General features: G+C 61.4%; 49 protein-coding genes (1 of these 49 running past the window's edge). 17 read left to right on the plus strand and 32 right to left on the minus strand.

The genetic code is table 11. The features are described 5' to 3' along the window. From VNX23_RS29570 to VNX23_RS29595, 6 genes are all read right to left on the minus strand, one after another. A partial coding sequence (locus tag VNX23_RS29570) for a bifunctional cytochrome P450/NADPH--P450 reductase (RefSeq protein WP_325635176.1) occupies positions 1 to 2,997 on the minus strand: 2,997 nt, incomplete at its 3' end. A gap of 245 nt (positions 2,998 to 3,242) precedes the next feature. Further along, positions 3,243 to 4,238: an alpha/beta hydrolase gene (locus tag VNX23_RS29575; RefSeq protein ID WP_325635178.1), complete on the minus strand. Its 996-nt coding sequence runs from the start codon at positions 4,236 to 4,238 to the stop codon at positions 3,243 to 3,245. Positions 4,239 to 4,248: 10 nt separating this feature from the next. Continuing rightward, positions 4,249 to 5,799: a wax ester/triacylglycerol synthase family O-acyltransferase gene (locus VNX23_RS29580; RefSeq protein ID WP_325635180.1), complete on the minus strand. Its 1,551-nt coding sequence runs from the start codon at positions 5,797 to 5,799 to the stop codon at positions 4,249 to 4,251. An 85-nt stretch (positions 5,800 to 5,884) separates the two neighbouring features. Beyond that, positions 5,885 to 6,682 (minus strand): alpha/beta hydrolase, encoded by a 798-nt coding sequence (locus tag VNX23_RS29585; protein WP_325635182.1) that lies wholly within the window; start codon positions 6,680 to 6,682, stop codon positions 5,885 to 5,887. Further along, the gene (locus VNX23_RS29590; protein WP_325635184.1) at positions 6,679 to 6,933 is read right to left on the minus strand and encodes a DUF6489 family protein; all 255 of its coding nucleotides are present in this window, start codon (positions 6,931 to 6,933) and stop codon (positions 6,679 to 6,681) included. Before VNX23_RS29590 ends, VNX23_RS29585 begins: the two co-directional genes overlap by 4 nt. A 114-nt stretch (positions 6,934 to 7,047) precedes the next feature. Beyond that, positions 7,048 to 8,289 (minus strand): FAD-dependent oxidoreductase, encoded by a 1,242-nt coding sequence (locus VNX23_RS29595; protein ID WP_325635186.1) that lies wholly within the window; start codon positions 8,287 to 8,289, stop codon positions 7,048 to 7,050. 273 nt (positions 8,290 to 8,562) lie between these two features. Here VNX23_RS29595 and VNX23_RS29600 point away from each other — a divergent pair, with 273 nt between their 5' ends. The 12 genes from VNX23_RS29600 to VNX23_RS29655 all read left to right on the plus strand — a co-directional run bounded on the left by VNX23_RS29600 (position 8,563) and on the right by VNX23_RS29655 (position 22,869). Further along, positions 8,563 to 10,161: an ABC transporter substrate-binding protein gene (locus VNX23_RS29600; protein ID WP_325635188.1), complete on the plus strand. Its 1,599-nt coding sequence runs from the start codon at positions 8,563 to 8,565 to the stop codon at positions 10,159 to 10,161. A 262-nt stretch (positions 10,162 to 10,423) separates the two neighbouring features. Then, on the plus strand, positions 10,424 to 11,404 hold the full coding sequence (locus VNX23_RS29605) for an ABC transporter permease (RefSeq protein ID WP_325635190.1): 981 nt from the start codon (positions 10,424 to 10,426) through the stop codon (positions 11,402 to 11,404). 17 nt (positions 11,405 to 11,421) lie between these two features. Beyond that, a complete protein-coding gene (locus VNX23_RS29610; RefSeq protein ID WP_325635192.1) occupies positions 11,422 to 12,396 on the plus strand; it encodes an ABC transporter permease in 975 nt (324 codons plus the stop codon). A 31-nt stretch (positions 12,397 to 12,427) separates the two neighbouring features. Beyond that, positions 12,428 to 13,414, plus strand: a complete 987-nt coding sequence (locus VNX23_RS29615; protein ID WP_325635193.1) for an ABC transporter ATP-binding protein — start codon at positions 12,428 to 12,430, stop codon at positions 13,412 to 13,414. Continuing rightward, positions 13,411 to 14,412 carry an ABC transporter ATP-binding protein gene (locus VNX23_RS29620; RefSeq protein ID WP_325635194.1) on the plus strand — a complete coding sequence of 334 codons (1,002 nt, stop codon included), beginning with the start codon at positions 13,411 to 13,413 and terminating at the stop codon, positions 14,410 to 14,412. Before VNX23_RS29615 ends, VNX23_RS29620 begins: the two co-directional genes overlap by 4 nt. An 85-nt stretch (positions 14,413 to 14,497) precedes the next feature. After that, positions 14,498 to 16,300, plus strand: coding sequence for a gamma-glutamyltransferase family protein (locus VNX23_RS29625; protein ID WP_325635195.1), 1,803 nt, complete (start codon positions 14,498 to 14,500; stop codon positions 16,298 to 16,300). Between the two features lie 6 nt (positions 16,301 to 16,306). Then, positions 16,307 to 17,017 carry a DUF1028 domain-containing protein gene (locus tag VNX23_RS29630; RefSeq protein ID WP_325635197.1) on the plus strand — a complete coding sequence of 237 codons (711 nt, stop codon included), beginning with the start codon at positions 16,307 to 16,309 and terminating at the stop codon, positions 17,015 to 17,017. Continuing rightward, complete coding sequence (locus VNX23_RS29635; RefSeq protein ID WP_325635199.1) at positions 17,014 to 18,003, plus strand: ABC transporter ATP-binding protein; 990 nt, start codon at positions 17,014 to 17,016, stop codon at positions 18,001 to 18,003. The genes VNX23_RS29630 and VNX23_RS29635 overlap by 4 nt, the downstream gene beginning before the upstream one ends. Next, a complete protein-coding gene (locus VNX23_RS29640; protein ID WP_325635201.1) occupies positions 18,000 to 19,136 on the plus strand; it encodes a dipeptide ABC transporter ATP-binding protein in 1,137 nt (378 codons plus the stop codon). The genes VNX23_RS29635 and VNX23_RS29640 overlap by 4 nt, the downstream gene beginning before the upstream one ends. Positions 19,137 to 19,291: 155 nt before the next feature. After that, entirely contained in the window at positions 19,292 to 20,809 is a 1,518-nt protein-coding gene (locus VNX23_RS29645) for an ABC transporter substrate-binding protein (protein WP_325635203.1), read from the plus strand. A gap of 228 nt (positions 20,810 to 21,037) precedes the next feature. After that, positions 21,038 to 21,979: an ABC transporter permease gene (locus VNX23_RS29650; protein WP_325635205.1), complete on the plus strand. Its 942-nt coding sequence runs from the start codon at positions 21,038 to 21,040 to the stop codon at positions 21,977 to 21,979. Between the two features lie 2 nt (positions 21,980 to 21,981). Further along, the gene (locus VNX23_RS29655; protein ID WP_325635207.1) at positions 21,982 to 22,869 is read left to right on the plus strand and encodes an ABC transporter permease; all 888 of its coding nucleotides are present in this window, start codon (positions 21,982 to 21,984) and stop codon (positions 22,867 to 22,869) included. A 70-nt stretch (positions 22,870 to 22,939) separates the two neighbouring features. Here the strand turns inward: VNX23_RS29655 and cnbZ are convergent, their stop codons facing one another. From cnbZ to VNX23_RS29705, 10 genes are all read right to left on the minus strand, one after another. Further along, entirely contained in the window at positions 22,940 to 23,695 is a 756-nt protein-coding gene (cnbZ, locus tag VNX23_RS29660) for a 2-amino-5-chloromuconate deaminase CnbZ (protein WP_325635308.1), read from the minus strand. Between the two features lie 22 nt (positions 23,696 to 23,717). After that, positions 23,718 to 24,968, minus strand: a complete 1,251-nt coding sequence (locus VNX23_RS29665; RefSeq protein ID WP_325635209.1) for a response regulator — start codon at positions 24,966 to 24,968, stop codon at positions 23,718 to 23,720. After that, positions 24,965 to 25,354 carry a response regulator gene (locus tag VNX23_RS29670; RefSeq protein ID WP_325635211.1) on the minus strand — a complete coding sequence of 130 codons (390 nt, stop codon included), beginning with the start codon at positions 25,352 to 25,354 and terminating at the stop codon, positions 24,965 to 24,967. The genes VNX23_RS29665 and VNX23_RS29670 overlap by 4 nt, the downstream gene beginning before the upstream one ends. Next, positions 25,351 to 28,497 (minus strand): GAF domain-containing protein, encoded by a 3,147-nt coding sequence (locus VNX23_RS29675; protein ID WP_325635213.1) that lies wholly within the window; start codon positions 28,495 to 28,497, stop codon positions 25,351 to 25,353. Before VNX23_RS29675 ends, VNX23_RS29670 begins: the two co-directional genes overlap by 4 nt. Positions 28,498 to 28,639: 142 nt before the next feature. After that, positions 28,640 to 31,726, minus strand: coding sequence for a multidrug efflux RND transporter permease subunit (locus VNX23_RS29680; RefSeq protein WP_325635215.1), 3,087 nt, complete (start codon positions 31,724 to 31,726; stop codon positions 28,640 to 28,642). Positions 31,727 to 31,844: 118 nt separating this feature from the next. Beyond that, a complete protein-coding gene (locus VNX23_RS29685) occupies positions 31,845 to 33,038 on the minus strand; it encodes an efflux RND transporter periplasmic adaptor subunit (protein ID WP_325635217.1) in 1,194 nt (397 codons plus the stop codon). Between the two features lies 1 nt (position 33,039). Beyond that, positions 33,040 to 33,741 (minus strand): TetR/AcrR family transcriptional regulator, encoded by a 702-nt coding sequence (locus VNX23_RS29690; RefSeq protein ID WP_325635219.1) that lies wholly within the window; start codon positions 33,739 to 33,741, stop codon positions 33,040 to 33,042. A gap of 241 nt (positions 33,742 to 33,982) precedes the next feature. Beyond that, entirely contained in the window at positions 33,983 to 35,569 is a 1,587-nt protein-coding gene (locus VNX23_RS29695; RefSeq protein WP_325635221.1) for a hypothetical protein, read from the minus strand. A gap of 252 nt (positions 35,570 to 35,821) precedes the next feature. Beyond that, the gene (locus tag VNX23_RS29700) at positions 35,822 to 35,989 is read right to left on the minus strand and encodes a hypothetical protein (protein WP_325635223.1); all 168 of its coding nucleotides are present in this window, start codon (positions 35,987 to 35,989) and stop codon (positions 35,822 to 35,824) included. A gap of 120 nt (positions 35,990 to 36,109) precedes the next feature. Further along, a complete protein-coding gene (locus VNX23_RS29705) occupies positions 36,110 to 37,669 on the minus strand; it encodes a winged helix-turn-helix domain-containing tetratricopeptide repeat protein (RefSeq protein ID WP_325635225.1) in 1,560 nt (519 codons plus the stop codon). A gap of 161 nt (positions 37,670 to 37,830) precedes the next feature. Between VNX23_RS29705 and VNX23_RS29710 the strand changes: the two genes are divergently transcribed. Together VNX23_RS29710 and VNX23_RS29715 are read left to right on the plus strand one after the other, a co-directional pair. After that, positions 37,831 to 38,688: a class I SAM-dependent methyltransferase gene (locus VNX23_RS29710; protein ID WP_325635227.1), complete on the plus strand. Its 858-nt coding sequence runs from the start codon at positions 37,831 to 37,833 to the stop codon at positions 38,686 to 38,688. A gap of 45 nt (positions 38,689 to 38,733) precedes the next feature. Continuing rightward, entirely contained in the window at positions 38,734 to 39,633 is a 900-nt protein-coding gene (locus VNX23_RS29715) for an alpha/beta hydrolase (protein WP_325635229.1), read from the plus strand. A gap of 141 nt (positions 39,634 to 39,774) precedes the next feature. On the opposite strand, the gene VNX23_RS29720 is transcribed toward VNX23_RS29715, so the two are convergent. Both VNX23_RS29720 and VNX23_RS29725 read right to left on the minus strand, forming a co-directional pair. After that, positions 39,775 to 40,365, minus strand: coding sequence for a thiamine pyrophosphate-dependent enzyme (locus tag VNX23_RS29720; protein ID WP_325635231.1), 591 nt, complete (start codon positions 40,363 to 40,365; stop codon positions 39,775 to 39,777). Then, positions 40,362 to 40,916: a phosphonopyruvate decarboxylase gene (locus VNX23_RS29725; RefSeq protein WP_325635233.1), complete on the minus strand. Its 555-nt coding sequence runs from the start codon at positions 40,914 to 40,916 to the stop codon at positions 40,362 to 40,364. Before VNX23_RS29725 ends, VNX23_RS29720 begins: the two co-directional genes overlap by 4 nt. A gap of 160 nt (positions 40,917 to 41,076) precedes the next feature. Here VNX23_RS29725 and VNX23_RS29730 point away from each other — a divergent pair, with 160 nt between their 5' ends. Then, positions 41,077 to 42,291, plus strand: a complete 1,215-nt coding sequence (locus tag VNX23_RS29730; RefSeq protein WP_325635235.1) for a cytochrome P450 — start codon at positions 41,077 to 41,079, stop codon at positions 42,289 to 42,291. Positions 42,292 to 42,386: 95 nt separating this feature from the next. Here the strand turns inward: VNX23_RS29730 and VNX23_RS29735 are convergent, their stop codons facing one another. Continuing rightward, positions 42,387 to 42,917, minus strand: coding sequence for a hypothetical protein (locus VNX23_RS29735; RefSeq protein WP_325635237.1), 531 nt, complete (start codon positions 42,915 to 42,917; stop codon positions 42,387 to 42,389). A gap of 115 nt (positions 42,918 to 43,032) precedes the next feature. Between VNX23_RS29735 and VNX23_RS29740 the strand changes: the two genes are divergently transcribed. Continuing rightward, positions 43,033 to 43,872, plus strand: a complete 840-nt coding sequence (locus VNX23_RS29740; RefSeq protein ID WP_325635239.1) for a hypothetical protein — start codon at positions 43,033 to 43,035, stop codon at positions 43,870 to 43,872. 165 nt (positions 43,873 to 44,037) lie between these two features. Here VNX23_RS29740 and VNX23_RS29745 read toward each other — a convergent pair whose 3' ends face one another. From VNX23_RS29745 to VNX23_RS29770, 6 genes are all read right to left on the minus strand, one after another. Next, on the minus strand, positions 44,038 to 45,099 hold the full coding sequence (locus tag VNX23_RS29745) for a HupE/UreJ family protein (protein ID WP_325635241.1): 1,062 nt from the start codon (positions 45,097 to 45,099) through the stop codon (positions 44,038 to 44,040). A 74-nt stretch (positions 45,100 to 45,173) separates the two neighbouring features. After that, positions 45,174 to 45,923, minus strand: a complete 750-nt coding sequence (locus VNX23_RS29750) for a hypothetical protein (RefSeq protein ID WP_325635243.1) — start codon at positions 45,921 to 45,923, stop codon at positions 45,174 to 45,176. Positions 45,924 to 45,981: 58 nt separating this feature from the next. Beyond that, entirely contained in the window at positions 45,982 to 46,446 is a 465-nt protein-coding gene (locus VNX23_RS29755) for a hypothetical protein (RefSeq protein ID WP_325635245.1), read from the minus strand. 194 nt (positions 46,447 to 46,640) lie between these two features. Continuing rightward, positions 46,641 to 47,909, minus strand: coding sequence for an acetamidase/formamidase family protein (locus tag VNX23_RS29760; protein WP_325635246.1), 1,269 nt, complete (start codon positions 47,907 to 47,909; stop codon positions 46,641 to 46,643). Between the two features lie 621 nt (positions 47,910 to 48,530). Continuing rightward, positions 48,531 to 49,013, minus strand: coding sequence for a lipocalin-like domain-containing protein (locus VNX23_RS29765; protein ID WP_325635310.1), 483 nt, complete (start codon positions 49,011 to 49,013; stop codon positions 48,531 to 48,533). Between the two features lie 81 nt (positions 49,014 to 49,094). After that, positions 49,095 to 49,925 (minus strand): helix-turn-helix transcriptional regulator, encoded by an 831-nt coding sequence (locus VNX23_RS29770; protein WP_325635248.1) that lies wholly within the window; start codon positions 49,923 to 49,925, stop codon positions 49,095 to 49,097. A gap of 125 nt (positions 49,926 to 50,050) precedes the next feature. Here VNX23_RS29770 and VNX23_RS29775 point away from each other — a divergent pair, with 125 nt between their 5' ends. Continuing rightward, the gene (locus VNX23_RS29775; RefSeq protein WP_325635250.1) at positions 50,051 to 51,109 is read left to right on the plus strand and encodes an NmrA family NAD(P)-binding protein; all 1,059 of its coding nucleotides are present in this window, start codon (positions 50,051 to 50,053) and stop codon (positions 51,107 to 51,109) included. A gap of 118 nt (positions 51,110 to 51,227) precedes the next feature. Here VNX23_RS29775 and VNX23_RS29780 read toward each other — a convergent pair whose 3' ends face one another. From VNX23_RS29780 to VNX23_RS29810, 7 genes are all read right to left on the minus strand, one after another. After that, on the minus strand, positions 51,228 to 51,545 hold the full coding sequence (locus VNX23_RS29780; protein ID WP_325635252.1) for an antibiotic biosynthesis monooxygenase: 318 nt from the start codon (positions 51,543 to 51,545) through the stop codon (positions 51,228 to 51,230). A 108-nt stretch (positions 51,546 to 51,653) separates the two neighbouring features. After that, the gene (locus VNX23_RS29785) at positions 51,654 to 52,517 is read right to left on the minus strand and encodes a sugar phosphate isomerase/epimerase family protein (RefSeq protein ID WP_325635254.1); all 864 of its coding nucleotides are present in this window, start codon (positions 52,515 to 52,517) and stop codon (positions 51,654 to 51,656) included. A 45-nt stretch (positions 52,518 to 52,562) separates the two neighbouring features. Next, entirely contained in the window at positions 52,563 to 53,750 is a 1,188-nt protein-coding gene (locus VNX23_RS29790; RefSeq protein WP_325635256.1) for a dihydrodipicolinate synthase family protein, read from the minus strand. Between the two features lie 12 nt (positions 53,751 to 53,762). Then, a complete protein-coding gene (locus tag VNX23_RS29795; protein ID WP_325635258.1) occupies positions 53,763 to 54,914 on the minus strand; it encodes a Gfo/Idh/MocA family oxidoreductase in 1,152 nt (383 codons plus the stop codon). Continuing rightward, entirely contained in the window at positions 54,911 to 56,314 is a 1,404-nt protein-coding gene (locus VNX23_RS29800; protein WP_325635260.1) for a hypothetical protein, read from the minus strand. Before VNX23_RS29800 ends, VNX23_RS29795 begins: the two co-directional genes overlap by 4 nt. A gap of 11 nt (positions 56,315 to 56,325) precedes the next feature. Continuing rightward, positions 56,326 to 57,174, minus strand: a complete 849-nt coding sequence (locus tag VNX23_RS29805) for an ABC transporter ATP-binding protein (RefSeq protein WP_325635262.1) — start codon at positions 57,172 to 57,174, stop codon at positions 56,326 to 56,328. A gap of 131 nt (positions 57,175 to 57,305) precedes the next feature. Continuing rightward, a protein-coding gene (locus tag VNX23_RS29810; RefSeq protein ID WP_325635264.1) for an ABC transporter substrate-binding protein crosses the window boundary here: on the minus strand, positions 57,306 to 57,671 show its 3' portion. It continues 621 nt past the right edge of the window; 366 of the gene's 987 nt are visible here — the last part of the coding sequence; its start codon lies off the right edge, out of view; it ends in the stop codon at positions 57,306 to 57,308.

The raw sequence follows: 57,671 nt of genomic DNA on the forward strand, positions 1-57,671 counted from the left end.
CTTCGCACCCCCGCCGCGCGAGAAAGCGGTGAAGAGTTCAGTGATGCCATTCGCCGCGTGGGCTTTCAGCTCGTCGGCATAGAGATAGTCCTGCTCGGGGTGGCGGCAGCCGAAGAACAGAATCGCGGGGCCTAGCGTGGCGCCGCTGGCCCTTTGCGCAGCGCGCTCCTGAAGGAAGCCGCGGAACGGCGCAAGTCCCGTGCCGGGACCGATCATGATGACCGGCACGGTGGAATCCGCCGGCAAATGGAAACCCGCCTTGGTTTCGCGCACCGTGGCATGGATGGTGTCGGCGGCGCGCCGGCGCGCCAGATAGTTCGAGCAGACGCCTTTGTAGATACCGCGGCCCGAACTTGCGAGCGCTTCGACCACGCCGACGGTCACGCTGCAACGCGCAGGCTCGGTCGAAGGCGACGACGAAATCGAATAATAGCGCGGCGCCAGTAGCGAGAGCATTTCGAGATAAAGGTGAAACGGCAGTTCGCACGCCGGGTATTCCTCCAGCAAATCGAACACCGATTTGCGCTTGTCGAGCACTTCGCTTCGATAACGTTCGGCGGACGCCTCGTCGTCGCTGGCGAAGGCCGCAAGCTTGGGCTTGGTGACCGGACAGTGCGTGTGTTCGGACAGGATCTGGATTTGCTTGCGGGTTGCGACCTGCTGCAATTCGACAAATTCGGTCAACAGGCGGCCGACCGATACGGCATTTCCCACCGGCAATTGCGCGCGGCGGCCTTCGGCGACCTGCAGGCGGACCTGATCGGCGGGCTGGAAGCCGAAACGCCGCGCGACTGCGTCCACCAGCGTCGGATCGTTGCGCGGAACGACGCTCAAATGGTCGCCGACACGGTAGCTGATGCCGGGTGGCAATTGCACTTCGATGTGCCGGGTCGATCGATCCGAGGGACTAGCGCCAGTCTTGTTCTGCAATTCGCTGTTTACCAGCACCTTCATCGGCATCGCGCCGCCCTGTGCCACCATGGTGTTGACAGCCGTCGGCGCCACAGGCTCGATCGCATAAAGCGGCTCGTCCTCGGCCGTGCGGGTGAAATTCCAGTCGATCCCGAACTCCTTGGTCGCCACTTGAGCGGCGGCCGGGAACCACTTCTGGAACTGGCCGTCGAGATCGCTACGGGCGTCGCCCTCGCCGCGTTCATAGACGGCGCGTGCACCATGCGCCGTCAGCTGTTCGTCGATAAAGCGCGGGATGGATTGATAGGTCGCGGCCCAATCGCTATTGCCGCAACCAAACACCGCATAACGCACCTTGGCGAACGCATCCTTCGGCACGTCGCTGCCGAGCCATTTGACGAATTGCGTGGCGTTGTCGGGCGCGGCGCCGTTGTAGGAGGCGCAAATGATCAGAACGCCGCCCTCTTTCGGCAGCTTGCCGACATAATCATCGAGCGGCCCCAGCCTGGCCTTGAAGCCGTTGACCTCGGCAAGATCGGCCATTCGGGTCGCGAGTTCCTCGGCCGTACCGAGATTGGAGCCGTAAAGCACGAGCATCGGCGTGTTATGGACCGGACGCGTCTGCGGCACCGGCTTTTTCGCAACCGCAGCCGCCGGTACGACATTGCCGGCGAAGGCGGCGCGTTCCCTGTCTTCGCGCGGGCGCACCTTGATCTTGAATCCATCGGGCTTGATCGTCAGCGTTTCCTTCAGATGCATCTGATAGCGATGGACGTCGATCAGCTTGAAACGCTGCAAGATCATGCCGATCGCAAGCGCCGCCTCATGCATCGCAAAACCGCGGCCGATGCAGGCCCGCTGACCGTTGCCGAACGGTTTCCAGGCGTTGACGGGGCGCGCGGCTTCGGCCTCGCGCGAAAAATTCTCCGGATTGAAGGCATCCGGATTGGGTCCCCACACCGAGGGATCGCGGTGTAGTGCCAGCGCAAGCACCGTGATGAAGGTATTCTTCTTGAGTTTGTATTTACCGCCGATCACTTCGTCGTTCTGCGGCGAGATGCCATAGGCCGGCGCGGGCGGCCACATCCGCAAGGCCTCTTTCAGGACCTGGGTAATGTAAGTGAGCTGCGTCACCTGCTGATAGGTCGCCCTCGCATTGATATCGGGCCCAAGCACGCGATCGACCTCTTCATAGGCCTTCTTCAGCACCTCGGGATGCTTGAGCAGCGCATAAAGCGTGCAGGACAGCAGTCCGCTGGTGGTTTCGTGCCCGGCAATCAGGAAGGTATTGATCTGGTAGCGAATGTTGACGTCGTCGAGCTGCGTGCCGGTGACGCGATCGACGCCGGTCATCATGGCGGCGAGCATGTCCTTTTTGTCGTCGGCGGCGGCCGCATTCCTGCGTCGCTCGGCAACGATCTCGTCGACCATCTTGTTCATGAAGTCGACGTCGCTTGAAAGATCGCGCCGTCGCTTCTGCATCCAGAGATTTTCCAGCGGCAGGCCGCGGATCATCATGATGGTCTCGAGCGAGCGGACCAGCGACGCCACGAATGGATGATAGTCGCGCCGATAGAACGAATTGAAACGGTAGTCAAAGCCGCACAGTCCGATGGTGTCGAGCGTGAGTGCGGTCATGTCGTGAACGACTTCGATCTCCTCGTCCGCGTTCAGTCGCTCCCACTTCTTCACCAGCTGCTCGGCGATGTCGACCATGCTCGGGTGGTAGGACTGCATGGCGCGGTTGCCGAACGGCTGCAGCAGGATGTTGTGGGCCTTGCTCCAGTTCGGCTCGCTCGTATCCGCGGTGAAAAGGCCGTCGCCGCCGATCGAGCGCACCCGTCGCAGTGGGCCGCGCACCACCTTGCCGAAGCGCTTCTCGTCGCTGAGCTCGTCGACGAGATCGTGGCCGGAGACCACGACGAGCGGGGCGCCCATCATGTCCATCCAGTAGATCGGCCCCAGTTCCCTTGCGAGCCGCGCCAGATTCTGCGCCGGCGCCGTTGAATCCAGCGACAGCATGTTCCCGACTACCGGTTTCATGGGCGGATGCGGGATGGGAGACAGTTTGTTTTTGGCTGGCATTGCGAATTTCCTGCTCAATGATCGTCATTGCGAGCGAAGAGCGGTGCAATCCAGAACTTCCGCGAGGCCTTCGTCGCAATCACGATGAAGCCGTCATCACCGGGCTTGTCCCGGTGATCCACGACTTGCCTCGTTTTCGGAGGAAGCAAAGACGTGGATGGCCGGGTCAAGCCCGGCCATGACGAAAAAAGAAGGACCAAGTTGCCTCGAATCTCTGGATTGCTTCGCTTCGCTCGCAATGACAATTATCCAAACCGCCTTCTCCGCCATTCGATCAGCTTGTTGCTGACCTCCTCCGGCTTTTCCTGCTGGGTCCAATGGCCGCTGCCGCGAACCAGATATTTCTCGAGATCAGGAACGATCTTTTCCATGCCATCGGCCGCCGATGGCGGCAGCACGGCGTCGTTCTCGGCCATGATCATCAGCGACGGCACACGCACCGTATGATCGAGCCCGGCCGAGCGCTCCCAGTTGCGGGTCCAGTTGCGGTACCAGTTGATCCCTCCGGTGAAGCCGGTCCCGGTGAAGGTATCGACAAAAACCTTCTTTTCCTCCGGCGACAGGATCGGCGTTCGCGGGTCGTGCCTGGCGTCGTACCCGGCAATCATTTGCGGAAATGCCAGATTGAGCCTGGGCGAGGCGCCGACGCCCGCGGTCGGTGGCTCTGCCGGAGCGACGTCCTTGCGCGGCGCCGGCTTGCGCATGAAGGCATCGAAGGTCTGCTCGACGCGGCTGTCGAAGATCTTGTCCGCCTCGCGCGAGGGATTTTGAAATTGCACGATATACATTTGCTCGCCAAAGCGTTTGCGCATCAATTCGATCGGGTCCGCTGGCGCGCGATTTGCGTGCGGCGTGTTGACGCCGACAACGCCGGCGACGCGGTCGGGATGTCGAAGCGCCATCTGCCAGACGACAAATCCGCCCCAGTCGTGACCAACGAAGATGGCCTTGTCGATCTTCAGATCATCGAGCAGACCGACGAGATCGCCGGTCAGATGCTCGAAATCGTAGTCTTCGACCGCTTCGGGAGCGTCGGTTGCGCCATAGCCGCGCTGGTCCGGCGCGATCACCCGAATGCCGGCCTCGCCCAGCGCCTTGATCTGATGGCGCCAGGAAAACGCGATCTCCGGCCAGCCGTGGCAGAGAACGAGCGGCGGCTTGTCGGCTTTCGGACCAGCCTCATAAAAGCCCATCCGAATCCCGTTGGTCGTCGCGAATTGCAGCGGCGGCATTTCGATCATTGTTTTGTCCCTACTCGGCAGCGCCCTTGACGTCGGCTTGAGGTGGAGCAAAAGCCGCCTCCAGTGCCGCAAATTCTGCAGGCACCATGTCGCAGAGTTCCTGGACATGCGGAATGATGTTGGCCCCGGCGATGAAACCGAAGTCGAGCTGATCGCGGTAGCTCTGCACGGTGATGTTGAGCGCAAGTCCGTGGGTCGAGATCGAAACCGGGAAGATGTGCAGCAATTCGGCGCCCGCAGCGTACAGCGTCTGGCGCGGTCCGGGAACGTTCGATACGGTGATATTTGCCGCCGGCGGCAATACGTCCGACAGGCTCGAACGGCTGTAGAGAAGAGCGAGGATCTGGATCAGGATCGGTGCGCCGAGCATCGAGACGTTCTGCATCTGCGGCATCAGCGCCCGCAGCGGATGCGACATCTCCTTGGACTTGGTCGATCGCTCGATGATCGTCTCAAGCCGCGTCTTGGGATCGTCGACATTGGTGGCGATCGAGCAGATCATGCCGAACACCTGGTTGTTGGCCTCGGTATTGCCTTCTTCGCGCAACGAGATCGGCACCCCGGCGGTCAACGATTTCGCAGGCAGTGCGCCGCGCTCCAAGAGATAGCGCCGCACCACGCCGCTCGACACCGCAAGCACCACGTCGTTCAACTTGCCTCCGGCCTGCTTGGCAATGGCCTTGGCGCTGCTCAGCGGGATCGAGACGCCGGCGAAGCTGCGCTCCGAGGAGATCGCCTTGTTGAGAATGGTCGGCGGCGACATCATGCTGGCGATGCTGTCGCGCGATTTCGGATCGCTGATCTTTCCGATCACGTCGGAGACACTTTTGAGCATGGTCGGCACATTGCCGACGAATTTGACGGCGTTCTCGATCTGGAACATCGCGTTGTCGAACAGGATCGAACCGAGGTCGCTCTTTCCCGATCGCGGCAGGTCGATGCCCTTGGCAGCCGTCGAGGCATCGAATGGCTGGCGCCAAAGCTGCTGATAGGAATCGAGAAGATTGGCGGCGATGTCGCGCGGCTCCTGCCCAACCTTGGGCCGCGCTGTTGGCGGATCGATTTGGCGCGGGATCGGCGTCACGTCATAGATCATGTTGGTCAGCGCAGCACCGGCGCCGCCATCGATGCAGGCGTGGTGCATCTTGGAATAAAGCCCGATCTCGTTGTCCTTCATGCCTTCGAAGACGTAGAACTCCCAGAGCGGACGGGCGCGGTTGAGAAGCTTGGCATGCATCCAGCCGACGATGCGCTCCAGCGTCGCACGATCGTGCGGCGCCGGAAGGCTTGCGCGGAAAATATGGCGGTCGATATCGAACTGGTCATCCTCGACCCAGGAAGGATGATCGATGTCGAGCGGTGCCTTTTCCAGACGCGCTTTCAGGATCGGCGCGACGTGCAGGCGCGAGGCGATCATCGCCTTGAATTCTTCGAAAAAGTCGCCCTTGTAATCGTCGGGCAGGCGGAAGATCGCCATGCTTCCGACCTGCATCGGCATTTCCGGCGTTTCCAGATACAGAAACGACGCATCCATTGAGGACAGCTTCCTGGCGTCGCTCATAGGCTCCTCCCGTGAATGATTCACGTGGCACGCTAGTGTCCCTGGCGGTGCTTCCGGCGCTCTGGTCCCCTCGCTCGGAACGCGGTCAGGATTGTGCCTGTTCTGCGGGCGCATATGCAATGGCAAAGGGCCCGGATCGGTCAAATTGACTGAATTGGCCCTCGGCCTGGGCCAGACGGTCGGCAACGGCCCACAACACGGCTGGATTCACGCCCAGCCCGATATGGCTGGCTAGGAACACCTCGATATTTTCGGAGGTATCGGAGGGACGCAATCGGCAGGTATTCCAGTTCACGACGCCGTCGGCGCGCGAATAGATCGAGGTCGTCGGGACGGGCAAATCGCCTGCGAGTGCCTCGCGAAGCTCGAGGTCGGCATCGACCGTCTCACCCGACAACGCTTCATAAAGTCGCGTGGCGTTGGTCGCTCTCACGTCATTTGCAAACGGGCTTCCCAGCGTCACCACATAGCGCACCATCTGAGGCGCGTGCAGCGCCAGATCGCGCGCATAGACGCCGCCCAGGCTCCAGCCGACGATGCTCACCTTTCGGCCGCTGGTTTGGTAAATCTCGCCAAGGCGCTTGCGCAACGCGGACCGCAGGCGCGCGATCCCGCCGACGTTGCGGCCCATCCGCCAGGCGTGGGGATCATATCCGAGTTCCGTCAGATATCGCCGCATCGGGGCCATCGACAGGTCGCTGGCGAGAAAGCCCGGCAAGGTCAGCACCGGATGGCCGTCGCCTCTCGGCGCGCCCATCAGGAATGGCGACAGCATCAGGCTGGCGTTGAACTCGAATATTCCCCGGATCTCGGCCAGCAGCAGGCCAAGGCCGGGCGGACGCAGCCGGCCTGTTTCCTCGCCTCCATCGGCGAATTCGGTCATTTCTTGTCGGACGTGCGCGTGCCGCCGAGGCCCGTCATGGCGGCGAACATGTCTCCAAACCGCTCGGCGAACTTCGGATCGAACGAAAGCCAGCTCTGCATCAAGGCTTCCGGCGAGACCTTCTGGATATTTTCCATCATCTGGTTCTGGAGTTTTTCCATGACCGCAGTCTGCATCGGCTGCACGTCCGGAAGCCCGAAGAACTGCCGGGCCTCGAGCGGCGTGCAGTCTATTTCCACGTTAACCTTCATATGCACTCCTGCTAGCGGTGCCGCCCCTGGACAGTATCGCCGCCAGAGGCCGGTGGTAGCAAGCGGGCTTGAGGCGGCCGGAAGGCGGCTGAGGCGCTAAATCAACGCATATGGTCAACCAAAACGATCCGCGGCAAACGGCCTCGGATCGGCGAAAGGCGCCTGCCCCGTCATCATTTCCGCAAGCAGTCGCCCGGTCGCGGGACCCAACGTCAAGCCGTGGTGCTGGTGGCCGAAATCAAACCACAGCCCGGCATGGCGAGGCGCCTGGCCGATCACCGGAAGCATATCGGGCAGGCACGGCCGCGCGCCCATCCAGGGTTTTGCATCGATCGCCTCTCCCAGCGGGAACAGGGCGCGTGCCCGCGGCAGCGCCTGTTGGACCTGGACCGGCGTCGGCGGCGCATCGCGGCGGGCAAATTCGACGCCGGTTGTGAGCCGAATGCCGCGGTTCATCGGCGCGAGCACAAAGCCGAGATCGGAATCCAGAACGGGCTCGTGAAGGACAGCATTGCCGCCCGGCGCCAGGTGCAAATGATAGCCGCGCTTGACCCCGAGCGGGATGGAATATCCAAGACGACGGAACACCAGGTCCGACCACGGTCCGAGCGCCACGACCGCCTCGCGCGCAGCGGCCCCACGCACACGCCACCCTTTTGCGTCCTGCTCGAGCGTTTTGGCATCGCTGACCAGAAAGCGCCCGCCCTTGCGCTTGAACAGCGCCGTATAGGCCTTGGCCAATGCGCCCGGATCGGGAACAAATTCCGGCGTCGGCAAATAGATCGCGCCAGTGAAGTCACCGCTCAGATGGGGTTCTCGTGCCGCGATCGCGGAAGGTTTTAGAACCTCACTGGGAACGCCAAACTGGCTCGCACGCTCGACCTCTTTCACGCCATTGGCAAAGCTCCTTTCGGATCGAAACAGTTTCAGCCAGCCGGTGCGGCGCAACAGTTCCGGGACGCCGGCTTCCGCAATCAGCGCCTCGTGCTCGATGAGGCTGCGCTGGATCAAGGGCAGTTCCGAAAGGGCGCTGTGCAGCGCGCGGGCGGGCGAAGACGCCAGATAGTAGCGCACCAGCCATGGCAGGAAGTAAGGCAGATCGGACAGTCGATAGTGCGCCTGCGGCGAGCGGTTGAACGCGTATTGAACGATCTCTCTGACGTCGCGCGGGAACATGTAGGGGAAAACCGAAGCGCATTCGATCAGGCCGGCATTTCCGAAACTGGTCTCTTCGCCAGCTGCCTCGTTCTTGTCGACCAGGATGACGTCGCGCCCGCGCCGCTGCAGGTGCAAAGCAGCCGACACGCCGACCATGCCCGCGCCCAGCACGACAACATCGGCCTTCAGTTCCGCCATCCATCACTCCTTCCTAGCGAGCGCATTTGCGAATGTCAGAGCCCAAGGGACACCAGCAAATACAAGATTCTAGTGCGATTTTGGATTTGATATTCGCCATGAGGACTCGCGGCGATAGTGAAGCGAACGTCAAATCCACCGCACTAGCTAGTCATGGCGCAGCCGCTGCGCAAACCGGCTTCGCTTTGGGGGAAATGGCGCTTGCGCCGCGGCCAAACTCTGGCAGATTGTCGGCCTCGACAGGCCCAAACAGCATGCGGAGAGCGCCAAATTATGCCGGTACGTCAATTCCTTCTTGCAGCGACCACCATCCTGATCGTCGCTTGTGTCATGACGCCGGCGTCAAGCCAGACGCTCCGTTACGCCAATCAGGGCGAGTTGAAATCGCTCGATCCCTATACGCTCAAGGAAACCACCACCATCGCTCATCATGCACATGTCTATGAGGGCCTCGTCACTCGCGACAAAGAGCTGAAGATCGCGCCGGCGCTCGCCGAAAGCTGGGAAATCCTGGAGCCGACGCGCTGGCGTTTCCATCTGCGAAAGAATGTCAAATTTCACAACGGCGATCCCTTCACCGCCGATGACGTGATTTTTTCCGCCGACCGCGTGCGCGCCAAGGGCTCCAACTTTCTGACCAACGTTCCCGCTGATGCCAAGTTCGTCAAGGTCGACGACTACACGGTGGACGTAAAACTCGACTCGCCCAATCCCATCCTCATTTCGCAATGGGACGGCTGGTTCATCATGGACAAGAAATGGTGCGAGGAAAACAATTCGATCGCGCCGACGCCGGCCTCGGCGACCACGCCGAGCTATGCCTCGCTGCACGAAAACGGCACCGGCCCCTTCATCATCGAGAGCCATCAGCCGGGCGTGAAGACCGTGTTCAAGCCGAACCCGAATTGGTGGGGCAAGGCGGAGCACAATCTCAAGGAGATCGTCTTCACGCCGATCGGATCGGCCGCAACGCGGGTCGCTGCGCTATTGTCCGGCGAGGTCGACGTCATCGAGCCGGTGCCGACCCAGGACATCCAGCGGGTCAATGCGGGGGGTAACGCCACCGTGCTGACCGGACCGGAAGTTCGTACGCTTTTCCTGGGCATGGACCAGGTGCGCGACGAACTCCTCTATTCCAACGTCAAGGGCAAGAACCCGTTCAAGGACATCCGCGTTCGCGAAGCCTTTTACAGGGCAATCGATGTGGAGCTGATCAAGAACCGCGTGATGCGCGGGCTGTCGACGCCTTCGGCACTGATGATCGCGCCTCAACTCTTCCCTCTGTCGAAGGATTTCACCCGGCCGAAAGCCGATCCGGATGCCGCCAAGAAACTCATGGTCGAGGCAGGCTACCCTGACGGCTTCGAAGTCACCATGGATTGTCCCAACGATCGCTATGTCAACGATGCCGACATCTGCCAGGCCGTCGTCGGCATGCTCGCGCGCATCGGCGTGAAGGTGACCCTGCTCGCGCAACCCAAGGCGCAGTATTTTGGCAAGGTGCTCAAGCCCGGCGGTTACCAGACCTCGTTCTATCTCCTGGGCTGGACACCGGCCTCGATGGATTCCCACAATGTGCTCTACGACATCATGGGCTGCCGTACCGACCCCAGGGAGCCGACCCGGGGCGAAGCCAATCTCGGCGGCTATTGCAACAAGGAACTCGACGCGCTCGCCGACAAGATCCTGGTCGAGCCCGATATCGCCAAGCGCGATCTGATGATCAAGAAAGCCTTCGAATTCGGCATCCGGGATTACGGCTACATCCCGCTGCATCAGCAGGCGTTGGCCTGGGGCGTCTCGAAAAAGGTGAAATTGACCCAGCGTGCGGACAACCAGGTACTGCTCTACTGGGCCACGAAACAGGAATAGCAGTGCTGTCAAATTCGAGGTCCCGGAAGGTTCAGCTTCCGGGACTAGTGCCCACTTTCCGAAGTTCGTGCTACACCTCAGCACCCACCTTTCACGAACTTCGGAAGTTATGGGCACTAGTAAACTTATGATTCTAGTGCCGCTTTTCCATTTGAAGTTCCTGATCGGAATTTGCCGCTTGTGGCGCAGGAACTTCAAATGGGCGGCACTTGTCGTTTCCGCCTCTGTCGTTTCCGCCTCTCAAGGGAAGTGAAAGGAAGAGATGCTCGCTTTCACCCTTCGCCGGGCAATCCAGGCCATCGGCGTCATGATCGCCGTCGGGATCATCGCGTTCTCGATGTTCCGTTTCGCAGGCGATCCTGTCAACCAGATCGTTTCCATCGACACCTCGGCGGCCGAGCGCGCCGAGATCCGAAAATCGCTCGGCCTGGACGATCCGGTGCTGGTCCAGTTCGCCCATTATTTCGCCAACGCGGCGCAGTTCAAGTTCGGCGTCTCCTACCAGTTCCGCCTGCCGGTGGCCGACCTCCTGAAAGAGCGATTGCCGGCGACGCTGGAGCTTGCCACCTGCGCCACGATTCTCGCCCTCGTCTTCGGCATCCTGATGGGGGTCTATTCGGCTCTGCGACGCGACACGCTGCTGGCGAAGATTTTTCAGGCGGTTTCGCTGGTCGGGATTTCGCTGCCGACCTTTCTGATCGGCATTCTCCTGATCTACCTCTTCTCGGTGACGCTCGGCTGGCTGCCCTCGTTCGGCCGCGGCGAAGTGGTGCGGATCGGCTGGTGGACGACCGGATTGCTCACCGTTTCCGGCTTGAAGGCGCTGATCATGCCCTCGATCACGCTCGGCCTGTTCCAGATGACACTGATCATGCGGCTGGTGCGGGCCGAGATGCTCGAGGTGCTGCGCACCGATTACATCCGCTTTGCGCGGGCGCGCGGGTTGACCACCCGCGCCATTCACTTCGGTCATGCGCTGAAGAACACGCTGGTTCCGGTCATCACCGTCGCCGGCCTGCAATTTGGCTCGGTAATTGCATTCGCCATCATCACCGAAACCGTTTTCCAATGGCCAGGCATGGGGCTCTTGTTCGTGCAGGCGGTGCAAAATGTCGATATTCCGATCATGGCGGCGTATCTCTTGATGGTGTCGTTGATCTTCGTCACCATCAACCTCGTGGTGGACATCCTTTACACCGTGGTCGATCCGCGCCTGCGCGCCACCATCGGCCGACCGGCCTAAAGGCGAGAGCTTCGAAAATGTCCGACGCCGCCGCAACCCACCAGGCTCATTCGAACGCATCGCAAGCGCGCGTGCATTCGCCTGGCCTGTTTCGGCGCGCGCTTCATAGCGACGTGTTCTATTCGTTCCGACGCTCCCGCCTCACCATCGCCGCCGCAGTCGTGACGCTGCTGTTCTTCCTGCTCGCCATTTTGGCACCCATGCTCGCCGTGCAGAATCCGTTCGACCCGGCGCAGCTTCAACTCATCAATTCGCGCATCGCCCCGCTGTGGACCGCCGACGGGCAAAGCCCGTTCCTGCTCGGCACCGACGAGCAGGGCCGCGATGTGTTTTCGGCCATCCTCTACGGCTTGCGGATTTCGCTGATCGTAGGCGTGCTTGGCGTCCTGTTCTCCGGCACGCTCGGCATTCTGCTCGGGCTGATCGCCGGCTATTTCGGCGGTGCCGTGGACGGCCTGATCATGCGCATTGCTGACGTGCAGCTCACTTTTCCTGCGATCCTGATCGCGCTTCTCATCGACGGCATTGTCAAATCCCTGTTCGGCAATCGCCTGGACGCCATGACCACGCTTGCCGTGCTGGTTTTTGCGATCGGCCTGAGCTTTTGGGTGCAGTATGCGCGCACCGTGCGTGGCTCGGTCATGGTGGAAAAGAACAAGGACTATGTCGCCGCCGCACAGTTGATCGGCTTGCCAGCGCCCGTGATCATGTTGCGCCACGTGCTGCCCAACGCCATGGGCCCGATCCTGGTGATCGCGACCATCAATCTGGCGCTCGCGATCATCACCGAGGCGACCCTGTCGTTTCTCGGCGCCGGCATGCCCGACACCATGCCCTCGCTCGGTACGCTGATGCGGATCGGCAACAATTATCTGTTCGCCGGCGAATGGTGGATCGTCGCTTTTCCCGGACTGGCGCTGGCCGCGCTGATCCTGTCCATCAATCTGCTCGGCGACTGGCTGCGCGACGCGCTCAATCCGAAACTGCGGTGAGGAGCGGCGTGATTTTGGGATCTCGTAGCGCATGAGCGAACCCGTCCTGTCAGTGCGCAATCTCCGGGTCGAGTTCGTCACCCGCCATCACGTGCTGCGCGCGATCGACGGAATTTCCTTCGATATCGCCAAGGGTGAGGTGCTGGGCGTGGTTGGCGAATCCGGTGCGGGAAAATCCGTCACCGGTCTTGCGGTGATCGGACTGATCGATCCCCCCGGCCGCATCGCCGGCGGCGAAATCCATCTGTCGGGCATGAGGATCGACAATCTGCCGCCGGACGAGATGCGGCGGATGCGCGGAAAGCGGATCGGGATGATCTTCCAGGACCCGCTCACGAGCCTCAACCCGCTTTACCGCATCGGCGATCAATTGGTCGAGACGATCCGGACCCACATGAATTTATCGGAACAGGCAGCGCGCCGGCGCGCCATCGATCTCCTTGCCGAGGTCGGCATACCCGCACCCGACAAGCGCATCGATGCCTATCCGCACGAATTTTCCGGCGGGATGCGTCAGCGGGTCGTGATCGCGCTTGCGATTTGCGCCGAACCCGAATTGATCATCGCCGACGAGCCCACCACCGCGCTCGACGTATCGGTGCAGGCGCAGATCATATCATTGATCAAGCGGCTCGGGCGCGATCATGGCACGGCCGTGATGCTCGTGACCCATGACATGGGGGTGATCGCCGAGACCTCGGACCGTGTCGCGGTGATGTATTCGGGCCGTATCGCGGAAATCGGCCCGGTGCGGGACGTGGTGCAGAATCCGCTGCATCCCTACGCCAAGGGCCTGATGGGCGCGATCCCGACCCTTGCAAGCGATGCCGCGCGGCTGGTCCAGATTCCAGGCGCCATGCCGCGGCTTTCCGCAATTCCGCAGGGCTGCTCGTTCAACCCGCGTTGCGCCTTCGCCTTCGATCGCTGCCGAAAGGAGCGGCCGGAACCGATCGCGCGGGGAACGCAGGCGGTGGCCTGCCATCTCTATGACGCCGACGCCAAGGAAAGCGCGGCATGAGCACGAAATCCTTTGTCGAAGTCAAAAACCTGCGCCGCGTCTTCGATGTTTCGAAACCGTGGCTCAATCGGGTGCTCGAAGGCGGTCATCTGGAATTCCTCAAGGCGGTCGACGGCATAACCTTCGACATCACGAGGGGTGAGACCTTTGCACTCGTCGGCGAATCCGGCTCCGGAAAGACCACCGTGGCGCGGATGGTGGTCGGACTTTTGCGGCCGACCTCGGGCGAAGTCGTGATTGACGCCGTGTCGATGACGGACCCGCGCCAGTTGCCGGCGCGCAGGCGATTGCGCCGCCGCATCCAGATGATTTTTCAGGACCCCTATGCGAGCCTCAACCCGAGGCTTCGGGTCGATGCCATCATCGCCGAACCGATCCGCGCCTTCGACCTGATCCAGGGCGACCGCAACATTCGCGCGCGCGTTGGCGAACTGCTCGGCCTGGTCGGCCTTCATGCCGACGATGGCTGGAAATACCCACACGAGTTTTCCGGCGGGCAGCGGCAGCGCATCGCGATCGCGCGGGCGCTGGCGTCGGAGGCCGAATTCATCGTCTGCGACGAGCCGACTTCCGCGCTCGACGTCTCGGTGCAGGCGCAGATCCTCAATCTGATGCGCGATCTGCAGGACAAGCTCGGCCTCACCTATCTCTTCATCAGCCACAATCTGGCCGTGGTCCGGCATATGGCCAGTCGGATCGGCGTGATGTATCTCGGCCGCATCGTGGAGATTGCCGAGGGGCGCGAGCTGTTCGCCAATCCGCGAATGCCCTACACCAAAATGCTCCTGGGCGCGGTGCCCGATCTTGCGATGTCCGGCCGGCAACGGATCCCCGTCAAGGGTGAAATCCCCAACCCGATCGACCCGCCGTCCGGATGCGCCTTCAATCCGCGCTGTCCGCTGGTTTTCGACCTCTGCCGCAGAAAGACCCCTGAGCTGATTGACGGCGTCGCCTGTCACGCCGTTAACAAACCCGCGGAAGCCGCCGTTCCCGCTTGATCAAAAGCCGAGGAGCCGGTTGGCAGACCGCTCCGGCTGTGATCAAGTGCCGCCGCCAGCCAAAGCCGCAAATAACCGGACACTCATGAGCCACATCAATCCAGATCCATTCACCACCCGGCCGGAAATCGAAGGCATGTTCGGGGTGGTCACGTCCACCCACTGGATCGCCACCGCGGTCGGAATGGGCATCCTGGAAAAAGGCGGCAATGCATTCGACGCCGGCGTCGCCACGGCTTTCACGCTGCAGGTGGTCGAGCCACATCTGAACGGCCCGGGCGGCGACGTTCCGATCATCGTGCACGATGCCAGGCGCGCCAAAATCGAGGTCATTTGCGGACAGGGCCCGGCGCCTGCGGGCGCGACCATCGCGCATTACAAAAACGAGGGCCTGGAAATGGTGCCCGGCACCGGGCTGCTCGCGGCCTGCGTTCCCGGTACCTTCGAATCCTGGATGCTGCTGTTGCGCGATTACGGCACGATGCGGCTGCGCGACGTGCTGGAACCGGCGATCGCCTATGCAAGCGACGGATACCCTTTCCTGGAGCGCGCTGCCGCGACTGTCAGGATGGTCGAACAATTATTCCGCAAGCACTGGACCACGTCGGCGGCGATCTATCTTCCCAACAATGAAGTGCCCAAGCCAGGCAGCATCTTCACCAACAAGCAATTGGCCGAAACCTACGGCCGCATTCTGAAGGAAGCCGAAAGCGCGGGCGGCGATCGCATCGCGCAAATCGAGGGCGCGCGAAGTGCGTGGTCGAAGGGTTTCGTGGCAGAGGCGATCGACAAATTCTGTCGCACGCAAGCGGTGATGGACGTCAGCGGTTCGCCGCATCGCGGCGTGCTTCGCGCCGACGACATGGCGCGCTGGCAGCCGACCGTCGAAGTGCCGCTGACTTACGACTACGGCCGCTACACCGTCTGCAAGGCCGGGGTCTGGAGCCAGGGCCCGGTGATGCTGCAACAGCTTGCGCTGTTGAAAGGCTTTCAACTTGACGGGCTCGACCCCGCCGGTCCCGAATTCATTCACCTGCAGACCGAATGCGCCAAGCTCGCCTATGCCGACCGCGAGAAGTTTTACGGCGACCCGAAGTTCACCGAAATTCCGATCACCACCCTGTTGTCGGATGCCTACAACAACGAGCGCCGCAAGCTGATCTCGGACAGGGCTTCGCTCGAGTTCATCCCGGGTTCGGTGGAGGGCTTCGGCGCGGTCGTGCAATATCGCCGCCAGGACGGTCAACGCGAAGCCGTCGACGCGATGGGCGGCGGCGAGCCGACCGTCGGCCGTTTCGGCGAGGTGCGCGGCGACACCGTGCATTTCGACATCATCGACAAGGCCGGCAACATGATTTCGGCGACGCCTTCCGGCGGCTGGCTGCAATCCTCTCCGGTGATTCCGGAACTCGGCTTCTGCCTCGGCAGCCGCGCGCAGATGTTCTGGCTCGAGGAAAATCATCCCGCCTCGCTCGCGCCGGGAAAGCGCCCTCGCACCACGCTCAGCCCGACCATGGCGCTGCGCGACGGCGAGCCGTATCTCGCCTGGGGCTCGCCGGGCGGCGATCAGCAGGATCAGTGGACCACGCAATTCTTCCTTCGCCACGTCCACGCCAAATTGAATCTTCAGGAGGCGATCGACGCGCCGGCGTGGCATTCCGAGCACTTCCCGATCTCGTTCTGGCCGCGCACCGCGCGACCCGGCGTGCTGGTGGTCGAAGGCCGTGTGCCGAGCGCGAGCGTCGAAGAGCTCGAGCGCCGCGGACATATTGTCGAGATCGGTCCCGACTGGTCGGAGGGCCGGCTCACGGCTGCTTCGAAAGTCGGTCCCCGCCGGCGCGCCGCGGCCAATCCGCGCGGCATGCAGGGCTACGCTGCCGGACGCTGAGCTCAAATGACCTGGTCGATCATTGCGAAAGACAATGCCACCGGCCAGTTCGGAATAGCGGTCGCGACGCGGTTTTTTGCGGTGGGCGCGCGGGTGCCTCACATCGCCGCCCGCATCGGCGCCATTGCGACGCAGGCGCTGGTGAATCCCTATTACGGTATCGACGGCGTCAGGCTGCTGCGGCAGGGACGCGTGCCGCACGACATCATCGAAATCCTGATCGCGGCGGACACGGGGTGCGAAAGCCGGCAGCTTCACATCATGGACGCTAAGGGCCGCATCGCCGCCCATACCGGAAAGGAATGCGTCGACTGGTGCGGACATCTCGAAGGCAAAGGCTTTTCGATCGCGGGCAACATGCTCGCCGGTGCCAGCGTGCTCGACGACACAGCGAACGCCTATGTGGCCAACGAGAAGATGCCCTTCGCACGACGGCTGATCGCGGCGATGCGGGCGGGCGAAGCCGCCGGCGGCGACAAGCGCGGCAAGCAATCGGCGGGGCTTTTGATCTACGGCGAGGAGGAATGGTCCGAGCTCGACCTGCGCGTCGACGATCACGCCGACCCGCTTGGCGAACTTGAGCGCCTGGAGGCGGTCAGCCGCGAGCGCTGGGTGCATTTCCGAAAATACCTGCCGACCCGCAACAATCCGGCCGGAGTCACCGACCGCAGGATTATCGATGCAGGGATCGAAGCTGCGATCGCGGGCGAGCGATGAGCCGGCCGCCGCTGATCGAAATAAGCGACCTTCGCGTCACCTTTCACGGCGATGACGGGCGCGCCTTGCATGCGGTGGACGCCGTCGATCTCGACGTTCCCAACGGCAGCACGCTTGGTCTGGTCGGTGAATCCGGTTGCGGCAAGAGCGTGACCTCGCTCGCCATCATGGGCCTGTTGCCGAAACAATCGGCCGAAATCACAGGCTCGATCCGTTTTGACGGCTTCGACCTCCTGAACGTGCCCGATCAGACGCTGCGCGACCTTCGCGGCAACCGCCTGGCGATGATCTTCCAGGAGCCGATGACCTCGCTCAACCCGAGCTTCACCATCGGCGACCAGATCGTTGAAACCATCCTGCGCCACCGCGGCGGAACGAGAAGCGCCGCGCGCAGGCGTGCGATCGAGCTGCTGCGGCGTGTCCATATCCCCTCGCCCGAGCGGCGCATCGACGAATATCCGCACAAGCTTTCGGGCGGAATGCGCCAGCGGGTCATGATCGCGATGGCGCTCGCCTGCGATCCCCAGCTCCTGATCGCGGACGAGCCCACTACCGCGCTCGACGTGACCCTGCAGGCCCAGATTCTCGATCTGATGCGCGAACTGAAGGCGCAAAGCGGCGCGGCGATCATCCTCATCACCCATGACCTCGGCGTGGTCGCCGAGGTCTGCGACGAGGTCGCGGTGATGTATGCCGGCGAGATCGTCGAGCGTGCCAGCGTGGATGAACTGTTCGCCAATCCCCAGCATCCCTACACCGTTGGGCTGCTCGGCTCGATCCCGCGACTGGGCCGCCGCACCTCCCATCTGGCCACCATCGAAGGCATGGTTCCCAATATGGCCCGCCCGCCGTCCGGCTGCCGCTTCGCCGCGCGGTGCCCTTTCGCCAAAGCAGCCTGCGTCGCTGCCCCGCCGCCCTTTAAGAATTTGAGTCCCGCTCATTGGTCGCGCTGCATCCGCGCGCCGCTTGAGAGGCTGGTGTCGTGACCGCCCTGCTCGAGGCCAAAAATCTGGTCAAGCATTTCGTCGCGGACCGCTCGATGTTCGGCAGACCGAAGGCTTACGTCAGGGCGGTCGACGGAGTCAGTTTCAGCGTCGATGCGGGCGAGACGCTGGCACTGGTCGGCGAATCCGGTTGCGGAAAATCGACTGTCAGCCGTCTGGTGCTGCGCCTGATCGAACCCGATGCCGGAGAGATCAGATTCAATGGCACCAGCCTGCTGGCGATGGATGCCAACGAGTTACGCGCGTTCCGCCGCGACGCGCAGATCATCTTCCAGGACCCTTACGCTTCCCTCAATCCGCGGATGACCGTCGGCCAGATCCTCACCGAGCCGCTGGCACTGCACCGTCTGGTGCGTCCCGATTCCCGCCGCGAGCGCGTCGAGGAGTTACTGAGCCTGGTCGGGCTCGAGCCGCGCCTTGCGCGCCGCTATCCGCACGAATTTTCCGGCGGCCAACGTCAGCGCATCGCGATCGCTCGCGCGCTGGCGGTGGAACCGAAACTCATCATTTGCGACGAGCCGGTGTCGGCGCTGGATGTATCCATCCGTTCGCAAATCCTCAACTTGCTGCGCGACCTGCAGGCGCGGCTCGGCCTCGCCTATATCTTCGTCTCCCACGATCTGGCGGTGGTGAAACACATTGCCGACCGTGTGGCCGTGATGAATCTCGGCACCATCGTCGAGACAGCCGAAGCGGAAGCACTGTTTGCCTCGCCCCGTCATCCCTACAGCCGGGCGCTGCTGTCGGCCATTCCCGTACCCAAGCCGCAGGCAAAACGCAGCCGGATCGTGTTGCAGGGCGAGATGCCAAGCGCGCTCAATCCGCCCTCGGGCTGCCGATTTCATACGCGCTGCCCCTTTGCGGTCGAGCGTTGCAGAATTGAAGCCCCGCAACTTATCGCCAGCGCAGGGCGGCATCTGACGGCCTGTCACCGCACGGACGAGCTGCCGCCGGCCGACACCATCCTGCCAAGCGACGGCGAATTTTCGCCGGCGCTCGAGCGACTGGTTGCGGCGTTCGGCCGCGCGGAGCAAACCCTGAACCTGCCCGGGGTTGATATGGTCAGAACGACCCCGCCGACCCCGTGGCATCAGAGATGGAGACCTGTGCGATGAAGATTTTGCGTTCGGCGGCCCTAGTGCCCACTTTCCGAAGTTCGGGCTCCATCGCAGCACCCACCTTCACGAACTTCGCAAAGTCACGGGCACTGGCAAACTTATTGATTCTAGTACCGCTTATCGGTCTGAAGTCCCTGAAAGGAGCTCGCCGCTTGCGGTGCAGGGACTTCAGATCGGCGGTACTAGCGGCGGCGTTGTGCGCATCGCTGGCCGCGGCGGCTTCCGCCCAAACCACGCTGCGCATTGGGTTGGCCGAGGATCCGGATGTTCTGGATCCGTCGATCGGGCGGACTTATGTCGGCCGTATCGTATTCGCCTCGTTGTGCGACAAGCTGTTCGACATTGACGAAAAGCTCAACATCGTGCCGCAGCTCGCGCTGTCGCACGAAACATCCGCCGACGGCAAGGAGATGACCATCAAATTGCGTCCCGGCGTCAAGTTTCACGACGGGGAGTCGTTCGACGCCGAGGCCGCGAAATTCTCGCTTGATCGCCATCTCACGCTGCCGACCTCATTCCGCAAGCCGGAGCTTGCCGCGCTCGATCACGTCGATGTCGTCGATCCCCTCACCATCAGGCTCGTGTTGAAGACGCCATTCTCGCCGCTGATCACCCAACTCACCGATCGCGCCGGCATGATGGTGTCGCCCAAGGCCGCAAAGGCCGAGGGCGAGAAATTCGCCCTGCATCCGGTCTGCGCCGGTCCCTACAAGTTCGTCGAACGCGTGCAACAGGACCGCATCGTATTCGAAAAGTTCGCCGACTACTGGAACAAGGACAACGTCTTCATCGACAAGATCGTGTTCCTGCCGATCGTCGATGCCACGGTACGGCTCGCCAATCTGAAATCCGGCGGGCTCGACCTGATCGAGCGCGTGCTGGCAACCGACATCAAGGACGTTCGCGCCGACTCGCGCCTCAAACTGTCGAGCGCGCTTGAGCTTGGCTATATGGGCCTTACCATCAACATCGGCAACGACAAGAACAAGGGCGGGCTCAGCCAGTCGGAAAAGGTGCGCCAGGCGCTCGATCTGTCGATCGATCGCGAGGCGGTCAACCAGGTCGTGTTCAACGGCGAGTTCGTGCCGGGCAATCAGTGGATCAGCCCGGAACATCCCTATTATCAAAAGGCATTCCCGATTCCGAAGCGAGACCTCGCGAAGGCCAGGGCGCTGCTCAAGGAAGCCGGCGTCTCTGCGCCCGTCAGCGTCGATTTGATGGTGCCCAAGGGGGCCGAGAACGAGGCGGTGGCGCAGGTCCTGCAATCGATGGCGGCGGAGGCAGGCTTTGACCTGAAGATTCGCCTGATCGAATTTGCAACCTCCTTCAAGCAGGCCCAGGCCGGCGAATTCCAGGCCTTCCTGATCGGATGGAGCGGCCGGATCGACCCGGACGGCAATGCTTACGTCTTCCTGCACACCAAGGCGCCGCAGAACGACGGCGTCTACTCGAACCCGGAAGCCGACAAGGGTTTCGAGGATGCGCGTCTGATTTCCGATTCTGCCGCACGCAAGGCGATCTACGAGAAGGTGACCGGCATCGTGCTCAGGGACGAACCCATCATCTATCTCTACCACCGTAAGCTTTTGATCGCGCACACGACAAGGCTCGAGGGCTACAGGCCAATGCCGGATGGACTGGTGCGTGTCGTCGGACTGAAACTGAAATGATGATCACACCGCGTGATCTCTCCTGCCCGCGACCCGGTACGGCGCGTCCTCTCTCTGCTCCCTCCCCCCTTGTAGGGGAGGGGTGGGGTGGGGTGGGGGGTGCCACGAACACAGAATCTCGTTGGGTTACCTCCCTCCCTGTCCCTCCCCCACAAGGGGGGAGGGAACGATGTGGCTAGCACGGTCGGCAATATCTAACATCGCCAGGCGTAGTGTGGTGTGCGTTCAATGTTGAATTTCCTCGGCAAGCGCATCCTGCAACTGATCCCGACCCTGTTTTTCGTGTCGGTGCTGATCTTTTCGCTACAGCATCTGTTGCCGGGCGATCCGGCGCTGGTCATGGCCGGTGAGGAACGCGATCCGAACGTGATTGCGAAAATCCGCCAGCAATACCGGCTCGATGAACCGATCGCGGTGCAATACGTCTACTGGGCCAAAGGCGTGATCTCGGGCGACTTCGGCGAGTCGCTGCGCATCAAGGTTCCGGTGCTCGACCTCATCGTGCAGAAGCTGCCGGTGACGATGCAACTGGCCTCGATGGCGATCATCATCGCCCTTTTGATCGGGATTCCCGCAGGCATCGTCTCGGCGGTGAAGAAGGGCACGGCCTGGGACTACGGCGCCAACCTGTTCGCACTGTGGGGCATCTCGACCCCGAATTTCTGGCTCGGGATCATGCTGATCTTCCTGTTCTCGATCGAACTCGGCTGGTTGCCGGCCTCGGGCTACGTCCCCCTCTCCGAGAACTGGCGGGCGAGTCTTGCTTCCACCATCATGCCTGCCTTTGTGCTCGGCAACGCGATTGCCGCGATCCTGATGCGTCATACCCGCAGCGCGATGCTGCAGGTGCTCGACAGCGACTATGTCCGCACCGCGCGCGCCAAGGGCCTTTCCGAACGCGCCGTCATTCTCAAGCACGCGATGCGAAATGCGCTGACGCCGGTCATCACCCTCGGCGCGCTCGAACTCGGAACGCTGCTGTCGGGTGCGGTGCTGACCGAACAGATCTTCTCGATTCCCGGCTTTGGCAAGCTGATCGTCGATGCCGTGTTCAATCGCGACTATGCCGTTGTGCAAGGTGTCGTCCTGGTGACCGCGACGATCTACATCACGCTCAACCTGATTGCCGATATTGCCTATATTCTCGTCAATCCGCGGCTGAGGGGCTAAGCATGACCGACACCGTGCTTCCCGGCTTTTCCCCTCCGACTTCCGACGAAATGGAGACGCCGTCGCGGCGAGCGCTGCGCCGGCTGTTTCGGCGCAAGGGAGCGGTGGTGGGACTGGTCGTCATTGCGAGCTTCATCGCATTGGCCGTGCTTGCGCCCTGGATTGCGCCCTATGATCCCGTCGCCACCAGCTGGTCGCTGGTGCGCAAGCCACCCTCGGCGCTTAATTGGTTCGGCACCGACGATTTGGGGCGCGATATTTTGAGCCGCGTCATCTACGGCGCGCGTGCCTCGCTTGTCGCGGGTGCTATTTCGGTCGGCATTGCGCTTCTGATCGGTGTGCCGTTCGGACTGCTGTCGGGTTTTCGCGGCGGCTTCATCGACGCGCTGATCAGCCGGATCACGGATGCGATGCTGGCCTGCCCGTTTTTGATCCTCGCCATTGCGCTCGCGGCCTTCCTCGGTCCGAGCCTCGGCAATGCCATGATCGCGATCGGCATTTCCACCACCCCGATCTTTGTCCGCCTGACGCGCGGCCAGACCATGAGCGTCAAGGTCGAGGACTATATCGAGGCCGCGCGCGCCGTGGGCAATCCGCGCTGGCGGATCGCGCTGTTCCATATCCTTCCGAACATCATGCCGGCGCTGCTGGTCCAGGCGACCTTGTCGATTGCGGCCGCGATCATCGCCGAAGCGGCGCTGTCGTTCCTCGGTCTCGGGCAGCAGCCGCCGGCACCGTCTTGGGGCAGCATGCTCAATGCGGCGCAGCGCTTCTTGACCAATGCGCCCTGGATGGCGCTGTGGCCGGGGCTGGCGATCTTTCTGGTGGTGCTGTCGTTCAATCTGGTCGGCGACGGCCTGCGCGACGCGCTCGATCCACGCCATCGGTGACGCATGCGCCAACAATTTTCGTCGTCCCGGCCAAGCCAACGGGTCGCGCGAATGCGCGCCCGCTACGCTGTCAGATCACGACTTCCCGCATCACCCTTCGGCAATCCATCTCGAATTCGAGATCGATCACCGGCGGCCGGGCAAAGTGCCAGGTCAGGCCGGATCGCGCAGCGCCGCGGCGGACGAGTTCATCGGCCATGACCGGGTGAAAATCATGCACCGTGTATGCCTGCACCGCGGTCGTTTGCTTCCAGCCGAAACCGAACGCGGCAAGGCGGCTCTCCATTTCAGCCACCGTAAAGGCAACCTTCTCCTTTAAACCTTCTGCGCTGCAATCGCGATAGCGCACGATCCGCTCGGGATAGCTTCCCTCCCCGCCGCGAGCCTCGGCGCCGCCGGCAATGACGAAGTCAGCTGTCGCGGTGGAGTGTTGTCCGTCGGCAGGGCGCGTAAAAGAGAACGCATAAAATGACGGCTCGGCCGGCGGATCAATCTCGGGGCAGACATTGCTGCGCGCGACGGGATTGCTGGTGCCGTCGAAAATACCCCACTCGGCGAGCGTTTTGACGTAGTGGCGATTGAAGGCGAGGAAGCCGGCTTCCGTGAAAGCCGCGGGCGAACGCAGTTCACAGGCACAAAACGACGTCAGCGGCCGCCCCGCGGCTTGAATATGTTTGGCGGCTCGCGCAAACCCTTCCGCCAGCGGGATCGATCGATCGAAACGCACGCGTTCGATTTCAAATCCGGAGTGCGCCGCCGCGCCGCTCGAATACTGAAACACGGCCGGGATGAATCGATAATTTCCGGCTGCGAAATCGCGCGTCAACTCAGGCATACCACGGCATCCGTCATTCAAGCTGCATCCGGACGCCCTTGGCGCCGTTGAGCAGGCGCTTCAAGTGAAAGCCGGCGAGCGGATCGTCGGCATGTTTCCCGACCAGCGCCGCAAAGCTCGGCATCGCTCCAGCATCGCCCGCTTCGAGCTTGGCAAAGGCTTCCGCGTATTGTGCCGTCACGGGATTTTTGAATTTCGCCGGCGGCAAAGGCTCAAAGGCGCGAAGCGGTTCGCTCCGCCCGCGCAGCATCAGATCTCCGACGGGACGCCCCTGAAATCCTTTTGCGGCTGCGGCCACCGTGGCGCTGGCACAAATGCGCGTGCCGAGGAATTTGTTGGCGGTCTCGAGCCGCGCCGTCGTGTTGATGGTATCGCCATAGGCGGTGTAGTCGAAGAACCGCCCGCCGCCGAAATTACCGACCAGCGCGGGACCGGCGTGAACGCCGATCCGGGTCACGCCGAAATTGATGCCCTTGGCCCTCCAGCGCTCACGGAATTTTTCCGACCAGGCGTCGAGATTGTGCGCGCAGGCGATGGCTCGCGTCGCAAAATCCGGCTGGTCCCCGGGCGCATTGAACAGACTCTGGATGGCATCGCCGACGACCTTGGCCACCGTTCCTTCATGCGCAAAGATGACGTCGGTCATCCCACCGACATATTCGTTGAGCAGCGTGCCCAATACCTCGGGCGCAGCCGTTTCCACCAGCGAGGTGAAACCGGCGATATCGGTGAAGATGGCGGCAACGTCGCGCCACTGCACTTCCATGCCGTCGCCTTCGCAGTCGGCAGCAAGCTTCAAGGCGATCTGCGGTGAAAAATAACGCGAGAGCGAGGCCTGCGCACGCTCGGCCTCGGCCTGGCGTCGGCGCGCCTCGCGCAACATCTCGACATGACGCAGCGTCTTGCCAATGGTGGTTTCGAGATCGCCGAAATCGATGGGCTTGGTCAGAAAATCGAACGCTCCGCGGTTCATCGCGGTGCGGATATTGCTCATGTCGCCATAGGCTGAAACGATGATGGTCGATTTCTTTTCCTCGGCCTCCTGCAATTTCTGCAACAGCGACAAACCGTCCATCCCGGGCATGTTGATGTCGGACACCACCATGTCCACGTCCGGGTGCTTCTCGATCGACTGCAGCGCCTCCAACCCGTCATGCGCAAACACGAACGCCACCGCGCCGTCGCGAATCTGCTTGCGGAATTTCTGCAAGACGAGAGCCTCCAGATCGGGCTCATCGTCGACGACGAGGATGGTCGCGGTCATGCAGCCTGCCCGAGCCTTGTATCGATCTCGTGGCGCACCAGCGAAAAATCGATCGGTTTGGTCAATAGTCCCACCGCGCCGCGCTCGATCGCCTTGCGGCGCGTTTCGGCGTCTCCATAGGCCGTGATCATGATGACGGGAACGTGCGGCCGCTCGGCGCGCACCCTCGGCAGCATTTCCAGGCCGCTCATGCCGGGCATGTTGATGTCGGAAAGGATCAGGATCAGCGACGGATCCTTGATCCCGGCCGCGCGCACCAGCGCCTCATGCCCCGACGGCGCAAACTCGATCTTGAAGCGCTCGGCCTTCAGGTCACGCCGAAACTGCTGACGAAACAGCGCTTCGACATCCGGCTCGTCATCGACGACGAGTATATACACGCTCAATTTCGGCCTCCCCCCTGTGTCAGTGCCGCGGCCGCGCGTGGCAGCGTAATGATGAATTCGGTAAATGAACCTTGTTTTGTATCGACGTCGATCTTGCCGCCGTGTTGTTTCACAATGATGTCGTGGCTCATCGAGAGTCCAAGGCCGGTGCCCTCGCCGGCAGGTTTTGTGGTGAAGAACGGATTGAACATCTTTTCCTTTACTTCGGGCGGGATGCCGGTGCCGTTGTCGCGAATACGGATTTCGACCTTGTTGCCGCGGTCTTTCGTGGCCGCGCTGAGCGTCGGCTCGAAACCCTGCTCGGCCGTCTCCTTGCGCTTGGTCGCGGCATAAAAGCCGTTGGAAATCAGATTGAGAAACACCCGCGTGATCTCCTGCGGGTAAACATCGACCATGCCGGCCGCGGGATCGAGTTCGCGCTTGAGCGTGATGTTGAAGCCGGATTTTTCCGCCCGCGCACCGTGATAGGCAAGGTTGAGGCTCTCTTCGACGATCGCGTTGATATCGGCAGGCCGATGTTCGCCCGATCCCTCGCGCGAATGCAACAGCATGTTTTTCACGATCGAATCGGCGCGCTTGCCGTGCTGCACCACCTTTTCGAGATTACCCTTCAGCATGTTGGCAATCTCGCCGACCTCCTCACGCGCCTTGTCGTCGAGTCCCGTCGATTGCAGCACGTCATTCAGCTCGTCGATCAATTCGGCTGACAACGCCGAGAAATTGTTGACGAAGTTGAGCGGATTCTTGATCTCGTGCGCGATGCCTGCGGTGAGCTGGCCCAGCGAAGCAAGCTTTTCGGTCTGGATCAGGCGATCCTGCGCGGTGCGCAGTTCTTCCAGCGAGCTTGACAGCTCCTTCGTGCGCTCCTGCACCTGTTCGAACAGGCGAACGTTTTCGATCGCGATCACCGCCTGGTCGGCAAAGGTCTGGACAAGGTCGATCTGGCGCTGGCTGAACGGTCCGGGCACTGGCCTTCCCAACAGCAGCACGCCTTCGACCGAACCGCTGCGCATCAACGGCATGGCGAGCACCGCCCTGTAATCGCCGATCTGCGGGGCGTTGCCATAATTATATTCGGGATCAAGCTCCACGTTCGGGACGTGGACGGGCTTGCCGTCCGAGAAAACCCGTCCCGTGATCGTCTCGCGGCCGCGCTTGATCGGGTGGGCGTTCATGAAGTCGATGAAGGCCGTCGTGCAGCCCGATTCCGCCTGCAACCGCATCACCTCGCCGTCTCGCAGACAAATGATGCCGAGAGATGCACTGCACAGAGCCTTTGCCGAGTCGGTCAACGTGGTGAGCACGGATTTCAGGTCGAAGGCCGAACGGCTGATGACCTTGAGCACGTCGGCGGTTGCGGTCTGCTGCTGCAGCGACTCACTGAGATCATCGGTGCGCTCCCGCAGTTCACGGAGTAGCCGCGTATTTTCAATGGCGATCACGGCCTGGTTGGCGAAGTTTGCGACGAGGTCGATCTGCTTGTCTGTGAACGACTTCACTTCCTGCCGGTAAATCGTGATGGCGCCGACCAGCTCGTTCTCCCGCAGCATCGGCACGGCAACGATGGTGCGCGCTCCCGCCAGGTCGACATTCGCGCGACGAATCGGATCGCCCTCGACGTAGGCGCGATCCGCCTTGGCATCTTCAATTTGAACCACCTGCCTGGTTTTGATGAGACGTCCCATCAGATTGTGCGAAGCCGGATGAATCAACGGTTCGCGCCGGCGTAATTCGGCGAAAGCTTCGGGCGCATTGTGAAGTGCCACGCAGCGAGTCGCATCGCCCTCCATCAGCCACATGATGCCGAATTTGGCTCCGCAGATGCGGGTTGCATTCTCCAGCATCTTGTTGAACACCGGCTCCAGGTCGCCGGCTGACGAACTGATGGTCTCCAGCACTTCGGAGGTCGCGGTCTGCTGCTCGAGCGATTCCGTCAATTCGGCGGTCCGCTGCTCGACCTTGTTCTCGAGGTCGGCATAGGATTCCTGCAGGCGCGCGCCCATGTCGTTAAACTGATTGGCGAGACCTTCGAGTTCGTCGCCGGTTTTGATCGAAATGCGCTGGGCGAAATCGCCGCCGCCGATGCGTTCGGCGCCGACCCGCAGCGCCTGGATCGGGCCAACCATGCGGCGCGCCAAAAAGACCCCGGCGAGCACCGCAAATATCGACGCCGCCGCCAGCACGATGGCAAGGCGCTGCAGGGCGGCATAAAGCGAGGCATAGGCCTCTTCCACCGGCAGCTCGACGAACATGGTCCAGCCGAGCGGCGCGATCGGCGCCGACGCGGTCAGCACCTCCTGCCCCTGGATGTTCTTGGTGCCTTGCAGCGAGTCGGGGTTGTTGCCGGCACCGGCCTGGGCCGCCTGCACCTGCACCAGCTTCGACATGTCGGTGTTGCGCAGCACCAGGCTGATATCGGGATGGGCGATCAGCCGTCCGGCTGCGCCGACGACGTAGGCGTGGCCGCGTTCGCCGACCTTGATCTGCGACACCACGTCCCAGATCAGCTTCAGATTGACCTCGGCGATGCTCACGCCGGCGTCCTTGCGGGTGCCCGCCAGCGACAGCGTCATGTAAGGCTCCGACTCCCGCCGGAAATAGACCGGTCCGTAATAGACCTTGTGGGCGACGGCTTCGGTGAATTTCGCGTCCCTGGAGAGGTCGAGCCCGCTGTCGACGACGTCCATGGCGAGCCGCGATACCCTCAGCCGCTCCTTGCCGGTCGAATCGACCTGCGCCAGTTCGGTGATAGCCGGCACCTGCCGCAACAGTCGCAGGGCATCGAACCGGCGCTGCTCGATCGAACCCGCCGACCACGGCAACTGGGTGGTCCAGCCGAGCTGGCTTTCGATTTCCTTGATGAACTGACTGATCTTTGCCGCTGCCGCTTCGGCCTGCTCGTGCTGGATGCGGATCAGCGACGCCTTGTGCTCGCGGTAATAGAAGTAAACCTCGAACATTCCGTTCGACAGAAGCGCAATCGCAACCACCGCGACGAACAATGCGACATATTTGGTGAAAAGCCGGCTGCGGATCCTGGTCCCGGATGGGCTGGTTTCGGCCGGCTTGGCCGACGAGATGGCAGGCGCCGCGGACGGGCCCGGCAGCGCTCGGCCTGTGTCGGGGTGAACCGAAATGCTCATCCCGGCCTATTTAGCAAGAAGGCCGCGCCTTGTCTCTTGCTGCAGCGCGAGCGATTTCACCGGCTTTACCGCCGGCCGGCGCCCAACGGGCAGCTGGGCCGGGGGCAACCTGCCGATCCGATGCCCGGCTCGGAATCCGGAACTAGAGCGCCTTCGGCGCCAGGTCGAACTCCGCAATCTCTTTGGCGCGCTGGGATTCGGCGCCTGCGCGGTGATCGGTGGCGATCGCGACATAGACCGCGGGCAACACGAACAGCGTGAACAAGGTGCCGATGGTCATGCCGGCCACCACCACAAGACCGATCGAGAAGCGGCTGGCCGCGCCTGCACCGCTTGCCGTGAGAAGCGGCAGCAGGCCCGTGACCATCGCCGCCGTCGTCATCAGGATCGGGCGAAGCCGGACGCGGGCAGCCATTTCGATCGCCGAACGGCGATCGAGCCCCTCGTTGAGCTGCAGTTCGTTGGCGAACTCCACCATCAGAATGCCGTGCTTGCTGATCAGACCGACCAGCGTCAGCAAGCCGACCTGGGTGTAGATGTTCATGGTCGCAGCACCAAAGAACAGCGGGATCAACGCGCCCACGATGGCCATCGGCACGCTGATCATGATCACCAAGGGGTCGCGCAGGCTTTCGAACTGCGCCGCCAGCACCAGGAAGATGATGATCAGCGCGAAGCCGAAGGTGATCGCAAGCTGATTGCCCTCCTGCACATATTGCCGGGAATCGGCGAGATAGTCGTGGCTGAAACCGGCGGGAAGCTTTGCCGCTTCACCCTCAAGGAAGTCGACGGCCTGACCGACCGTCACGCCGGGCATCGGCACCGCCTGGAAGGTTGCGGAATTCAACTGATTATAGTGGGTGAGCGCGTTCGGGTCGGTCCCGGTCTCGATGGAGACCACGGTCGAGAGCGGGATCTGTTGGCCGGTCGGGGTCGACACGTAATAGAGGCCGAGCGCCTCGGGCGAGAGGCGGCTTTCGCGCGGCACCTGCGGGATAACCTGATACGAGCGCCCCTCGAGATTGAAGCGGTTGACGTAGTTTCCGCCCAGCATGGTCGCAAGCGCGTTGCCGACGTTGAGCATGGTCAGGCCAAGATCGCTCGCCTTGGCGCGGTCGACCTTGACCCGTACCACCGGCTGGTTGAAGTCGAGATCGCTGTCGCTGACGATGAACAACCCGCTCTTGCGCGCTGCATCCTTCAGCTTGGCCATTTGCTCAAAGACCTGCTGGAAGCTGCTGGTGGAGTTGATCACCATCTGGACCGGCAAGCCGCCCGGACCGCCGGGCAAGGGCGGCAGGTTGAAGGCAAAGGCGTTGACGCCTTCGATCTTGCTCAATTGCGCCTGCACCAGCGGCTTGAGCTTGATCGAGGAGCGCTCGCGCTCGTCCCAGGGCTTGAGCAGCATGCCGGAAATCCCGTTTTGCGGTCCGTTGATGCCGTTCAGGACGAAGCGCAGGTCGGTCTCCGGAAAACTCGCAAACTCCCTGTCGAGTTTCTCGCCGTAGAAATCCAGATAGTCGATGTTGGCGTATTTCGGCGCCTTGGTCACCGCGAACACGATGCCCTGGTCCTCTTCCGGCGCGAGCTCCTTGGCGGTGTGCATGTAGAGGAAGCCGACCAGGCCCAAAATCGTGATCGCAAACAGTCCCGTGATCGGGCGATAGTCGAGCGAGCGGTCGAGCAGCCGGCCATACCAGCGCGTCGTCGCGCCGAACACGCGGTTGACGAGCTTTCCAAACCGACCCTCTTCGGCGCTCTTGAGGAATACCGAGCACATCATCGGCGAAAGCGTGAGCGCGATCACCCCGGACACGATCACCGAGCCGGCAAGCGTAAAGGCGAATTCGCGGAACAACGAGCCGGTCAGGCCGCCAAGAAAGCCGATCGGCGCATACACCGCGGCAAGCGTGATGGTCATGGAGATGACGGGACTGACGATTTCACGCGCGCCTATCATCGCCGCTTGCACCGGGGGTTTGCCCTCTTCCAGATGCCGGTGGATGTTTTCGACCACCACAATGGCGTCGTCGACGACAAGGCCGATCGCAAGCACCATGGCCAGCAACGTCAACAGATTGAAGGAAAACCCGGCAATCAGCATCAAGCTGCAGACGCCGATCAGCGACAGCGGAATGGTCACCACCGGGATGATCACGGAACGGAACGAGGCCAGGAACAGGAAGATCACAGCGACCACGATCAGGACCGCTTCACCCAGCGTCTTCTCCACCTCGTCGATCGAGGATTGAATGAACTTGGTGGAGTCATAGGCCACCTTCATCTTCATCGAAGGCGGCAGGTTGCGTTCGATCTCGGGAAACAGTGCACGGACGCCCTTCACCAGCGTGAGCGGGTTGCCTTGCGGAGTTGCCTGCACGCCGATGAAGATCGCGTGCTCGCCGTTGAAGGCGACACTGGCGTCCGAGCTCTGCGCCGCGAGCTCGACGGTTGCGATATCCTCGATCCGGACAAAGCCGCCGTCCTTGGACTTGACGATCATCCGCTTGAACTGATCGAGATTCTGCAGATCGGTATTGGCCGACACGTTCGAGACGATGAAGAAGCCCTTCGACTGGCCCGCCGCCGCCTGGAAATTATTGGCCGCGATCGCCGCGTTAACGTCCGCCGGCGAGACGTTGCGCCCCGCCATGCGCACCGGATCGAGCCACACCCGCATCGCAAAGGTCTGGCCGCCCAGAATGTCGGCCGAAGCCACGCCGTCGACGGTCGAGAGCACCGGCTGCACCACGCGCGTCAGGTAGTCCGAGATCGCCGACCCCGACAGCACCTCGCTGGAGAAGCCGAGATACATCACGGCGGTGGTCTGGCCGGTCGTCTTGGTGACGATCGGGTCGTTCGATTCCTTCGGTATGAGGTATTTGACCGAGTTCACCTTGGCCAGAACTTCGGTCAGGGCCTGGTTCGGATCGAAATTCAGCTTGATATAGACCTGGATGGTGCTGGTTCCCAGCACCGAAGACGAAGTCATATAGTCGACGCCTTCGGCAGACGCCACCGCCTGCTCGATCGGCGTGGTGATGAAGCCCTGGATCAGGTCGGCCGACGCGCCCGGATAGACGGTGGTAATGTTCACGACCGTATTGGACAGTTTCGGATATTGCCGGATCGGCAGCACCATCGCCGCGCGAAGGCCGATCAGAAGGATCAGCAGGCTGACGACCACCGACAACACCGGCCGCTTGATGAAAAGATCAGTGCAGACCATCGCGATGCGCCTTCGGTTATCTCATGGTCCGATCGAAATCGGACCACGATCGAATTTCCTTGACTTGAGCCAGTTCTCTACAGGGAAAAGCCGGTTCCCGGCTTTTGCCGTCCTTGCCTCAATAGCGCGGCGGGTTCGCCGGAACCGGCGGCGCCGCGTCCGTTGAAATCGCCACGGCCGCTCCCGATTGCAGCTTGAGCTGGCCGACCGCAACCACGCGATCGCCGTCCTTCAGGCCGCTGAGGATTTCGGCGCGCCCCTGGACCCGGTTGCCGGTCCGCACGAAGGTGCGCACCGCCGTCAGGCTGGTCTTGCCGTTATCCTCCTTTTTCTCGGTGATGAGGAATAGCGAGTCGCCATAAAGCGTATAGTCGACAGCGGTTTCGGGCACGGTGACGACCGGCGGCTTGTCGGGCAGCACCACGGTGATGGTGGCGAACATGCCCGGCTTGAGGATCTTGTCGGGGTTGTCGAGGGTTGCCTGGACGCGGATGTTGCGCGTATCGGCTGCAATCTGCGGCTCGATCGCAGTGATCTTGCCCTCGAAGGTTCGGCCCGGATAGGCATCGACCGCAACCCGCACGGTCTGTCCGACCTGCAGTGCCGCGCTGCCCTTTTCCGGCACCGTGAAGTTCGCATACAGCACCGACAGATCGGTCAGCGTCACGATCTGGGTGCCGGCGGTGAGGTACTGGCCGACCTCGACATGGCGGACGCCGAGTTCGCCGTCGAACGGCGCGCGCACCAGCTTCTGCGAGATGATCGCCTCGGTCTTGGCGATGCCCGCATTGGCCTGGTCATAGGTGGCCTGCGCGGCATCGACGGTAGACTGCGGCCCGAACTGGCGCGCGGCGAGCTGCTTGGCGCGGTCGAGCGCCAGCGACGCGCCGGTCGCCTGCGCCTTGTAGTTGGCTAGATCGCCCTGCTCGGGGCCATCGAACAGCTGCACCAGCGGGCTTCCGGCCTTCACCGAAGCGCCAGCGGTGAACTTGATCTCGGTGACTCGCCCCGGGACGTCAGGGACGACATTCACCTGATGCACGGCGGCGAGATCGCCGACTGCCGTCAGCAGGTTCGGAACCACCTCGGATCTGGCTTGCGCAACGGTCACGGTCGCCGGTGGCGGCTTGTTGTTGGCGAAGAACTGCGCGATCATCTTGCTGCGGAAGGCATTGAAGCCGACCAGCGCACTTACCAGCAGCGCGAGCAGCGATCCGACAATGACGAACCAGCGCACCATCCGCACGGGGCGGGTGCGCACCTTCTCGCCGACGGGCCGGCCCGAGATCTTGCTTTCGGTCACAATGTTCATGTCATGCACTTTCTGAAATGGCTGGCTGTCCCGTATCCCGCGACATTTCGCGGTCCAGATGAGTGGCAATCGCGGTCTCGTTGAGACCAATTCCGCGCAGTATGAATTGACAAAGCTGCCGTTCGAGATCGGTGGCCTCGCCATAGGAAAGACACGGGGTGGTCGGCATTCGTGTCAGGCTCGACATCAACACGGTGTGATGGGCGAACCAGAACAGGTTCATCGGTTCGCCTCCGATTGCGCTCGCATCCCCCGCCTCGACCGCGCGCTGCAGCGATCGGGTGAACGCATTTCCGATCAGGCTGCCGATCTTCTGATAGATCAGGCGGGCGAATTCGCCGTCGTCGAGATGGCTCGACAGCATCAGGCGGAGACGCTGGGCCTCCTCCTGATCGGGCGTTTCCGCCACCGCCTGGAAATGGCGGACCATTTCGCGGATCAGGACGACGAGTGTCTGGGTCGATGGCTCGAGCTCGAGCAAGCGATGCAGTGCCGGATCGGCCTCGCATTCTTCGGCAAGGATTTCCGCATACAGCGCCGATTTGCTCGGGAAATGCTTGAACAGCAGCCCTTCGGAAATCGAAGCAGCCGCCGCGACGCTTTTGGTCGTGGTGCCGGCAAAGCCGTGGCGGGCAAAGCAGCGCTTTGCCGCCCCCAGGATGAGTTGCCGCCTCAGATCGCCGGTCATACGTAGAGTGCTCATCTTGTAAGTAAGCACTCACCTTCGGTAAAAGTCAAGCAGTTTGCTGCGGCGCAACCAAATCGAAATGACGGCCGCAATTGGGCCGATCCTTCAGGCGGGAAGCCGCCGCCCCCGAAGCAGGAGAGTGCGAACAGGCTTCCCAGCACGATATGAATGACCACGCCCGGCAAGACGGGCGCTGCCCGGCTTGAAGATCGGGTTCGCTCGTCCGGCGTATGCCAGACGAGCCTTGAACCAACCGTTATTCGACGAAGCCGACGCCGCGGAACACTGTGCCGTAGACTGGCCCCGCAACCGTCATGAACGACTCGTTTTCGACCTGGCTCAATTGCGTCGCTGCGATCTGATCGGTGATTTCCACCACTTTGTTGGGATCGGCACCGTTATCGCCTGAGGCGCTCGAGGTCGAGGTCGTGGCCCAGAGCGTCACGGTGCCGTCGCGGTTGATCCGGCCGGTCAGATTGCGCAGACCAATCGTGGTTATAGCTGGCCACGGGCCATCGGAACCGGTCACATTAACATCGACGACGCCAATCAGTCCCTTCGTCAGCACGTATTGGAGATGCCAAGAGCCGTCGCTGCCGAGAATCCACTTCTGCAGCCCCGCGTTCGACGTTACGTCCAAATTGTTCCCGGTGCCCTCGACGCTGACATACATGGTCGTCGGATTGGCGAAAAATACGGCGAACGGCGTGAAATTTCCACCAGTTGCTTTCGCGGAATCATTCGGAAAACCTGGCACGATATCAATGGTCGAGGACGCAGCGTCGACCAATGTTGGCAGCGAATTCGGCGCCCGGACGGTATAGACCGTATCGATGCCGTTACTGCCGCTACCTTTCGTAAAATAGAGCGCGCCGCCGAATTCCGTAATGCCGCGATAGTTGTTGTCCTTGCCCGGCTTATCGGGTTTTGCGTTAGGGAAAGTGAGTTGGATCAACGGGTCGACTTCGGCTGAAGTGGCCGATGCGATCGTCGCGTTAACCACCGATGAACCGATCGGATTGACAACTTCGAGGCCTGTTGTCTCGGTGACGTCCGGGTTCGTGCCATTGCCTGCCCCGAAGCTCGCTGCATTGCCATTGTTAGCGTTGCCGACCACGTAGTACAGACCATTCGACCCTAACAAGGCAGACCGGCCATTATTGCCGCCGTAATCGTTGGTCGGCGTGTAGGCGATGCTGCCCTTCTCATCGACCGAGACGATGGTGCGGCGAAAGGCGTAGCTATTCCCAAAGGCGAAGGTCACCGGGTTTGTCGAATCCTGTCCCGGCACAGCATCGGAATTCGATACATCGAGCAATCCGACGCCCACTGCGGGCGGGTTTAGCCCATTGGCTGGTGCGGCGCCCGCATAGCCGACAAATACGACCCTGACTGTCGGCCAGTTGTTGAGCACATGGAGGCCAAGCTCGGATTTGGACGAAAAGCTGGTAACGACTTGATCGGTCGGCACCTGCATCGTGCGGAAGACCTTGCCGTTGCTCAAGTCGACATCGGTCAGCTGGATGGCCGACGTCACGCCGAAGCTGCCATCGACCGATGCATTGTTCCAAACATTGACATAGTCGTTGCCCGCGACTGCCTGGGTGGTCGCCGTCGCCTTGTTCGGCAGCGTCGTACCGACCTTGAGCGTGGCGACAGGTCCTCGCGTTTTGTCGTAAGTGCTGCTGCTGATGAGCAGCGAGCCGTGCTTCAAGAATTGCTGATCCGCGCTGGCAGGCGTTGGATCGGCAAGACCGAACAGCGCAGCGCCAAGAACTGTACTTCCGGACAAAAGTGCTGGGGCTAGCGCCGCGCGGTGCGCGGCGTTGCTGAAAACATTCATCATCGTGATTCCTCTGAAGGGAGTTGGAAGCGCCGTGCACGGTATGATCCGACCGTGACAGGTTGATTACGCGAAGGTAAAAGGCAGACCTCTGGTCAAAGAGGCTTGTGCGCAACACCGGGAGGCTTCCCTCCGACTCGGCGCGCTCGCCGCGACGCATTGGCGGTCGTACGGTCAGATCATCCGGCCGAGGTCCGCGTCCAGGCTGAACAATCAGCGATGCTTCTGGTTGGCGAGGGATGAACCTACTCCCTAGATCGGAGCGAATCCGAGCGCGCCGCGGATCCGTGTCACGACGAAGCTGCCGTCACGGCTTGCAAGCACGCGCTCCAGATTGGCGCTGTCGATCTTGATGCTGACAAAGCGCGGACCTGCCGAAACGTCCCGCATCGAGGGCGCAAACGCCCTTATCTCGGCCATGGTGGCGATGCTGCGCGCGTCCGATATGCCGCACGCTTTGGCGACGCCAAATCACTGAGATGGTTACCAGTGATCCATGCTGTAGCTGATCCGACAACTAATGCTGTTGGATTTTGGAAGCTAACGCAAGCCGGCGCGACGAAAGCCGTCCAGATAGCAAACGCGGTCCTCTTCGTACTTGAACGGCATCTCGTTGGAGATCCACTCAAGTGATATGTCCGGCTGCACGCGCCGCAATTCTTTCAGCGCTGCGCTTGCAACGTCATCGAATCCGCCCGCCGCGGCCGCCGCGGTTAGCACCCGATGTGCACCGACAAAGTCGGCACGATGCCGCAACGCTTCCCGGGACAGGCGCATCGCTTCTTCGTAGTTGCGCCCGACGAATTGCGAATAGGCGGCAACGCCGCAATAGATCGCGGCGAACGGATCGCGTGGGCTGAGCCGGAGCGCATGCCGCGCGGCACGGTCACCCTCTCCCCATCGCCCGCAATAGGTCAGCGCGACCCCGTAATATCCCCTGGCCGGGGAAAAGTTGGGATTTAGTCCGAGCGCGAGCTCGAATTCAGCGAGCGAATCCTCGAACCGGCGATTGAACAGGTAGACGCTCGCAAGCGCGTAGTGGGCCCAGGCGTCCTCGCTATCGGCGCGGATCGCCGCCAGCGCCGCCCGTTCGGCGACCGGTACCGCTTTCACCATCGCTTCCCAGCCCATGTGGGCGCTGAAAGTATGGCAGGCGGCAAGCACGCCGAGCGCTTGACCGTAGTTTGGGTCGATATTGATGGCTTTCTCCAGAAGCGCCTGGGCAACCATGTTGTCCTGCCGTGTCACGCGCCAGTAGTGAGACAACGCGCGCATCACAAGATCCCAGGCGTCCAAGCTGTCCGGCGGCTTGCGCTGGGCCCGGAAGTTTTCAGCCGCATAGAGTTGCGGTTCTATAGCGGCGACGATCGCCTGAGCGATTTCGTCCTGCACGGCAAACACATCAGCGAGACTTCTGTCGTAGCGCTCTGCCCAAATATGACTCCCGGTGGTCACATCGTTCAACTGGACCGCGATCCGTACACGATCGCCGTTCTTGCGAACGCTGCCTTCGACGACATAGCCGACACCAAGTTCTTCGCCTATCTGCTTCAGGTGAAACGATTGTCCCTTGTATGCAAATGAAGAGTTGCGCGCGATCACGTAAAACCAGCGCAGCTTCGAAAGCGCTGTGATGACATCCTCGCTGACGCCATCTGAAAAATATTCTTGTTCGGGCTCTTCGCTCATATTCGTGAACGGCAACACCGTGATGGCGGGCCGATCGAGAGACGAGAGATTGTCCTTGCTTGAGAGATTTGCCGAACCTTCGCCAAGCTTCATCTCGGGCTGGCTCTCACGCACATCGGCGACAAAGCGAAACCCCTTACGCGAGATGGTGCGGACCAAGCGCTGATCCCTACCGCTGTCGCCAACGGCCTTACGAGCCGCGTTGATCCTGCTGGTCAGCGTCGACTCCGATACGATTCGTCCTTGCCAGATCTTGTCGAAAAGGTCGTCCTTGCTGACGACACGGTCGCGATTTTCTACCAAATACTGCAACAGATTGAACACCTGCGGTTCAATCGGCACGCCCTCGCCGCCACAGCTCAACTCCTGTCGGCTAGTGTCAAGTACATGATTTGAAAATATAAATTGCACATTAAAAATCCTGGGCCCCGAAGACCCTCAAGAAACAATCAAGTCTGTCTCAGGGCAAAATCAAGTAGCCCTCAGAGCTTTTAGGTCAGAGCCGGCTCACTTTGGGTTCACCGGTCGGATCACCCATGACCGGGTCGCATATCTCGAAGGGAGACGGAACCATGGAAGCCACAACGACACCTGCAAGACAACCCGGCAACTCCAAAATCACCGCGACAACCGATCTGGCCGCCCTGAAAATTCGGCAGCAAGCTGCCTGGTCGTCGGGCAATTATGCGGTCGTCGGCACGACCCTGCAAATTGTCGGGGAAGAACTTTGCGAGGCGCTCGATCTGAGCTCCGGCTCAAAGGTACTCGATGTGGCCGCCGGAAACGGCATGGTTAGCCTGGCGGCGGCTCGCAGATGGTGCGAGGTCACTTCAACCGATTATGTGCCGGCTTTGCTTGAATGCGGGCGGGCGCGCGCGTCCGCGGAAGGTCTGTCAATCGATTTCATTGAAGCAGATGCCGAAAGTCTGCCCTTTGCAACCGCCGCTTTCGACACGGTCGTGTCTACATTCGGCGTGATGTTCACACCCAACCAGAACCAGGCGGCCGCAGAGCTGCTACGGGTGTGCAAATCCGGCGGCAAGATTGGTCTTGCCAACTGGACGCCCGAAGGGTTCATCGGACAGGTCTTCAAGACGCTCGGTAAATACTTGCCGCCTCCGGCTGGCGCCAAATCGCCGGCGCTCTGGGGGACCCGCACGCGCCTCAACGAAATGTTCGAAGCCGACGCCAGTTCGATCAAAGTCGAGCCGCGCCTGTTCAACTTCCGTTATCGATCGCCCGAGCATTTTTTGGACGTCTTCAAGACCTTCTACGGCCCGGTATTGAAGGCGTTCGCAGCACTGGATGTGCCGAGCCAGGAAAATCTCGGGAACGATCTGCACGCGCTTATCGTGCGCATGAATAGAGCCGGCGACGGCACCATGGTGGTGCCGAGCGAATATCTGGAGGTCGTGATCACCAAGCGGTGAAACGCTCCTTATCAGCTCCCTCACTTTCACCGCCGGAGAACTCTAATGGGCAGACTAATCAGGAACGATACGACGATAACTTCTACTCAAGCCGCTACTGAATCAGGCTTCACCAGCTCCGTGATAGCGCTCCATTGCTCGCTGAGCTCGGGCCATCAATGGAGCCGTCTTGCCGAGGAACTTACAGGCAAGCATCAGGTCATCACGCCGGATATTTCCGGTTATGGAAATAATGATGTGGGGCGATTCTTGCTGCCGACCACCATGGCGGAGGAAGTAGATTTGCTGAGCGATCGCCTTGGCGAAGCTATAGGGCCCATACACCTTGTCGGGCATTCCTACGGCGGCGCGCTCGCATTCAAGATTGCGACTGACTCGCCGTTGGCGAGTCGCGTTCGTAGCTTGACACTGATTGAACCGGTGTTGCCGACGATCTTGATGGGGAGCGAATCGGATAGACGGTTGTACGAGCAATTTGTTTGTTTGGCGCAAGCAGTTTGCAAAGATCTTTGGAAAGGGTCGTCTTCGGAGGCCATCGAAAAATTCCACGTATTCTGGCGCGGATCCGGGCCCACAGAGCAACTTTCGTCGAAAGCGCTCGTACGTATGATAGGGCGTGCGGAAAAACTTGCTTATGAATTCTGGGCAATTCTCGGCGAACGAAATGTAACGGTGGCGGCGGCTGCGATCCGCGTGCCGACGTTGCTGGTGTCCGGCGGATTATCTCCCTACTTCACCCAGCGGGTGGTCGGGCGACTTGCATCCACGATCCCCGGCGCCGAGACCAAGCATCTGCCGGCAGCCGGTCATATGCTGCCTATTTCACATGCCGCCATGATCAACCCCGACATAGCGCGGCACATCGCACGCGCTGACGAATTCGCCAGCCTTTCATTGGCGCTCGAAGGGTTCCCAACCCAAACTCAAGCTTCAGTAAAATGCTGAAACCAGCCGAGCGGGTGACGTTTACGGGCCCGCAGAGACACCCGCTCGTCGCCGCGTCGGCAATAACATGCAACGGTTCTGTGACTCAGCAGCTCTTCGCCTGTTGGCGAAAATTCTTGCATGATGACGCGACAACCTTCCCTAGATCGGGGCGAACCCGAGCGCGCCGCGGATCCGCGTCACGATGAAGCTGCCGTCACGGCTTGCGAGCACGCGCTCCAGATTGGCGCTGTCGATCTTGATGCTGACAAAGCGCGGACCGGCCGAAACGTCCTGCATCGAGGGCGCAAACGCCTCGATCTCGGCCATGGTGGCGATGCTGCGCGCATCCGATATGCCGCACGCTTTGGCGACGCCGACGAGGTCGGTATTCGCTCCGGTATGGCTCGCCTGCCCGCCGGTCTCGCCATAGACCTCGTTATCGAGCACGATGATGGTGAGATTGCCGGGCTTTTGCAGGCCGACGGTGGCAAGGCTTCCCATCCCCATCAGCATCTCGCCATCGCCCGTGATCACCACTACCGGCAGCGCTGGTTGGGCCAGCGCGACGCCTAGCGCGATCATGACGGCGCCGCCCATGCCGCCCCACAGATAGAAATTGAGGTCATGGTCGCCGGCGGCGGCGATATCGTAAGTCGACGCGCCGAGGCCGCCGACGACGATGGCATCCTTGCGTCCCTTCAAGAGGGCCGAGACGACGCTTCGCCGTTCGAGAAAATTGGCTTTGCTCATTTCGTGAAGACCTTTGCGCCGATCAGGCGCTGCGACAACAGGACGGCGGTCGGCGTGCAGGCGTTGTAGGCCTGTCCGGCGCCCGCCTCGACCACCTCGCGCACCTCGCTTCCGTGCGACGCCCGCAGCACCTTGATACCGGCCAATTCCAGCACACCGGCCGTGGCCGATCCCATCGGCACCTGCCAGGGATTGAATTCGCCCCACTCGCCGCGCATGGTCACCAGGGTCAGAAATGGAAAGCGGAAGATTTGCGTCAGCGAAAACATGTTCACGCAATTGCCGACGCCGCTCGACTGCATCAGCAGCACGCCACGCTGGCCGCCGGCCCAAGCGCCGGCCAACAGCGCGATGCCCTCCTCTTCGGTCGTCAGCGGCACCGCGCGCATCGACGGTTCGCCCAGCACGCGTTCGATCAGCTGCGAGTGCCCGGCATCCGGCACGTAAGGAACCTGCCGGACATCGAAACGCTGCAAAACCGAAAAAATATCCTCCGGCCAGGAGGCAATGCCATCGGCCGCTTCGTCGGAGGAAGCGTTACGGGTGTGCATTCTTTTGTGTCCGTTCGATCGGCAGGGCTATCATTGCAGGAGATTGTAAAGCGGGCCATTCTTTGCGGAAGAGCGAAAACGGCATAGCTCCTAACATTGCCGGAAGTACGCGCCAAGATGGGATGCCAACGTCGGACAAGACGACCGGAGAACTGGCAGCATGAACGAACGGGAGCTCGCGGCCAATTTCGATATCGAGAAGCTCTCGGGCGAATTTTATGCCGATCCCTACCCGACCTACCGCGCGCTGCGCGAGCACGAGCCGGTCAAGCGCATGGCGGGCGGTTCCTGGTTTCTGACGCGCTACGACGATCTGGTGAGCGTCTACAAGAACACGAAACTGTTCAGCTCGGACAAGAAAAAGGAATTTTTTCCGAAATACGGCGCCTCGCTGCTCTACGAACACCACACCACGAGCCTTGTCTTCAACGACCCGCCCGCGCATACCAGCGTGCGGCGCCTGATCATGGGCGCGCTGTCGCCGCGCGCGATTTCGGAAATGGAAGGCGACCTGATCGCGCTTGTCGACCGCCTGCTGGCAAAACTCGCCGGAAAGGGCGACGTCGATCTGATCGAAGACTATGCGGCCGCGATCCCGATCGAGGTGATCGGCAATCTGCTCGGCGTGCCGCGCGAGGAACGTGAACCGCTGCGCGGCTGGTCGCTCGCGATTCTCGGCGCGCTCGAGCCCGTGATCGGGGCGGAAGCCTTTGCACGCGGCAATACCGCGGTGAGAGATTTTCTGAAATATCTGGAAACGCTCGTGGCGCGGCGCCGCGCGAGACCCGGCAATCCCGAGCGTGACGTGCTCACGCGGCTCATCCAGGGCGAGGACAATGGCGAGCGGCTGAGCGAGAAGGAGCTTCTGCACAACTGCATTTTCCTGCTCAATGCCGGACATGAAACGACCACCAACCTGATCGGCAATGGCTTGGTGGCGCTGTCGCAAAATCCTGACCAGAAGAAACGGCTGATCGGAAATCCTGCCCTGATCAAAACGGCGGTCGAGGAAATCCTGAGATTTGAAAGTTCGAACCAGTTCGGCAATCGCATGACCACGGAGCGGGTCGAACTCGGCGGCGTAACTCTGGAACAAGGCACTTCCGTCACGCTCTGCATCGGGGCGGCCAACCGCGACCCCCGGCAATTTTCCGATCCCGAAAATTTCGACATCACCCGCAGCCCCAACCGGCACCTGGCGTTCGGCACCGGTGCGCATCAATGCGCCGGCATGGCATTGGCGCGGCTCGAAGGCACGATCGCGATCGCGCGGTTTGTCGAAAAATATCCGGCCTATGCGTTGAAGGGCGCACCGTTACGCGGCGGTCGCGCCCGCTTCCGCGGATTTCTGAGCGTGCCATGCGCGATTGCATGAGACACATCGATCGCGGTTGAATTGACAGGTCGGCAGAAGCGGGCGAGGATTTTTTCTTCAAACGATAGAGAAGAAAAGAGCCTGGGATGAAACATTCAACCAAAATCTCCGCGCTGTTGTCGTTGATGATGGCAGGTCTTTTGGCTGCCCCGACGCGGGCCGATGAATCCGGCCTGTTCAAGCAGAGCAATATCCTTGACCTTCTGCTCAAGCAGACCGGCGTCTACGACAGATCCAAAACCGGCAAGTCGCCGGATTTTGTCGTCGATCCCGCCTGGCCGCGGCCGCTGCCGCACAACTGGCTGCTCGGGCAGATCGGCGGGCTCTATGTTGATAATCATGATCATGTCTGGGTCTACAACCGGCCGCGCACACTCAACGATGACGAAGTCGGGCTCGAAGGCGCGATAGAAGGCGCGACCGATGCCAAGGGCCAACCCCTCAACGGCCTTGGCTTCGTGCGTGCCAACGGGTTTGGCGCCGACTGCTGCCGCGCCGCTCCTTCGGTCCTGGAGTTCGACGCCGACGGCACGTTGCTGCGCGCCTGGGGCGGGCCATCGGATCGCGGCTTTATCGGCGGCAAATGCAGAGGCGAAGACGGTTGCATCTGGCCGAACGTCGAGCACGGCTTACATCGACCAGAAGGACAATGTCTGGATCGCCGGCAATGGCCCTGCGGCCAAGCCGGGGGAGAAGGAAATTCCCTGGACCACCAACAAAGCCGGCGGAGATGGCTTCATCTTGAAATTCGACATGAACGGCAATTTCAAGATGCGGATCGGCGGCACGCCCAGCGCCCCCGACAGCAACAGCAGGGATGGCGGCGCGAACGGCACGCCGCTGCTTTACCGCCCCGCGGACATGGTGGTCGATCCCAAGACCAATCGTCTCTATGTCGCGGACGGATACGCCAACCGGCGTGTCCTGATCGTCGATGCCGATACCGGCAAATATATCGGTCATTTCGGCGCTTATGGAAGCAATCCGATCGACGATGCCGCAGCCGCCGCGGCCGGTACCTGGCCGCAGGATTCCGCCAAGGGCATCAAGAAGCCCGCGTTCTTCCGCAATCCGGTGCACTGCGTGAAGATCGCCGATGACGGCAGGATTTACGTCTGCGACCGCGGCAATGACCGCATTCAGGTGTTCGACGGCAAGGATGCCTCGCTTGGAAAAGAGTGCAGCAATCCGAACGGCGAGGCCGGCAAATGCGGCTTCCTCACCGAGCGCTTTGTCAGCGCCAACACCTATACCCAGCCCGTGATGCCGGGAACGGCCGTGTCGATGAACTTCTCGCCGGACAAGACGCAAACCTGCCTCTATATCGGCGACAACACCAACCAGACGATCTACATCCTCAATCGCGACAATTTGGAGCAGCTCGGCCGGCTCGGACATGGCGGGCGGATGGCCGGCGATTTCCACTGGCTGCATCAGGTCAGCCTGGACAGCCAAGGCAACATCTACACCGGCGAAGTCGATACCGGAAAGCGGGTGCAGAAATTCCTCCGCTTCGGCGCCAATGGCTGCAACGGAACCGGATCGGCCATGATCGGCGGCGAGGCGGCGGACAGGAAGTAAAAAATCGGATCAACAGGTGACGCACCGATATCGAAGGCCGCTTTGGTCCCAAAGCGGCGCGGACCGGCGTGTTCCTGTGCTCGAACAGAACCGCTGTCGACGTCGAAGTGCTGATTTGTCGTTGGTCTCGCCGCCAAAAAACGTCCGGCGGCTCACGCCCCGCAGCTAAGAAGCGATAGTTCGCGAGACGAACCAGTAGCTACCCAAGACCACAATCGCAAACGAGACAGCGTGAACAAGAACCGGGCTGCGGACCGGTTTCGATGCTCCCGAGATCTGCCAGCGGTCAATGGCCGAAAGCAAGGCAAAGGCGGCCGCGACAATGAGGACCTGTCCGATCTCTACCCCACAGTTGAACGCGGCCAGCGCCGTTACGAGTTTCGCCCTGGGAAGACCAAGCTCCTCCAATGCACTCGCAAAACCGAAGCCGTGAAGCAGACCGAATAAAAACGTTTCGCGCCACCGCTTGCTGACTTCCCGCGTCGTGAAATTTTCAACCGCAACGTAAACGATTGAGGCTGCGATCGCCGGTTCAATGATCGCACTTGGAATCCGCACGAGATCGAGCGCGGCGAGCGACAAGGTTATCGAATGAGCAATCGTGAATGCCGTCACCGCCTTGACCACAGGCCAGAGCCTGTTTGCCCACAAGATGATCGCGATGAGGAATGCGATGTGATCATATCCAAGAAATATGTGCTCGACACCCGCTGCGAGGAAATGCGTTGCCACCTGAAAATTGGAGTGCGCGGCGCCCGATAGGGCCAACTCGGGCGTATTCCTGTCCAGGGCGAAATCCCGTTTGCCGCCTTCAATCGTTACCGACGCGAGATGCTGCGCCAAAGGATCGATATCCCGAAACAGGCTCAGGCGATAACGAAGCTCGCCGTCATTGGGGCAGGTCCACACAAGCTTTATCGTGACATGCGTGTCTGCCGCCAACGCCTTTCCATCGTCTGGTTCGCAGGGAACGCCATCCGAAAACACCCCGACGTGGCCACGCACGTAGCCAAGCAGCGCGGGCGTCATAACGGCAAGGGCGACCGCATTGACCGAGCCCGATCCTGCTTCCGAAATCCTGACGCCTGCTGCCTTTTCGTAGTCGCGTGCCAGGGCATTGATCTCGACCGCAACAACGCGGCCATTGACCGATATCTCGGATGAGCTGACACCTGCGTCATGCGCATATGCGGGCACGGCGGCCAGCAGGACCAATAAAAATCGCAAGACAAATTGGCCTGAAAACCTGCTGGTCCGCTGCCCATGACCGGCAGTCTTCAGCGGTTCACTGAAAGCAGCTCTCATCGCTGCGCCTGTTCAAGCCCTTGTAGGATCACACTTGCCGAAGCGGCGCGCATGCTGTCCGGATAAGTCTCGGCAAAGGTCCTCAGGGCAGCACGTGCCTTGGGCTCGACAGTCGACGGATTTCCGGCTTTGCCAGCAAGCTTGACTTCCCGCGCGAGGTCGACGGCATGGATGAAAGCGGCCTCTTCTCTTTCATCGGGGTCCTCGAGCAGGGGGACTAACGCCTCGGCCTCGGAGCTCTCTTGTTCGATAGCAGAAATATCGGCGCGCAGAGGTTTGAATGGATCAAGCGCAAAGCTCTCGTAAAAGCGCGCCTTCACGAGCGCAAAGCGCGCTCGCGGCACATAAGAGGCGGCAGGCGCAAGACGGATGGCCGCCTCCAACTGCTGCCTGGGAAGCAGGTAGCGCTTGAGCGCCTTCTCGAAATGAGGGGCCAAATCGCGCTGGGAGAGCCCTTTAAGCAGAATCTGTCCGTTCAGCGTTAACTCCCCGCCATGTGCCGCCATATCACGATTGAGAAGATCAGTTGCTTCGATCAGGGCTTCGCCGAGCGAAAACAGCATCTCGCCCTCGCTCGCGCGGCCGGACGCCTTTCTCGCGCGATCTGCAGCCGAATCGGCAACTGCAACCAGCTTGTTCGCCCTATCCAGATCGATGATCTCGTGAGCCAATGCGCCGGTGATGGCAGCTGCAAGAAAGGGCCCGGCCAGCAATCGAGCAACAGCGCCCCTGCTCATCGCCATCACGGAATTGGCCGAAATCAGTTTGTTCGCGGGCCGGCGCCAAAGCCCGTACACCGATCCGCTATTCATCCGGGATATTTTCGCCTGCGAAGAAAGCGCGCGCGCCGGGATGCGTGGGCACCACGCCGTGCGAGGCGGCAACGGTCGCGGCGAGCCTGTCCTGATGTTCCGAAAGAGTCTTCGCTATGACGTAAGCGTGCCTCGCACGAAGATCCGGGCGACATACCATTTGATGAGTCCCAAATGAGACAATCGCTCGTATCGGGCCGCCCGTGATATCCTCGAATGGAGTTTCACCGAGAAAAAGCGCCTTCGCCCCTTCCGTTGATATCACCGCAAGATCCTGTTGATCGGTTGCAATCAGCACCCCTATTCGTCTGGTATCGGCCGCCCTGACCAGCAGCGCACGCGACTCCGGAAGAAACTGCGCGAGCGTGTCAGTGGAGGCTTTGGTGAGGGCCAGCCCTCTCTCGTCACCCCGCTCTCCAACTATGATCAGATGATAGCGCCGGTAAACCGGCCACATGCGGTCCGGATTGAGATCCGTGCGTTGCAGAGCCTGAGCACCTTTTGTCGGCCGCGGCGCCCCGCCAAACGGGAATGCCCGCGCTTCCGGAATAAAAAGCGTGGCTGAGGCGCTCACAAGGCCCGCGAGAATCGACCGCCGTTCGGCTGAGAAAGCGCAGGCGGGCGTGAGGGCCCGCCTGCAAAGCTTGTTCGTCATTTTTGTTCGGACTGGAACACGTCACGATTCAGGATTGCCGTCACACCAAGGTTCGGGACGTCCACAAGCTGGGCGATGTTGAGGTCGACGGCAACACTTGTAAGGACGTAAGCCTGCTCGCGCGTGAGTCCTTTCGTCGTTACCAGGAAATCGATCATGTTCAGCGTCGCATTGCGAGCGGCCAGGCTCACATCCTCAGAGAGGTTTGCCAGAGGCGCAATTTTTTGCCCACCGAGATAGGTCGAGAACGGGGGAAGCTGACCTTCAGGTTTAAGAGGAAGCCCGGAGACGGCATAGAAGCTGGACGGCGCAAGCTTCTTGAGCTGACCTTCGCTGCCTTCGAAGTGCATCGTTGAAAGCAGCGAGGCCATTCCGGGGAGAACTTTGGCCCGCATCGTCACCTTCGCGCCCATTTCGATTGCAGTGCCGCAAACCTCACCGCCACCCTGGGCATAGTGGACGTCACCGGCAAAAAGCCCGCATCCGTCGATAAAGCAAGGAAACAGCAAAGTCGTTCCGACAACGGTCTCCTTGGTGTCAAGATTGCCGCCGTTCTCGCGCGGGGGGACGGTGCGGACGCACTCATCCTTTCCAGGTCCGTTGGCGCCGCAAAGATCGGCAGGAAGGGCGTCCACAGGTTGCGGCGTGAGCGCAGCGCCCCCGGCGTCGGCAAGCGCCTTCTCGCGCTTGATCCATTTTTCGAGTTCGGGCCTGCCCGGCAGGACACCAACCGTCCCCATAAACGCGTTCATCGGCACGGATATGCCCGGCAGGTCTTTTGAGCGGGCCTCGTTACGGGTCAGGTTCCAGTGCACGATGTAGGGCTCGCGAAAGACGTCCCTCAGGAAACCGAAGCCAGGAACGATCGTGGTGTAACCGAACTCGTCTGGAGCAATGTCGATGATGGTCACGGCAAGGGCGTCACCCCTCTTGGCACCTTCAAAGTACACAGGCCCGGTCAGAGGGTGGACGAGATTGAGATTGACGGCAGCAACATCCTGAGCGGTTGACGCAAAAGTCAGATCGGAATCAAGAGCGTCGCGGGTTTCAAGAACGAAAAGCTGATCCTGCTTTACGGTAGCCGCTGGTTTGATACTGGGATGATACCGATTGAAGCAGTGCGGATCGTCTTTGCAATGCTTTCCGGATTTTCCAATGACAATGGGAGCCGGACCCTTTACATCGCTCGTATCGGCCCATGACGCTCCCGCGCCGCAAGCAAACAGGAATGCGAGTGCTATTTTCGACAAGGATGCGGTTCGCATTTGATTTCTCCCCTCACGCATTCTGATCTTGCATTTTAGTCCCTTGAATTGACATGCTCACGACGCGACGGACGCTCGTCCGATGGCGGGCTGGCGCAAGCGAACCGGCGGGCGTTTGCACTGAGCAACACTGAGCCACCCACATTACCGGCACGGAAGAGGCCAGCCACGCTATGGGCGGTCGCGATACGTCTCGTTGTGCTTGAGGCGCGACTCCGCAATCCGCAGTCGACAGCGGCTTCTGCAAACGCACCTTCAATGCGATTTAGATCACCGGGCGCCATGTGGTCGGCCCTGAGCAGCACATGTTACCCTTCTAGGCTAGTGCGTGAGCCGCGAGTGGTCAATTGCCCGTACGAGAGATCGCCAAGCTTCCTCGCTTTCGGCAAATTCCTGCCGGCCTTTCGCCCGCCTGGGGCTTCAGCCGAAAAACCTTCAAAAGCCACACGGCTTGCGGAAACCTGTCCAATTGGAGCTTCGATCGTCATCGCATTGGTCGGTTCGGCCAATTGCGGAACCGGTGTCGTAATTTAGCTTTTCGCCAAGCCAAAGTTTCGCATCCGCCGCGATCGGGCGGAAGTGATTTGAGCAGGTTCAGTGCATGGCACCTTGAAGCACCGGCTACTTGGAGCGTTCGAAGCTGATAATGCTGCGTGTCATGCCCTTGTCGGACCAATTCGGCATTATCCGCCAAGGTGTCGACACATCGAGTCGGTCCCCCTCCAGTTTGAAGGAGCGGGCTTGTTTGGTACCAACCCACTCCGGATTCCAAGCCACGTCGACACTGGTCGTCCAGATTTCTCCTCCCACGCTGTAGACACCCGTATATGCGACCAGCGTGTCTAACAGCTCCGCCCTCTCATGATCTGTTTTGGCAGGCTTCCGACCTTCTCCCGTCAGCATGAAAAACACACGTCCTTCCGGCAAGAACGTCACGTAGCCGCTGGGCCTTTCTCCCATGACCGCTAGTTTCTCTCCGGTCGCCTGAACTTCCACGACATAGGAAAGCAGCCTCCAGGTGCCCACAATCCTGCTATCTTCCTCACCGAAGCTCGACTGCGTGAGCATACCGAGAAAGATCGCCAACGCGACTGAATGGCCCACTCTCAAGCTGCTCTCTCCCAGGGGCGGAGGGTGAACATAGCCAGAAATTAAGGCGGTCGCGCTAGTTGGCGTTGACGTGGGTCAAGCGTTCTGGCGGTTTCTTAGCGCCCCCTCCACGCCGCTTTCCGCAGCGCTTTCGAGAAAGCGCCTCGTCGTTTCGTCGGCCGGAAACGACATGTCGATGCGCAGTTCCTGCAACAGCACGTCCTGCGGCGTTCCGAAGGTCGTGAATGTAGTGAACAGGCGAAGCCGGGCGTCTCCAACCCGAAGTTCGAGCGAAAGCATCGGCTCATCGCCTTCGTCGTGAACCATGGGTTCGCCGCGCGGCGTGTTGGAATCGAATTGGCGGCGGAGTATCTCTGAAGTTGAGTCCGGATTACCGGCCGCCTCCCGTCGCAGCCGATTGAGCAGCGCGATCCGCGTATGCGTCCAGTTCAAGATGTACGGCCGCAAACCGCTTTGCGAGAACATCAGCCGCATGAAGTTGATGACGCCGTCCGGGAAAAGTTGCCGCAACGCGTCTCTGTCCACGCAGCAGGCGATGATGCGCGAAACCGCGGCGTTTTGCATCACGATGTTCCAGCTTCCGTCCATGACCACGGCCGGATAGGGCTCGTGGTGGACAAGGATCATCTCAAGCGCTTCACGAACGGCCATCATCTTCGAAAGATCGAGCCGCTCCGGATAGGCGGGCGCGTAGCCGGCAGCGAGGAAGAGATTGTTGCGCGCACGCAGCGGAAGGTCGAGACCATCGGCCAGTTTGAAAATCATGTCGCGGCTCGGCTGCGCGCGACCCGACTCCACGAAGCTGATGTGCCTCTGCGAGATGTCCGTGAGCAGCGCAAGGTCGAGCTGGCTGAGCCGCCGGACGGCGCGCCATTCGCTCAAAATCGAACCGAAGCCACTCTTCATTATAGGGACCGTATTCGCTCCGTGCACCCAACTCAATTACCTCTCAGGTAATTGCACTGACTACCGGCCGTCAATAGGGTCGCCAGATCGCGGCGCCCTGCGCCGAAGATTTGCGAGGTTCAGACATGCAAAAGCCTACCATTCTGGTGACCGGAGCGAACGGCAAGACCGGCGGCGCGACCATCTCCCAGCTCCTGGCAAAGGGATATCCCGTGCGGGCGCTGGTGCAGCGGGCGGACCATCGCAGCGAGTTGCTCGCCAAGCGCGGCGCAAAAGTCGTCGTCGGCTCGCTTGAAGACATCACCGACCTGCACACGGCCATGAGCGGCGTTCAACGCGCCTATTTCTGTCCGCCGCTGGAGCCCGGAACATTGCGGCGCGCCTCGCTGTTTGCCGCCACCGCGCAGGAGGCAAGACTAGAAGTCGTCGTCGCGCTCAGCCAATGGGTCGCAAGCGCCGATCATCCGGCCGTGCACTCCCGCGAGAAATGGCTCAGCAACAGGGTCTTTGAGTGGACGCCGAACCTCGACGTTGTCACCGTCAATCCCGGCTTCTTCGCCGACAATTACATGGCCGCGCTCGAACCGATGGCGCATTTTGGCCTGATGGGGCTGCCGCTCGGCAAGGGCCTCAACGCGCCACCGTCGAACGAGGACATCGCCCGCGTCATCGTCGGCGCGCTGACCAATCCCGCGCCCCACATCGGCAAGAGTTACCGCCCCACCGGCCCGCGTCTGTTGTCGCCGGAGGACATCGCTGCCGCCATCGGCAAGGCGTTGGGCCGGAAGGTGAAGTATCAGGACGTGCCGATGAAGCTGTTTTTCAAGGTTGCGAAATCGCTTGGCATCAGCGAATTCCTCATCGAGGAGCTTTCATATTTTCTGCTCGACTACCAGCGCAACGCGTTTGGCATCGGTGCGCCGACAGACGCCGTCCTCGAAGTCGGGGGCGTCGCACCGGAGCCGTTCGAGGCGACGGCGCGGCGTTATGTGGAGGCGTCAGGCTTCGGCAGGCGGACGTTTCGCTCGAATCTGACCGCCGTTCACAATCTCGTCGCAGGGCTCCTTACGTCCGCGCCTGCGCCTTCTGCGATCGCGCGCCGGCTGCATTTGCCGGCGCTCAACCATCCCGTGTTTGCGGCGGAAAGCCCGTCCTGGCGCGCCTCTCACGTACCGGAAGGCTAGGCCCGGCTTGCGCTTACCTGTTACACCACCGTGAGGGTGCCGAGCGATGCAGGTCCGCAAGACCTCATCGATCGGTTTGCGCCACTCTCACGTATCGGAAGGCTAGCCCGGCTTGCGCCTACTTATGTTCGAAAGGCCCGACTTCCCGGATCACCTTGCAAATCTGGAGAAAGCCGCTGGCGTAGAACTCGGCGTGGCCGCGCTTCATCGTCTCCACATGCTCGGGGTGGGTTCGCCACGCTTCCAGCGCTTGCTCGGAAGAAAACCGGAACAGCGTTACCTGCTCGCCGTCATCAGCCTTGAACGTCTTGACCGATTGAAATCCCGGAAGATTGCTGACGATTTCATACATTCGCTCGCCCAGGCGTTCGTATTCGTCCAGGGCGGCGCCGTCGCGCAGTTTCAGGTCTCCGATAACAATCACCTCGTTGATCATTCACTATCCCTTGAATGAAACCAAAACTTTCCGCGCCGCCGCTGAGCGCCGCAAGTGGCATCCGATTGGCGGCGCCTGCCCGCAAGTTCGTATCCGCGAGCGCCTTTGTTACACCACCGTGCGGTGCCGATCGATGCAGGTCCGCAAGACCTCATCGATCGGTTTGCGCCACCAGTCCTCGGAAAAAATCTCGATCTCGCAGTAACCCTCAAACCCTTCCGCCTCCACCGCACGGCGCACCGATCTGATGTCGATCACGCCGTCGCCCATCATGCCGCGGTCGTTGAGAATGTCCTTGGTCGGCACCAGCCAGTCGCAGACATGAAACGCCAGCAGGCGGCCCTTTCCGGCGCGCGAAATCTGCCCCAGCAGCTCTACGTCCCACCAGATGTGATAGACGTCGAGTGCAACACCGAGCGCGCCGGTGCGGCCGCCGTCGAGGCGATCGCAAATATCGAGCGCCTGTCTGGTCGTGTTGACGCAGGCGCGGTCGGCCGCATAGGCCGGATGCAGCGGCTCGATTGCAAGCGGCATCCTCGCGTCGCGCGCGTATTCCATCATCTCGGCGATGGCTTCCTCGACCTGCGCGCGCGCAGCGGGGATGTCTTTTGAAGCCACACTTCCCGGCCGCGAATATTGCGGCAGGCCACCGACCACCAGCACGACGCAGGGCGCGCCCAATGCCTTTGCCTCGTCGACCGCCCGCCGGTTGTCGTCGCGCGCCTCGATCCGGTGCGCGGCGTCGGATGTGAACATGCCGCCGCGGCAATAGCCGGAAAGCTCGAGCCCCGCATCGCGCAACGTGCGCGCGGCGCGTTCAAGGCCTATCGCTGCGACCTGGTCGCGCCAGGGGTCGATGGCACGGATGCCGTGCCTCGCGCAGGCCTCGATGATCTCCAGGAGATCGCCCTGCCTGCGCACCGTCGCGGTATTGAGCGATAGCCAGCGGTGATCGGCCGAAAAGTCCCGCACGTCGCCTAGTATCCTCTTTTCCGAAGTTCGTCAGTCATCGCGGCACTAGAGGCCGCGAAGCTCGAGCACCGCCTTCATTCGCCGCGTCGCAAGTTCGGGATTGGCAAGCAAACCCGCCTGGTCCGCCAAGCGAAACAGCTCGGCAAGATGCAGGGTCGAGCGCGCGCTTTCCTGCCCGCCGACCATGGTGAAGTGATCCTGATGGCCGTTGAGATAAGCCATGAATACGATTCCGGTTTTGTAGAACCGGGTCGGCGTCCTGAAGATGTGGCGCGACAACGGCACCGTCGGGCCGAGCACATCGTGGAAGCCTTGCGTATCGCCGGCGGCAAGCCGCGACAGCGCATAGGACGCAGCCGGCGCAATCGCATCGAAGATGCCGAGCAGCGCATGCGAAAAGCCCTGCGCGTCACCGGCGATCAATTCGGCATAGTTGAAATCGTCCCCGGTATACATCTTGACGCGGGGAGCGAGCCTGCGGCGCATGTCGATCTCGCGCTGCTTGTCGAGCAGCGAAACCTTGACGCCGTCGACCTTGGCGGCGTTGGCATTGATGACGCCGACCGCCACGTCCATGGCGCGATCGAGGTCCGGCGTACCCCAGTAATTCGAAAGCGAAGGATCGAACATGTCGCCGAGCCAATGGATAATCACGGGCTCGCTGACCTGCGACAGCACGCGATCGTAAACCTTGACGTAGTCGTCACCGCTGCGGCCGTGCCTTGCGAGCGCGCGTGACGCCATCAGGATGATGCGGCCGCCGGCCTTTTCGATGCTGCCGATCTGCTCTTCATAGGCCCGGATCACGTCGCCGAGATCGCGGGCATCCTCGGGCAACAGGTGATCGGTGCCGGCGCCCGAAAATACCAGCGCATTGCCTCTCGCCTTCGCCGCTTTCACCGAGCGCTGGATCAACTCCAGCGAGGTCGGCCAGTCCAGCCCCATCCCGCGTTGCGCAGTGTCCATCGCTTCGGCCACACCAAGTCCGAGATCCCAGATGTGCTCGCGAAACGCAATCGTCTTGTCCCAGTCGATCGCTGACGCGAGCCACGGATCGACATCGGCGAGCGGATCAGAGACGACATGGGCTGCGGAAAACGCCACGCGATTGAGCGTTCCTTCCAGACGTGCGGGAAAGCTCTGCGACGCCCTCAGGGGATAGGTCTCGATCCTGCCGTTCGCGGCCGGCAGTTTGAGCGACAGCGACGAGCCAGGCAAAACCGGCTTGTTCATGCTTGACCTCCTCTAAAGCTTGATCGGCGCGATGTCGATCCAGCGCCGCTCGCGCCAGCTCTGAAGCGCGCATTCGGCGAGTTGCACGCCCTTGGCGCCTTCCAGCAGCGTATATTTGTAAGGCGCGTCCTCGCACAGGTAACGGATGAACATCTCCCACTGTTCCTTGAAGCCGTTGTCATGGGCCGCATTCTCCGGCAGCTTCTGCCAGTCGGCGTAGAAATCATGCAGGCGCTTTTCGTCCGGATTCCATACTGGCCGCGGCGTCGCGGCGCGCGCCTGGATCATGCAATCGGTCAATCCCGCCACCGCCGAACCGTGCGTGCCGTCCACCTGGAACGCGACGAGATCGTCGCGATAGACCCGCGTTGCCCAGCTCATGTTGATATGCGCGATCACGCCGCCCTTGAGGCGGAACGTCGCGTAAGCCGAATCGTCGGCGGTTGCTCTGTACTTCCTGCCCTTCTCGTCCCAGCGCTGCGGAATATCCGTGGTGCCGAGGCAAGTGACGCTCTCGACTTCGCCAAAGAGATTGTCGAGCACGTAACGCCAGTGGCACACCATGTCGAGAATAATGCCGCCGCCATCTTCGCTGCGATAATTCCAGGACGGCCGCTGCGCTTCCTGCCAATCGCCCTCGAACACCCAGTAGCCGAATTCGCCGCGCACCGAGAGCATGCGGCCGAAGAAGCCGGAATCGCGCAGAAAAGCGAGCTTCTTCAGCCCCGGCAGAAACAGCTTGTCCTGCACGGTGCCGTGCTTGACGCCTCTTGCGTCGGCAAGCTTCACCACCGCCACGGCCTCTTCGAGGTTGGTCGCGATCGGCTTTTCGCAATAGACATGCTTGCCGGCATTGATCGCCTTGGTCAGCAGGCCGGGGCGCGCCTGCGTGGTGGCGGCATCGAAGAAAACGGTGTCGTTCCGGTTCGAAAGCGCGCGATCGAGGTCGGTGGTCCAGCGTTCGAGCGAAACTTGTTTGGCAAGCCGCTCGACTTTTGCGGCATCCCGGCCGACCAGGACCGGATCGGGCATGATGCGGTCGCCATTGGAAAGCAGCACACCGCCCTGGTTGCGGATCGCGATGATCGAGCGGATCAAATGCTGGTTCAGGCCCATGCGGCCGGTAACACCGTTCATGATCACGCCGAGACGTTGCGTCGTCATATCGATTGCTCCTGCAGGATTTTTGTTTTTGGCGGTCGCAGCGGCGCCATCGCCGACCACGTCGGATGCACGCTGGTGGCAAAGCCCGGCGAAGCAAGCGAAGCGGTCGACAGTTCGCCGCCATGGATCGCCAGCCGAATGCCGTTCTCGCTTCGCTCGTAGAGGTCGACGTGCGCCGCCAGAAACGCCTCGGCTTCGGTAGGCAGCGTGTCGGCAAAGCCATCGACGTAATGGTGGCCGTTGCGCTCGACATGCGTGATGCCGATCAGCGCCCCGAGCGCGGTGTCCTGTTGCACGGAAAGCCCGGCCTGACAGGTCAGGTCTTCGCCCGTGACGAAAAATTTTTCACCTTCCGTACTCCACCTGGCGGCGCGGCTCGCATTGATGATCGACTTGTAGAGCCCTTTGCAGGCTTTCGAGGAGATGCCGCGATAGCCGAGCGCGCGCGCCGCGCCAAACGCATCATAGGAATCGTCGGCCTCGTCGATGATGAAATCCCAAGACGCAAGCTCACCAAGCGGCGCGGTGCGCGTGATGTCGCGTGGCATCGGCTGCTCGATATAAAGCAGCTTTGCTGTGATCGGGCTCAAGGCGGCATCGTCCTTGAGGCGCACGACCAGCGCGCGCAAGGCAGCCAGGTCCGCATATTGCTCGTTGGCGTCGAGCGTCACGCGATAGTCGTGCGGCAAGGCGGCAAGTTCATTGCCGATGCGGATGAGGCGCGCGGCATCGCCTTGCGGATCGCCGTTGAGCTTGAGCTTGAAGTAGCGCGCACCGGCATTCTCCTCCTGGTCCCCAACCCCACCCTCGCCTTCGATCGTGTCATCGAGGCCGACGGTATGCCGGATCGCGATGCGCTCAAGCCTGCGGCTTCGCGCCAGAAAGCGCGCGACGTCGTCATCCCTGAGGTCGCTCGACAGCCGCGCATCGACGCCTGCGATATTTGCGGCCATGCCGTCGAAGAAATTCGCAAGCTTGCCGCGCAACAGCGCATCAAGGATAGCCTTGTCGATTTCGGCCGGACCGTAGGCCGCCGCCAGCGGCGGGATGTCCTCTTTCGCACAGGCCTCGACCTGGTTTGCGATGCGGGCGGCGTGGATACCGAACGCGGTGTCGAAGCTCGAACCCGTCAGATAAAGCTGGCGCGCGATTTCGATCGAGCGTCGCAATTCGTCCACGGTTTGCTCGGGCGAAAGATCGCTGCGCTTGTCGAACCATTTCGGCACCAGCAATTCGGCGCTCGCGCCCGTCGAACTCCCCTTGCCTTCGATATCGATTTCGGCGCGCACGAAGAGCTGGGAGGCCGCGTTGATCACCACGGCACCAAAGCGGAACGGACGGGTGAAGCGCACCGGTCGTTCGAAAAGCGATATTTCACGCAGCGACAGGCGTGGCGGCATGGAGCAAAACCTCAATCGATCGCGCTTTGGCTGAAGAAATGCTTGCGTATGCGCTGCACCAGCTCGGAAAACACGGGATCGGCCATGGCATCGAGCGAGCGCGGACGCGGCAGCGGCACGTCATAGATCGCGGCGATCGCGCCCGGCCGCTCGGTCATGACCAGCACGCGATCAGCGAGAAACACGGCTTCCGGAATCGAATGGGTGATCAAGAGCACGGTCTTTCCGGTCTCGCGCTGGATGCGCATCAGCTCAACATTCATGCGCTCGCGCGTCATGGCATCGAGCGCGCCGAACGGCTCGTCCATCAGGATGATCTTGGGATCGTGCACCAGCGCGCGGCAGATCGAGGCCCGCTGCTGCATGCCGCCGGAGAGTTGCCAGGGCAGCTTCTTTTCAAAGCCCTCCAGCCCGACCAGCTTGATGAGCGATTTGGCGCGCGGAAGATATTCTTTGCGCGACAGCCGCCTCATGTCGATCGGCAGCATCACGTTGTTGAGGATGTTGCGCCAGGGCAGGAGCAGCGAATTCTGGAACACGATGCCGACATTGCCATGCGGCTTTGTGACGGCTTCGCCCTCGACGAAAATCTTGCCGCTCGACGGCGGCAACAGCCCGGAGATCATCTTCAACAGCGTGGACTTGCCGCAGCCCGACGGCCCGACCACGACAAAGAACTCACCGGCGTTGATGTGGAAATCCAGCGGCCGCAGCGAGGGCACGTCGCCGTCGCGCGTGCGATAGGTTTTCGAGACGCCGGACAGTCGAATGCCAGGCGTCGTCGGGGCGTCGCGATCGGACACGACGCGAAGATGAGCGGTTGGTGGATTGAGGCCTGGGGTTCTGGTGGCGGCGTTCATTGAAGGCCCGTCACACGCTTACGCCGTCATTCCGGGATGGTGCGCTAGCACCAGACCCGGAATCTCGAGATTCTCCGATGTGCAATTGCACATCGTGGTTCGATGCTTCGCATCGCCCCGGAATGACGAAATCACTTCGGCAAATACTCATTGGTGTAAAACGCCTTCGGATTGTCCTTGGCCTTGGCGTCGAGCCCGCCATATTCGACCATCAGATTGACCGTGTCGGTCATGTTCCGGTCGGTCACCTGGAACGGCCGCTCGTCCCTTGTTTCAGCCGTGCGATAGAGCGGGATCGTCAGCTCAAAGCCTTGCGTGAGCGTATCGATCTTGCCGCCCTTCGGGTTGGCGTCGAGGATCGATTGCGCGGCTCCCTTCGGGTCCTTCTCCGCGGCTTCGACCGCCTTGGTGGTCGCCGACATGAAGCGCTTGACCACATCGGCATTCGCCTTGATGTAATCGGTGTTGGCCACGATGCCGGACGACACCAGGTTGAT

The organism is Bradyrhizobium sp. (genome assembly GCF_035570375.1).
Taxonomy (GTDB): domain Bacteria; phylum Pseudomonadota; class Alphaproteobacteria; order Rhizobiales; family Xanthobacteraceae; genus Bradyrhizobium.

Coding starts and splice junctions, on each gene's coding strand:
- VNX23_RS29605 (WP_325635190.1), top strand. CDS start 10,424: ATGCTCGCTTTCACCCTTCGCCGGGCAATCCAGGCCATCGGCGTCATG.
- VNX23_RS29575 (WP_325635178.1), bottom strand. CDS start 4,238: ATGATCGAAATGCCGCCGCTGCAATTCGCGACGACCAACGGGATTCGG.
- VNX23_RS29650 (WP_325635205.1), top strand. CDS start 21,038: ATGTTGAATTTCCTCGGCAAGCGCATCCTGCAACTGATCCCGACCCTG.
- VNX23_RS29595 (WP_325635186.1), bottom strand. CDS start 8,289: ATGGCGGAACTGAAGGCCGATGTTGTCGTGCTGGGCGCGGGCATGGTC.
- VNX23_RS29755 (WP_325635245.1), bottom strand. CDS start 46,446: ATGTGGCCGGTTTACCGGCGCTATCATCTGATCATAGTTGGAGAGCGG.
- VNX23_RS29635 (WP_325635199.1), top strand. CDS start 17,014: ATGAGCCGGCCGCCGCTGATCGAAATAAGCGACCTTCGCGTCACCTTT.
- VNX23_RS29680 (WP_325635215.1), bottom strand. CDS start 31,726: ATGGTCTGCACTGATCTTTTCATCAAGCGGCCGGTGTTGTCGGTGGTC.
- VNX23_RS29615 (WP_325635193.1), top strand. CDS start 12,428: ATGAGCGAACCCGTCCTGTCAGTGCGCAATCTCCGGGTCGAGTTCGTC.
- VNX23_RS29780 (WP_325635252.1), bottom strand. CDS start 51,545: ATGATCAACGAGGTGATTGTTATCGGAGACCTGAAACTGCGCGACGGC.
- VNX23_RS29590 (WP_325635184.1), bottom strand. CDS start 6,933: ATGAAGGTTAACGTGGAAATAGACTGCACGCCGCTCGAGGCCCGGCAG.
- VNX23_RS29580 (WP_325635180.1), bottom strand. CDS start 5,799: ATGAGCGACGCCAGGAAGCTGTCCTCAATGGATGCGTCGTTTCTGTAT.
- VNX23_RS29795 (WP_325635258.1), bottom strand. CDS start 54,914: ATGACGACGCAACGTCTCGGCGTGATCATGAACGGTGTTACCGGCCGC.
- VNX23_RS29800 (WP_325635260.1), bottom strand. CDS start 56,314: ATGCCGCCACGCCTGTCGCTGCGTGAAATATCGCTTTTCGAACGACCG.
- VNX23_RS29805 (WP_325635262.1), bottom strand. CDS start 57,174: ATGAACGCCGCCACCAGAACCCCAGGCCTCAATCCACCAACCGCTCAT.
- VNX23_RS29675 (WP_325635213.1), bottom strand. CDS start 28,497: ATGAGCATTTCGGTTCACCCCGACACAGGCCGAGCGCTGCCGGGCCCG.
- VNX23_RS29630 (WP_325635197.1), top strand. CDS start 16,307: ATGACCTGGTCGATCATTGCGAAAGACAATGCCACCGGCCAGTTCGGA.
- VNX23_RS29715 (WP_325635229.1), top strand. CDS start 38,734: ATGGGCAGACTAATCAGGAACGATACGACGATAACTTCTACTCAAGCC.
- VNX23_RS29585 (WP_325635182.1), bottom strand. CDS start 6,682: ATGACCGAATTCGCCGATGGAGGCGAGGAAACAGGCCGGCTGCGTCCG.
- VNX23_RS29600 (WP_325635188.1), top strand. CDS start 8,563: ATGCCGGTACGTCAATTCCTTCTTGCAGCGACCACCATCCTGATCGTC.
- VNX23_RS29790 (WP_325635256.1), bottom strand. CDS start 53,750: ATGAACAAGCCGGTTTTGCCTGGCTCGTCGCTGTCGCTCAAACTGCCG.
- VNX23_RS29730 (WP_325635235.1), top strand. CDS start 41,077: ATGAACGAACGGGAGCTCGCGGCCAATTTCGATATCGAGAAGCTCTCG.
- VNX23_RS29770 (WP_325635248.1), bottom strand. CDS start 49,925: ATGAAGAGTGGCTTCGGTTCGATTTTGAGCGAATGGCGCGCCGTCCGG.
- VNX23_RS29710 (WP_325635227.1), top strand. CDS start 37,831: ATGGAAGCCACAACGACACCTGCAAGACAACCCGGCAACTCCAAAATC.
- VNX23_RS29700 (WP_325635223.1), bottom strand. CDS start 35,989: ATGGCCGAGATAAGGGCGTTTGCGCCCTCGATGCGGGACGTTTCGGCA.
- VNX23_RS29690 (WP_325635219.1), bottom strand. CDS start 33,741: ATGAGCACTCTACGTATGACCGGCGATCTGAGGCGGCAACTCATCCTG.
- VNX23_RS29655 (WP_325635207.1), top strand. CDS start 21,982: ATGACCGACACCGTGCTTCCCGGCTTTTCCCCTCCGACTTCCGACGAA.
- VNX23_RS29620 (WP_325635194.1), top strand. CDS start 13,411: ATGAGCACGAAATCCTTTGTCGAAGTCAAAAACCTGCGCCGCGTCTTC.
- VNX23_RS29760 (WP_325635246.1), bottom strand. CDS start 47,909: ATGCGAACCGCATCCTTGTCGAAAATAGCACTCGCATTCCTGTTTGCT.
- VNX23_RS29725 (WP_325635233.1), bottom strand. CDS start 40,916: ATGCACACCCGTAACGCTTCCTCCGACGAAGCGGCCGATGGCATTGCC.
- VNX23_RS29695 (WP_325635221.1), bottom strand. CDS start 35,569: ATGAATGTTTTCAGCAACGCCGCGCACCGCGCGGCGCTAGCCCCAGCA.
- VNX23_RS29775 (WP_325635250.1), top strand. CDS start 50,051: ATGCAAAAGCCTACCATTCTGGTGACCGGAGCGAACGGCAAGACCGGC.
- VNX23_RS29625 (WP_325635195.1), top strand. CDS start 14,498: ATGAGCCACATCAATCCAGATCCATTCACCACCCGGCCGGAAATCGAA.
- VNX23_RS29685 (WP_325635217.1), bottom strand. CDS start 33,038: ATGAACATTGTGACCGAAAGCAAGATCTCGGGCCGGCCCGTCGGCGAG.
- VNX23_RS29720 (WP_325635231.1), bottom strand. CDS start 40,365: ATGAGCAAAGCCAATTTTCTCGAACGGCGAAGCGTCGTCTCGGCCCTC.
- VNX23_RS29610 (WP_325635192.1), top strand. CDS start 11,422: ATGTCCGACGCCGCCGCAACCCACCAGGCTCATTCGAACGCATCGCAA.
- VNX23_RS29665 (WP_325635209.1), bottom strand. CDS start 24,968: ATGACCGCGACCATCCTCGTCGTCGACGATGAGCCCGATCTGGAGGCT.